Origin of the sequence: Vibrio cidicii (assembly GCF_009665415.1) — a bacterium.
GTDB classification, from domain to species: Bacteria; Pseudomonadota; Gammaproteobacteria; order Enterobacterales; family Vibrionaceae; genus Vibrio; species Vibrio cidicii.
In genome coordinates, this window is record NZ_CP035922.1 from 460402 (window position 1) to 518072 (window position 57671).

A 57671-nucleotide genomic window follows, 5' to 3' on the forward strand; every position below is an offset into this window, starting at 1 on the left:
TAAATTTGTTACCGCTGAATGTTCAAATTATGATATTTTCTCCAAAACTTAGGCTCGTATAATGATACATTTCGCATGTTTATTGTGCGTGATAGGTATTGTTGATAAAAATAATAGCGGATTTTTCGTAAGCAGTTGTTTGTATATTTAGTTGGGCGAGACAGCCGAGTAGTAGGAGGACGTTATGCCAAGAGTGAGTCGTGCGGTGGCACAGCAAACACGACAAAACATTATCGATACTTCATTTAAAATCCTCCTGCTGGAAGGTTATGAAAACCTGACCTTTACCCATATCGCAGAGAAAACGGGTATCAGCCGCTCCGGGGTGAATGGTCACTTCAAAAGAAAAGAAGATCTGCTGGAAGAGCTGAAACCAAAGGCTGTTGAGCTGGTGATTCAGTCGTTGGAGTTCTCTTCTCCAGAGGATTTTTATCGCTCTTGGGTGAAGGCTGTGAGAGAAGACAGAATGTTTCGCAATCTTATCCAAAACGTTGGAGAGATCATTTGTACCGAGAAAGGCCGAACCCGACTCACACGCTTAATTCAAGGTGACGCAGAAGAGGTTGAAAGAGTGGTGTACATGGCAATTGGCTATGCCGTGGTCAATATTTCCTGCTCAATTTGTTGATTGAACAGAAGCTCATATCCTAATACCGCAGAAAATAAAAAAGTGCGAATTTGTAGTCACAAATTCATCAATAAATAACGGATGGCACGTTTTATTTCTTTCTTTTCCCATGACTCACGTTATAATGGCGCCGTCTAAGTGAGTTGGTCCTCACAGACAACACTTTCTATGCTTTGGTTGTATAAACCAGCTTAGCTTAAATGGCTTTTGGTCGTTTGGTTGTCCTACTTTTGCCAAACGACCTTCTTTTTAACTTTATTTTGAACACCATTCATTTTCTCATCCGCCCACGACGATATTTGAGAACAGAACGCCTTCAGCAATAGAAGGCGTTACAATTTTGCCTTCGCGCTTCATTACTTCGCTAACCGTGGTATCCACTGGCTGACAATAGGTAACTCTTTGGGCAGCAGGGTAAATACGATTGCTACAAAAGCCCAAGAGCCGAACAGGTCTACTGGTCGATGCATCCCCAACCACAAGCGGCTATAGGCAATACTGCTCGCCCATACCAGTAGCAACACTAACGCGCCGTATCGCTTTGCCGATAAAAAGGCCGCCCCAAAAAAAGCCACGCAAATCGCCGCGAAGAGGGTATGTCCGGAAGGAAAAGAATAGTCCTTTTCGCCTTGCCAATGTTGGCTTCGCCATGGGCTAACATTTTGTGATACGGCTGAAATGGCCTGCGCTTTTTCCGCAGCATCGAGACGATAAAAATCTGCTGGAGAGTCAATGATCTGCTCAGCGGCCAGCAACTCGCTATAAGGGCGAGGGCTCTCCGTTGCCAGTTTTAAGCCGCTTTTACTTGCAAAACCGATGATGAGTAAAAGCCCAAGCTGCAAAAATTTCTGTAGTACGCCTTGCCTAAATTTACGAATTGAGAGTGCCCAAATGCACAGAATGATCAGCGTGATGAAAAAGCCCTGACTGCCCGCGGAGTAAGTTAAAAGTGTCAATAGGCGCCCTTCAAACGGGGTGACTGGAGAAAAGAGAGAGGCTGGATAGCAAAACCAAGTGATAACGCCAAGGCAAAGAGCGTAGCAAAAAAGGGTGATAAGCCCAGCCAGTTTGAAATTGAGTGCACGGTTCACGAACAGTTTCCGCCGTTAATAAAAAGCGGCATTGTATGCCAAGGCAAGCTGCAGAAATATCAGGGCAAAGTTAATTTGCTTGGTCACTCTGCAGACAGCTAACAGTTTGGTGAAAATTTATGTTAGCGCACGTGCATATGTCCGGCAAAGAAATGGTTCACGGGCCCTCTTCCTTGACCGACGGATAACTCATCGGCATGACTAATGGCCTGAGAAATGTACTGTTTGGCGAGAAAAACCGCTTTGTGCATCCGGTAACCTTGCGCTAAATAAGAGGCAATCGCGGAAGAGAGGGTACAACCCGTACCGTGCGTGTTGCGTGTCGGATGACGCGACGAACGGATCAGCTCAGCTTTATCACCTTCAACCAGTAGATCGCTACTGTATTGTTCCTGATCCAAATGGCCACCTTTAAGCAATACGGCTTTAGCGCGTAGAAGACGTAACTCGTGGATTGTCTGCATTAGACCGCTTTCGTTCTCAGGTTGAGGCTGTTGGGTTAAAGCGGCATATTCGGGAAGGTTCGGCGTAATGATACTAGCCAGAGGGAGTAAGCTTTCTTTGAGCGTGTTGATGGCGTCCGGCACAAGGAGCAGATGGCCACTGGTGGACACCATTACAGGATCCAACACAACAAACGGTGGACGATATTGGCGGATTTTGCTGGCAACAAGGCTGATGATATCGGCATCTGCCAACATACCGATTTTTACTGCTCGGACATTTAAATCGCTGAACACCGCGTCCAACTGAGAGGCAATATGCTCAAGTGGGATGGGCAGAACGGCGGATACCCCTTGAGTATTTTGCGAGGTAATCGCGGTAATTACAGAGCAGGCGTAACCGCCAGTGGCGGAGATGGTCTTAATATCGGCTTGAATGCCTGCACCGCCACCACTGTCTGAGCCAGCGATAGTGAGAACAATCGGGATGTGGGATTGAGAGTCTTGTGAGAGTAGCATCTTGCTTCCTATGACAAGACGTACAGGAACTGCGCATTCAACAATCTGCCGCCGTGCGATAGCGGGAAACATTTGTCTTTAACCCAACAAGCGGGTGAATACACATATAGTTCCCTACGTCAGTATTAACTGCATCAGGTTCAACGGGTCTCGCTTTGCGATCTCAGCCTAAAGGCTCCCCGACTATATTTGCGACATCATAGCAGCAAAAAGGCATGCTGCAAGTTACTCACAATGAATCGCGTAGATCTAACTCATTCTGGATCAAGGTGACACACTGGGAAGCAAACAGCATTTTAGGGCCAAGACTAATCTTTTGTGTGCCTAAGCGTTTTAAGCTGTTGAAAGTCTTTTTCGGCATCGGAATGTGATCGGTGAGCAAAAAGCAGGGATTTGGCGAAAAAGCAATGTCGCGAACAAATTCGCCCTTTTTGTCCAACATATAAAGCTGATGATTTTCCGCAAGCTCTTGGATAAGACGCTCAAAGCTAATGGTTCGCACCGTTACGCCAGGTTCCACATTACGGCATTCTTCCTTGGCCATTCCTTGAGCAGCATCTAATGAGCGAGCAACCACATTCATTAAAGTCGCTTCATTAAAACCGTTGATATTCGTGACATCGTTTGACTGAATCGTGATGGTTCGAGAATAATCTTGGGTACTTTCTAGCACTAAATGCACTGTGACATCTTCGCGATGTGATTGGGCGACAAACATGGTGTTCATTAAAGTGTGTGCCAAAATTTCAGTGTGCGCTTCCTGACCAACGCCTTCCAATAAGGCTTTACTGTTAGTTGGGGCGGCACGGGCGCGTAAAACAAAAGAGCGCATAAGGAAAACCTCGAATGAGCATTAAAATGAATGGGCGGAGTATATACCCAAGTTCGACTGAGGCGCGAGCCAAAACAAAAAGCCTCTATAAAGAAGAAATGAATAAAGTGCGAATTTGATTACAAAACCTTTATTGAGTTAGCCGATGCAATCAAGCAGCATAGGGTTAATCTCACGGCCTTATTAGAATGAAAGATGAAAATTGAATCTATCAACAAACCGCTTTACCGCAGAAAAGCCAATATTGTCATTGTTGGCTTTGTGGTGCTTTTCACACTCTCGTCACTGGCATTCGGTAGCTTGCTTATTTCATTGTTTGGTAACCAGATCGTCGTCGAACAAGAGTCAACGGGCAATTTCCACTGGAACTTGGTCGGTGTCCTTCTTGGACTGTTGACGTCGGTTTCGTTACTCAATCAAGTCAAAGGGCATCCTTTCTTCAGAGAGGTCGTTTACGTTTGGCAAATGAAACAATTGCACAATCGCATTTTTCGTAAGCTAAAGCAGATAAAGTCGGCAGCAGAGCAAGAAGATCTGCAAGCATATACGATTTTAAAATTCTATTATCAAAGCCAAAAACAGATTTTTGAGTTAGACAACAATACGCTGACTTTGGACAGCGTATTGCGTGAGCTAGAGAAAATAGAGGATTGGGAACGAAAACAGAGTGCGGCGATCAAGGAAGGGGAGATAGACGAAATGTGGTTAAACCAGTTTTAATCTACAGCATAGCTACTTATTATTAACAACTGCGTGTGTAAAATGAGCGCTTGGGTGAAATTTGTCCATCTAAACCGGTTTTTGCAGATTTTTGCAAAAAATGGGTTGCCAAGAAAATTTCTCTGCCTATAATGCGCATCCACTGACACGGCAGACGCCACAAGGCTTCAGCGGTATCAGCGAGGTGAAAAAGTTTTCCGAAAAGAAATTTGAAAAAGTGTTTGACTCTTCAAATTAACTCGCTAGAATGCACCTCCGCTTTGAGAGAAAAGCTTCTCGAAAAGCAAGCTCTTTAACAATATAAACCTATCAATCTGTGTGGGCACTCGTTGATGATAATCGCAAAAGATTTATCAATGAACTGAGTGACCAATTTGATACTTCGGTATCGAGCACAGTCAATTTATTCAGTATTCATTGAGCCGAAGCGCAAGCTTCAAAAAACTTTTAATTGAAGAGTTTGATCATGGCTCAGATTGAACGCTGGCGGCAGGCCTAACACATGCAAGTCGAGCGGCAGCACAGAGAAACTTGTTTCTCGGGTGGCGAGCGGCGGACGGGTGAGTAATGCCTGGGAAATTGCCCTGATGTGGGGGATAACCATTGGAAACGATGGCTAATACCGCATGATGCCTACGGGCCAAAGAGGGGGACCTTCGGGCCTCTCGCGTCAGGATATGCCCAGGTGGGATTAGCTAGTTGGTGAGGTAAGGGCTCACCAAGGCGACGATCCCTAGCTGGTCTGAGAGGATGATCAGCCACACTGGAACTGAGACACGGTCCAGACTCCTACGGGAGGCAGCAGTGGGGAATATTGCACAATGGGCGCAAGCCTGATGCAGCCATGCCGCGTGTGTGAAGAAGGCCTTCGGGTTGTAAAGCACTTTCAGTAGGGAGGAAGGTGGTAGTGTTAATAGCGCTATCATTTGACGTTACCTACAGAAGAAGCACCGGCTAACTCCGTGCCAGCAGCCGCGGTAATACGGAGGGTGCAAGCGTTAATCGGAATTACTGGGCGTAAAGCGCATGCAGGTGGTTTGTTAAGTCAGATGTGAAAGCCCCGGGCTCAACCTGGGAATTGCATTTGAAACTGGCAAACTAGAGTACTGTAGAGGGGGGTAGAATTTCAGGTGTAGCGGTGAAATGCGTAGAGATCTGAAGGAATACCGGTGGCGAAGGCGGCCCCCTGGACAGATACTGACACTCAGATGCGAAAGCGTGGGGAGCAAACAGGATTAGATACCCTGGTAGTCCACGCCGTAAACGATGTCTACTTGGAGGTTGTGGCCTTGAGCCGTGGCTTTCGGAGCTAACGCGTTAAGTAGACCGCCTGGGGAGTACGGTCGCAAGATTAAAACTCAAATGAATTGACGGGGGCCCGCACAAGCGGTGGAGCATGTGGTTTAATTCGATGCAACGCGAAGAACCTTACCTACTCTTGACATCCAGAGAATCTAGCGGAGACGCTGGAGTGCCTTCGGGAGCTCTGAGACAGGTGCTGCATGGCTGTCGTCAGCTCGTGTTGTGAAATGTTGGGTTAAGTCCCGCAACGAGCGCAACCCTTATCCTTGTTTGCCAGCACGTAATGGTGGGAACTCCAGGGAGACTGCCGGTGATAAACCGGAGGAAGGTGGGGACGACGTCAAGTCATCATGGCCCTTACGAGTAGGGCTACACACGTGCTACAATGGCGCATACAGAGGGCGGCCAACTTGCGAAAGTGAGCGAATCCCAAAAAGTGCGTCGTAGTCCGGATTGGAGTCTGCAACTCGACTCCATGAAGTCGGAATCGCTAGTAATCGTGGATCAGAATGCCACGGTGAATACGTTCCCGGGCCTTGTACACACCGCCCGTCACACCATGGGAGTGGGCTGCAAAAGAAGTGGGTAGTTTAACCTTCGGGAGGACGCTCACCACTTTGTGGTTCATGACTGGGGTGAAGTCGTAACAAGGTAGCGCTAGGGGAACCTGGCGCTGGATCACCTCCTTATACGATGATTATTGCGATGAGTGTTCACACAGATTGATATGGTTTAGATTAGAGCATTTAGTGGGTCTGTAGCTCAGGTGGTTAGAGCGTACGCCTGATAAGCGTAAGGTCGGTGGTTCGAGTCCACTCAGACCCACCACTACTGATGGGGCTATAGCTCAGCTGGGAGAGCGCCTGCCTTGCACGCAGGAGGTCTGCGGTTCGATCCCGCATAGCTCCACCATCTTTAAACATTCTCTCTTGAGAGTTTTTAAAAATGGTTTCTTTCTTTCAATAGAAAGTTAAATCTTGCTCTTTAACAATTTGGAAAGCTGACAAAGTAATTTATCTTTATGGATAGATTGCTTGTAAAGTTCTCAATGTTTGTCTTTATGACAAACACCAACAAAACACATTCAAGTGTTCTTGGGAATGTCACTTTTAAGTGACGATTCAAAATTGAGTCCGGCAAATCAAAGCTATCTCGCTCATTCAAATAATGAGATAGCAACCTTGGTTGTTTAACGTAAAGACCCTTTCGGGTTGTATGGTTAAGTGACTAAGCGTACACGGTGGATGCCTTGGCAGTCAGAGGCGATGAAGGACGTACTAACTTGCGATAAGCGGTGATGAGGCAGTAAGAGCCACTTGAGTCACCGATTTCCGAATGGGGAAACCCACTGGCATAAGCCAGTATCGCTGCATGAATACATAGTGCAGCGAAGCGAACCGGGAGAACTGAAACATCTAAGTACCCCGAGGAAAAGAAATCAACCGAGATTCCGAAAGTAGCGGCGAGCGAAATTGGATTAGCCCTTAAGCTTTATATGCGTTAGACGAATGGTCTGGAAAGGCCAACGATACCGGGTGATAGTCCCGTAGTTATAGGCGCATGTTCAGTGAAATCGAGTAGGGCGGGACACGTGTTATCCTGTCTGAATATGGGGGGACCATCCTCCAAGGCTAAATACTCCTGACTGACCGATAGTGAACCAGTACCGTGAGGGAAAGGCGAAAAGAACCCCTGTGAGGGGAGTGAAATAGAACCTGAAACCGTGTACGTACAAGCAGTAGGAGCACCTTCGTGGTGTGACTGCGTACCTTTTGTATAATGGGTCAGCGACTTAATGTTAGTAGCAAGGTTAACCATCTAGGGGAGCCGTAGGGAAACCGAGTCTTAACTGGGCGTATAGTTGCTAGCATTAGACCCGAAACCGAGTGATCTAGCCATGGGCAGGTTGAAGGTTGAGTAACATCAACTGGAGGACCGAACCGACTAATGTTGAAAAATTAGCGGATGACTTGTGGCTAGGGGTGAAAGGCCAATCAAACTCGGAGATAGCTGGTTCTCCCCGAAAGCTATTTAGGTAGCGCCTCGGACGAATACTACTGGGGGTAGAGCACTGTTAAGGCTAGGGGGTCATCCCGACTTACCAACCCTTTGCAAACTCCGAATACCAGTAAGTACTATCCGGGAGACACACGGCGGGTGCTAACGTCCGTCGTGGAGAGGGAAACAACCCAGACCGCCAGCTAAGGTCCCAAATTACAGCTAAGTGGGAAACGATGTGGGAAGGCTTAGACAGCTAGGATGTTGGCTTAGAAGCAGCCATCATTTAAAGAAAGCGTAATAGCTCACTAGTCGAGTCGGCCTGCGCGGAAGATGTAACGGGGCTAAGTTGTAAACCGAAGCTGCGGCAATGTTCTTTGAACATTGGGTAGGGGAGCGTTCTGTAAGCCGTTGAAGGTGTGTTGTAAAGCATGCTGGAGGTATCAGAAGTGCGAATGCTGACATGAGTAACGACAAGGGGGGTGAAAAACCTCCCCGCCGGAAGACCAAGGGTTCCTGTCCAACGTTAATCGGGGCAGGGTGAGTCGACCCCTAAGGCGAGGCCGAAAGGCGTAGTCGATGGGAAACGGGTTAATATTCCCGTACTCGATCAAATTGCGATGGGGGGACGGAGAAGGCTAGGTGGGCCTGGCGACGGTTGTCCAGGTTCAAGTGCGTAGGCTTAAGAGTTAGGTAAATCCGGCTCTTTCTAAGGCTGAGACACGACGTCGAGCATCTACGGGTGTGAAGTCATTGATGCCATGCTTCCAGGAAAAGCCTCTAAGCTTCAGATTTGATGGAATCGTACCCCAAACCGACACAGGTGGTCGGGTAGAGAATACCAAGGCGCTTGAGAGAACTCGGGTGAAGGAACTAGGCAAAATGGTACCGTAACTTCGGGAGAAGGTACGCTCTTGATGGTGAAGTCCCTCGCGGATGGAGCTGACGAGAGTCGCAGATACCAGGTGGCTGCAACTGTTTATTAAAAACACAGCACTGTGCAAAATCGTAAGATGACGTATACGGTGTGACGCCTGCCCGGTGCCGGAAGGTTAATTGATGGGGTTAGCGCAAGCGAAGCTCTTGATCGAAGCCCCGGTAAACGGCGGCCGTAACTATAACGGTCCTAAGGTAGCGAAATTCCTTGTCGGGTAAGTTCCGACCTGCACGAATGGCGTAATGATGGCCACGCTGTCTCCACCCGAGACTCAGTGAAATTGAAATCGCTGTGAAGATGCAGTGTACCCGCGGCTAGACGGAAAGACCCCGTGAACCTTTACTACAGCTTGGCACTGAACATTGAACCTACATGTGTAGGATAGGTGGGAGGCTTTGAAGACGTGACGCCAGTTGCGTTGGAGCCGTCCTTGAAATACCACCCTTGTATGTTTGATGTTCTAACGTTGGCCCCTTATCGGGGTCGCGGACAGTGCCTGGTGGGTAGTTTGACTGGGGCGGTCTCCTCCCAAAGAGTAACGGAGGAGCACGAAGGTGGGCTAATCACGGTTGGACATCGTGAGGTTAGTGCAATGGCATAAGCCCGCTTAACTGCGAGAATGACGGTTCGAGCAGGTGCGAAAGCAGGTCATAGTGATCCGGTGGTTCTGAATGGAAGGGCCATCGCTCAACGGATAAAAGGTACTCCGGGGATAACAGGCTGATACCGCCCAAGAGTTCATATCGACGGCGGTGTTTGGCACCTCGATGTCGGCTCATCACATCCTGGGGCTGAAGTCGGTCCCAAGGGTATGGCTGTTCGCCATTTAAAGTGGTACGCGAGCTGGGTTTAGAACGTCGTGAGACAGTTCGGTCCCTATCTGCCGTGGGCGTTGGAAGATTGAAGGGGGCTGCTCCTAGTACGAGAGGACCGGAGTGGACGAACCTCTGGTGTTCGGGTTGTGTCGCCAGACGCATTGCCCGGTAGCTAAGTTCGGAATCGATAACCGCTGAAAGCATCTAAGCGGGAAGCGAGCCCTGAGATGAGTCTTCCCTGATACTTTAAGTATCCTAAAGGGTTGTTCGAGACTAGAACGTTGATAGGCAGGGTGTGTAAGCGCTGTGAGGCGTTGAGCTAACCTGTACTAATTGCCCGTGAGGCTTAACCATACAACACCCAAAGGGTTTTGATGGACTCAAAGCAAGAACAGATTGAATGTGTAGAGAACAGAAAACAGCTTTCCAGATTATTCTCTAGAAATAGAGAGAAAGAATTTGCTTGGCGACCATAGCGTTTTGGACCCACCTGACTCCATCCCGAACTCAGAAGTGAAACGAAACAGCGTCGATGGTAGTGTGGGGCTTCCCCATGTGAGAGTAGAACATCGCCAGGCTTTGAATACGGTTACTCGTATATACGTGTAACAACATCATCAGTGTACTAATCTGACGATGACAATTTGTGGAGAGATGGCTGAGTGGTTGAAAGCACCGGTCTTGAAAACCGGCGTACGTTAATAGCGTACCTAGGGTTCAAATCCCTATCTCTCCGCCACTATAAAGAAAGCCTGCTGAGTAATCAGCGGGCTTTTTGCTATTGGTAAAATTTCACTCGTTGATCAACTTCATAAAAGATTCCATGCCTTGCACACTTTCTCCACGATATCGTCATCATCGGTAAAACTCTGATTGGCAAGACAGTGTTTTCTGAGCCAGCTCCACACTTGTTCTATCGGGTTGAGCTCTGGTGAATAGGGCGGGAGCTTGATGATACTGACATTGCTAAATGGCTCTGCAATGTCATTGGTATGCCAACTCGCCCCATCCATAATGATGACGGCATGGCGTCCTTTTTCAGTGTTGGCCGATATTTGCTTTAAATGCTCGGTCATGATCTCTTTATTAACCCAAGGAACGATCATCGCTTCGCCAATCCCTCTCGCAGGACAGACAGAACCAAACAGATACGCATATTCAAATTGTTGTTGCTTCACGGCTCTGGGACGTGTTCCTTTCTCTGCCCATAACCGTGTAGTCGTCCTGTTCTTGGCTTTTCCTTCAGCCCTTCTAATCCTTCTTCAAGAAAAGTGTGAACCCACCTATTAACACTGGTTCGGCTCACCATAAGAAACTTGGCGATTTGGGTGCGAGAGTGTCCATCATTTGAAATGAGCGAGGGCCAGCAGTCTCATTTTCATCTGAATAGATTTCTGCTGGCTTGCGAGCTTTTTAAAGTCGATATTATTGAGTCTGTCCATAGCGAATGCGTTTTATCGTTGAATGGCTTCAATTAGATCATACTTTTACTTAGATTGGTATGATTGCACTAATGACAAGGAACATCGTTTACGCTGAGTTTCCGGCTAGGAGATTTGGTTGGGAAAATAGCTAATATGGAGTGAATTATGAAGAAAATGACAGGGCTATTGGTTGTAGTCAGTGTCAGTTTGGGTAGCCTAGTACCCGTTTATGCGATGGAACCCCAAGTTGGCGATGTCATTGAACTAGAACTAGGGCAATTGAAACCGACTCAGTCATCTATCGGCTACGATCAGATTTTCTACAAGTTAGGACGTTACCATCGTGATCCGAAAGCGATGTTCGATGAGCTATGCGAATCGAACGGGCAAAAAGGGGTCAAACATTATACCGACGTTTCTCTGCCAAACGACAACCAGTCTTACCAATGCAAAGATGAGATAGGCGCGCATAAAGACAAAATGAAGACAGTGGTAATTGGGCCTGATGGGCAGTATTTCCTCACTGACGGGCATCATACGTTTAACGTCTTTTATCAGATGCCTAATGGTGGAGAGAAGCTACGCGTCAACGTTTTGATAGACAAAGATTATCGTCAGTGGACAGATTGGCCAACATTCTGGGGAAAAATGGTCGCACATGGTGATGCTTGGCTTTTTGACGAGCAAGATCGGCCGATTGATTACAACCAGCTTCCGACCAAATTGGGTATCTCAAATTTTAGTGACGATCAATATCGCTCGCTTGTCTATTTTGTCAAAGGCGTTGCCTGGTATAAGCCCACGCAAGCGATTCCATTTCTCGAATTTTATTGGGCGAGAGAGCTACGCTCGTTGATGGAGGGCAGCCAGTTTGATTTGTCTACCCAGCAAGGTTTTCGTGACGCTCTAAAAGTGACCAGTCGGAATATCGTCGCGATTCAAAGCCGTGATGTAGGCAGCTCTGGCATGAGTGCTGAACAACTTGGACAGTGGCAAAAGGTCGACACTAAAGAGCTAGAAAAGTTACTGAAGAAAAAAGGCAAGGTCACCGACGCGCTTAACTATAAGGCGATGTCTCACGAAGTATTTGCAAGAGAGGCTGCGGGATTTGAACCAGAGAATAAATGAACCTCCGGTGAGAATCGGCTCTCAGCTTGAGTAAACAAAGATTGCAACAGACTCTACAGGTCTATTTTTTGGCTAATATTGCCTTGCCAATTATCAGATTTTTATTCGCAAGGAAATAGCATGAAAACACAGATCAGTGCTCTTTTTATAACACTGGCGTTGTCTAACACGACGCTGGCCTCTGAGTGGGGATATGAAGGCCATCATGGTCCGGAGCATTGGGGCAAAGTTGCAAAAGAGTGTGCAATAGGTAAAAACCAAAGCCCTATAGATATAGCTCAACCCGTCGAAGCTGAGATGAAAGCGCTTGAGTTGAACTATACAGGGCAGGTCGTTTCTTTGACCAATAATGGTCACACCCTGCAGGCAGGAGTAAGCGGGGAAAACGTCTTTCATGTTGACGGTAAAAGCTTTGAGCTTAAACAGTTTCATTTTCACACACCGTCCGAGAATGTAATAAGGGGAAAACAGTATCCTTTGGAAGCGCATTTTGTACATGCTGACAGCGAAGGAAACCTGGCTGTTGTCGCGGTGATGTTTGATACAGGGAAGCAGAATCCGTTACTCAGCGAGCTGATGGCAAAAATGCCTACTGTGGGCGAACAAGTTACCTTGCCTCATGCTTTTGATGTCGCTGCGCTACTGCCTAAGCAGCAAGACTACTTTCGCTTTAATGGCTCTTTAACCACACCACCGTGTAGCGAGGGGGTTCGCTGGTTTGTTCTCAAACAAGCTTCAGAGCTTTCGAATAGCCAAACAGAACAGTTGATGTCTGTCATGGGGCGTAATAATCGTCCGCTACAGCCACTAAATGCACGTACTGTGCTAAGCAAAGATTAATAGAAAGCAGAGCCCAAACCGGGCTCTGCTTATTTAAGCCTTCTCAGGAGACGAGATACCCGCTTGGAATGGGTCGAGCTTGATGGTTTGGGTCGGGAACGCGATGTCGGCGCCATTTTGCTGAATGATCTCCATCACTTTTAGTAGCACATCTTGTTTCACACTGTGGTATTCGACCCAGTTGACGGTTTTTGTGAAGGTGTAGATGAAGAAATTCAGCGACGATGGACCAAAAGTATTGAAGTTAACAATGAGCGTTTGTGTGGTATCAATATCGAGATGCTGTTCCAGCATCTTGCGCACTTGCTCAATAATTAAAGGCAATTTCTGCTTGTCATCATAGCGAACGCCGATGGTTTCGTTGATGCGACGATTGAGCATACGCGAAGGATTTTCAACCACGATGTTACTGAACACAGAATTCGGTACATAAATTGGCCGCTTCTCAAAAGTGCGTATGCTAGTCATGCGCCAGCCTATGCGCTCAACGGTTCCTTCAATTTGACGGTCTGGAGAGCGGATCCAATCACCGACTTTAAACGGGCGATCAAAATAGATCATCAAACCGCCAAAGAAGTTGGATAATAGATCTTTGGCAGCGAGGCCGACTATCAAACCACCTACACCACCAAAGGTCAGTAACCCCGATAAACTAAGACCAAAGGCTTGCATCATAGTGAGCATTGTAATGGCTAAGAAAAACAGTCGCGAGACTTTCGCAATCGCTTGAACCGTTGTCTCGTCATGACTTGCTTGAGCGAGAAAGTAGTCTTCTATGCGACTGATCAAACGCATAACGATCCAAACAAACAGGGCGATAAGCAGCAGCCGTTGAGTCATCCCAAGCCAAGCCAGCTGTTTACCAGTTTGACTTTGTACGGCGATTGCCAGCGATAGAGTGGCGGGCCACAACCAGATCAATGTACTGATTGGGGTTTGTAGCGACTCCACCAACATATTATCCCAATGCAGACGAGTTTTGTTTGCTAGTAGATGCAGACGTGACACAACCAAACGCCAAATTAGCCACGCGACACCACTGCTAATAGTCATTAACAGTACACTGCCGAACCAATCTTGGTGATTGCTAAAAAGAGCGCGCTGTAGTTCAAGTAGCCAATCGTTCATAGTTTTTTGTTTTTGAAAGTAAAAGTCAAAAGGTAACAGAAAATAGGCGCTAATCACAGGCCATGCTTAGGTGAGTAGTGAACGACTGTTTCTAACCCCTAATCTGTTTTTCGTCGTATCGACGCTTATAATGATGTGACCTTCCTCGTGTTTTGTGCAATCTGTTCCGTTTCTGTGGCAGAAAATCGGTGCTTTTTTGACTTGCAACTAACACTTTGGTTATTAATGTATGAGAGTGTCATGCCGATAGCGAATAAATGAGGATCAATCATGGAGTTTACTGAACAGGATCGTATGGCGTTATACGATCTCTGGATGTCACAGAAAGCGAAAATGCACATTACGCAGATGGAAATGACGAAACGCCTTGGCTTGAATCATCATGAGTTTTCTTCGCTGCTAAGAGGAAACGCACCATTAACGCTTGGATTTGTCAATCAGCTTTGCGAGCAGTTACATGTTCAGCCAGCGAAAGTGATTCCCTCATTATCTCAGCGCAATCTAAGTCATTCGCAATCTATTTTCCTGCAAAGCCGCGTGACGGTTGATGGTAAAATTAAGAACGTGTTTGTTGATGGTAACCAAGTGGTGATTGAATACGAGCATCAACTGAATTAAAGCAGAGACAAGATTATACAAAGAAATACGGCTCCGAATGGGAGCCGCTTTCTTTTTATTTTTATACCAAACGCATGCGTGAGGTTATTGACGTTGTTAGTGAGATCCGATACTGCAAATGCGATATCAGGTCACTGAGATGAATAAACATTAGTACCGATTCTATCAACAGGCAAATTCTCAAAAGATTATTTGTGCATTTAGTCTATTTTTGTGTGATGCTAATTCCATAATTGCCATTAATTATTGTTGAGATGATGAATTTTGACTACTGAGCGGAGTGGAAATGAAGTAAACGGCAGCGAACAGCTGCCGAATGCTACTAGGCCTTTATCGCTGTGCAGAAGCTCACATCGGCGTGGTGAGTTTGTGGATCGTAGGAGTGATAGAGCTCAAAACAAGGTCGATCATCAGAATCTAATCCTTGCTCAACCAGCTGTTCCATCAGTTCTTCCCAAGCCAGAGGATACTGTTTAACATCCGTAATCGTCCTACGCATACAGGCATAGTGGCCACCGGGAAATGGCTTTATTTCCACGTCACTATTGCCTTCTACCGCTTCATCAAGCAATAAACAAACGTCGGTGCGGCATTTCTCCGCTGGCGTAATTTCCGGGTTGTCGTGATAGATAAAAATACAGGTATTATTTGTTAGGCCTCTCGGTCCTGCCCACTGATAAAGTTTTTGTGTTGCTGGTTCATAATTCTTTCCATATTCGCCAGTTACACGTACAAACGCCAAATGGCTCGCCGGAAAGTGTTGCATGTCCATGGTTCTACTCCCTGTGTGAGATTTCATTCTAGTGTAGGCTGAACTGCCTTTCTCGACGTGTCCATTCTTGCGCAATGTGTGTCCTATCTTGCTGTTTCTGAGTAATTCAGCAAACTCGCTGATACTCTCACACTCCCTGACTTGAGATGGAGTCAAGGCAAAATGCTGTTTGAACGCTTTTGCCAAGCTCTGAGAACTGGAAAAACCAAAGCTCAATGCGGTTTCAGTGACGCTCAGTTTACGGTAAAACAGGAGATTGGCGGCTTTCTCCAAGCGCAATCTTCGAAGATGTTCATTTAAGGTTTCTCCAGTGACGGCTTTGAAAATTCGGTGAAAATGATAGGGGGAGAGGTGCGCAAGTGCAGCGACTTCTTCTAAATTTAGTGGCTCATCAAAATGCGTTTCGAGATGACGTATGACGGGGAGCAGTCGTTTATGGTAGTCGGTTTTCATCAAAGTGCCGTTTGCAGTTGTCTTGATGAAAAGGGTAAATGAAAAGTTGCGTTGAGTGAAAGAGAGCGAAGATCATTTTGTGCAATCGCTGATAAAAAAAGAGCCAACCGCAAAAGCTGCGCTTGGCTTATATACTTGTGAACAATCTGGTTCACTAACAACGTCAGTTGGCTAGGTGACCCTCGGCTTAATAAGGGTCATTTAATATAAAGCACTATCCGTGCCAACTTTTAAAAGGGCGAGATTAGGCGATTTTTGTCTGGTTTCTGTGATATTGATTGCTTAATGTGTGACCTTTCTTTGCAAAACGCAATTGCATTTTGCACTTTGCATTTAAAATGCTACTGATAGTATGGGTAAATAGCATATTTTCCCGGCGATCTATTCGCCTGAAAAGAAGACGGGAGCTTGCTGCTCCCGTCGGTCAGTATTTGGATAGTGAGCGTTTCACTAGAGCATGACCAAGCTCGCTGTGCCTAAAAAAGCAAAAAAACCAACTACATCGGTTACCGTCGTAAGGATCACCGAACCTGCCAGAGCGGGGTCGAGCTCAAACTTGTCGAGCACAATCGGGATCAAAACGCCAAACATGGCAGCGGTGATGATGTTCACCACAATCGCTAAGGAAATCGTCGCGCCAATGACAGGAGACTGAAACCACAACGCCGCCAAACCACCGATGATCACCGCCCAAAGAAGGCCATTGATTGCGCCGATACCAAACTCGTTTTTGAACAGCGCGAAACGGTTACCGGGAGTAATTTGATTGAGGGCCATCGCGCGGACCATGAGAGTCAATGTTTGGCTGCCCGCAATGCCACCCATTGAGGCGACGATGGGCATCAGTACCGCGAGCGCGACCACTTGGGCGATTACCTCTTCAAACAGACCAATTGTGATGGAGGCCAGAATCGCCGTCAGCAGATTTATGCCGAGCCAAACGCCTCGTTTCTTTGAGCTTTTCATCACCGGAGCAAACAAGTCGTCGCCTTCATCCATACCGGTACCCGCCATGAGTCGAGCTTCGTAGATTTCTCTTTGCGTGGTTAGGGCAAATTGCCAGTCAATTTCACCGACCAAGGTTTGGTCTTCATCCACAACAGGCAGTGCGGGTAAGGAGCTGTGTTCCACCGCTTCAACGGCTTCTGATAGTGCCATTTTACTGCTGAGTAAATTGACCGGATCGATGGCAAGATTTTTTAGCGTGGTTGTGCCTTCGCTGCGCAGAATCTCGTAGTAATTGACCACGCCGCGAAATTGCTTCTTCTTATTAATCAGATAAATCTGCTGTGGCGTGTCATAGCTGTAGCGCGCCATCAAACGCTTCGCACGATCAACCGAAATGGTGAAAGGAAGAGTGATGATTTTTCGCTCTGCCCAGCGGCCAAGCTCATCATCCCCATACTGGTTTGCCAGATCGAACAGTTCCAGTTCGTCTTTTTCGATCAATGAAAGTGCTTCATTGATGATCTCTTCTGGCAAAGAGTCCGACCACTCGATCAGCGAAAGGTTGTCGAGTTTGGCCAGCGTCAGCTTGAGTTCGACTTCCGATAGCGCGGTAATGATCGAGTAGCGCACCTCAGAGCGCATGTCAGTCAGCACATCAATGTGCATCTCTAGCGGCAATGCGCGCCATAAACGCACACGGTCATCGACAGGGAAAGCTTCGAGAATCAGCGCCACGGATCCCGATTCAAGGCCGTGTTCAATGGATTCGTTTAATAAGGCGATCTGTTCTGAGTCATCTGCTTTGGCTATCTGTTCGATAAGCAGGGGCAGATCTTGGAATTCGCTCACAAAGCATCCCCCGAAATAAAAAATGAAAAATTGCGAGAGTTAAGGTACTTGAAAGTCCATGAAATTCAATGGTTGTGTGGAAAAATAATCAAACAGGCTGTAACAATGCTTTTTCTTTGTACAAAGCAACAGTAGTGAGATAACGGCTAAGCGGTATTTTTAATATCCAGCTTGCAGAGAAGCTTCAACATAAACGAGTTGATGCGCATTTCTTTACGTTTATGATGAATATTTCGCCTTGTGTGGTGAGTACGCTGATTTCCGGCGTGCCGCTGGAACAGATTGCCCAGCGGCTACGCTATAGCAGCCTGACGGGGTTTAGCCGCATGTTTAAGAAACATCGCGGTGTGAAGCCCAAACAGTACCAGCAGCGTTTACAGCAACGTTTATTCTGAAGATGAGGCTGGCTGATGCCAACGCTCACCATAGGCAGATGAGTAATCGGGCACTGGATAGCCAGTATGCTCCGGCACTGGGATGAGCGGGCCGACCACAGTCCGGTAGGGTAACACGCCTGCCCAAACGGGTCTGTCGAGATCCGCTTCATCATCGTTCACGCCAAAAGCACTGATTTTCACCGAAGCTTCGTTGAGGGGAATGGCCAACAGCTGAGTCGCGGTTAACTCTTTGTGATTGCTAAGGCGCACCTGCTGCGTGCGGCCGGGGGCGATCTGTTCAATGAAGTGATTAAGCAAACGATCTTTTTCTTGTTCATCATCGATGACGTGAAAACAGCCAAACACCACCGCACAGCGATAGTGAGCGCTGTGATGAAAGGCAGAACGCGCCAGTACCCAACCATCAAACAAGGTAAAGGTGAGACAGGTTGAAGTGCCTGCTTGGAGTGATTTAATTAGCCGACTGTTGCGTGCACCGTGGATATAAACATGATCCTCGACTCGCCATGCCAACATGGGAATCACGACGGGGCCGGACTCTTCTTCGATCGCGATATGGGCTATCAGGCTCTCATCAATGATCTGATGCAGCTTCTCAGTGTCGAATACCGCTTTACGCGCGGCTTTGTTGATTTTGGTTCTTTTGCTGTTTGATAACATGTCCTTTCCTACTGCATGTTGAATTCTTTGCGTTATAAATACGAATTAATTGGACTAGCATGAAGTGCCAATTTTGAATTATGGTTAGATCCAATTAACACAAGGAGTGGCTGATGATCCCGATAGACAGTGGTGATCTAAGAGTTGAGCGGCAGGGAAGTCATTTACAGCAGGCGCTCTATTTGGCGATTCGCGACAAGATTATGCATGGGCTTTGGAGCAACCAAGGGCGATTGCCGGCGACCCGAAAATTAGCGGAAGAGTTGGCGGTGAGTCGCAATACGGTTACCGCTGCCTACGAGCAGCTTTGTGCCGAAGGTTATATCGAGAGTCGGCGCGGCGCCGGTTTTTACGTTGCAGTGGAACTGCCCGAGCACTATTTGGCTAGTGGAAAACCCGCCGCGTCGCTGCAGGAAGTCAGCGATGAAGAGCGGCCAGAGAAAATCAATCAAGCGTTTGCGCCCGGCGTGCCGGATTTGCAGCAGTTTCCGCTGGTGCGGTGGCAAAAACAGTTACAGCGGCAGTTAGTGGGTAAAAACGCACTCGGCAATCAATCGGTCAAAGGTTGTTTAGAGTTGCGTGTCGCTATTGCCCACTATTTAGCGACCAGCCGCTCAGTGCAATGTACAGCAGAGCAGATTGTCATCACGTCCGGTGCACAGCAGGCGCTCACGATCGCCACGTTATGCGTCATGGGGCGTGGTGATCGTTTGCTGATGGAAGAACCGGGCTACACGCAAATGCGTAAGGTCGCGACGCTTTTCGGCATTGAAATTGAAACGCTGCCTGTGCAAGTCAGGCAAGGCATTAACGTGCAGCAAGTTTGCCAAAGTTCGTGCTGTGCTGTCTATCTGACACCCAGCAACCAGTACCCGATGGGAACCACATTGAACACGGAACAGCGGTTGCAGATTATTGATTGGGCGAGAAAAAAGCAGCGGTGGATCATTGAAGATGACTATGACAGCGAATTTCAGTTTGCGCACCGACCTTACACCAGTTTGCAAGGGCTGGCGGCGCAAGTCGGCGAAGCGCAGCAGGTCATCTATGTCGGTTCGTTTAGCAAGGTGATGTTCAACGGGCTGCGCCTTGGCTATGTGGTGCTGCCCAAGGCTTTGGTCGAGAAGGCGTATACGATTAAAGATGCCCTCACCGGTGATTCGCCTACGCACACGCAACTGGCGTTGGCGCAGTTTATTGCTGAAGGGGATTTGATGCGGCACATTCGCAAGATGCGCCGGATCTACAAGCAAAAACATCAGCAGATGGTGGAAAGTATTGCGCGACATTTCGCTTCAGAGCTCGAAATCATCAGTCAAGCCGCCGGATTACATATCACAGTGCGTTGGTGGCAAGGCATCACTGAGCAAGAGTGGGTGCGACGCGCTAAGGAGCACGGTATTATCGTGCGGCCGCTAAGCTATTATGAACATAGCGCCTATGAACACAGCTCCTATGAACAGAGTGCCGAACAGCAACGCGATTGGCAAGGTGCGGTGCTGGGATTTGGCAATGTTCGTATTGAGGATATTGACGACAAAGTGGCACTGCTGGCAAGCTTGTTCAAGGCCGATTCTGCCGTGACTTAAAGGAACTCTATTATGTGTCGTTGGTTAGCCTATCAAGGAGAGCCGATTTATCTTGATGAACTGGTATACAAGCCAGAGCATTCTCTTGTGCATCAAAGCCTTGAGGCGAGAAAAGCGGTAACACGCGTCAACGCCGACGGCTTTGGTTTGGGTTGGTATACTGAACGTTCGACGCCTGGGCAGTTTCACGAAGTGCTGCCAGCGTGGGGAGATGAAAACTTACGCTCGCTGGCGCACCATATTCGCTCTCACCGTTTTATGGCGCATGTACGTTCGTCAACGGGCACTTCGGTCTCCCGTTCGAATTGCCACCCATTTATCTTCGAAAACTGGATGTTTTTGCACAACGGGCAAATCGCCTGTTTTGAGCAAGTGAAATTTGCCCTTGAGCGCTTGCTGCCGGAGAGTCTCTACGTGCAAAAGCGCGGCACGACCGACAGCGAGTTGCTGTTTTTGCTGATGCTCAAAAATGGTTTGCAAGATGATGCGCTCAGCGCGATTCGCCGCACGCTGGCTGAGGTGAATCATGCCATGAGTGATAAAGCCATCTGTGAGCCTTTTAAAGCGTCGATTTGCATTTCCGATGGCGAGCAGTTTTGGGTAGTCCGTTATAGCTCGACAGGCGAACCGCCGACGGTATTTATCGAGCAAAAAGGACAAGCGATCATCTTGGCCTCAGAGCCGCTGGATGCGGCAGGTAACTGGCAAAAAATAGCGCCACAGACCGTGACGCACATTCATCATCAACAGATCGACAGCCACAGCATAGACTAAATCTGCGCTTTTTTAGCTTGTTTTTGTCCTTGGAAAAGAAACAGAGAGAAAATGGTTAACGCGTAGAGCATTGACCATCCTAAACAGACGAAAACCAAGGTACACAGCACAAGAGATAACGCTGCTAGCCATTTGGCGCTGCCACTTAGCAGTTTATAAGCCGCCAGCATGGCAAGCAGGTAAACCAGCACGAATACACTGTTGGCCAGTTTAAGGAAGAACTCCAAATCTAGGCCAGATAAGTAACCGACCAAGCAGGCAAGGGCTAAGACTACGCCGACGCTTAACGTTGCGTTAAATGGTACGCCACGTGAGGAAAGTCGAGCCATCTTGCCTTGCGGCTTATGAGCTCTGGCTTGCGCCCAGATCATACGCGATAGGCTTTGCGTGTAGAGATTGACGCTGGCAAAGCAAGCAGAAAAACCAATGACGCTGATTAATACTTTGGCATTAGCGCCAAAGAGTTGCTCGCTCAACCATGGGATCGAAGCACTATCAAACTGTGCGCTGCCGTACGCGCCAAATTTGAGGATCACCACCGAACAGGCCCAGTAGGTTGCCCCAGCAACAAAACAGCCAATAATGATGGCGATGGGGAAATCTCGCTGCGGATTTTTAAACTCTTCTCCCATATGGGCAAATGCTTCAATACCGACAAAACACCAGAACATCACCGCTAATGCCGTGGTGATAGAATAGAGCGCGCTGCTTTCAAGCGCCGGCATGTGCAAATCACTCATGCCGACATCGCCTTGCCAGAAAAAAGCGCCGACCAGCGCGAAAATGGCCAGTGCAATTGCGGTTTGTAGGTGACCAGACGATTTTGCTCCAAGCAGATTAACGCCGACTAATAACGCAACGGTGATCAATTGTGCGCTGAGATTGCCATCCAGTGGCGCTGGCAGGAGTTGTTGCAAAAAGCCCGCAGCTAAAGCAATCGCGGCGGGCACACCAACGGGAATGACCGAAACGAACAGCCAAGCCACAGCGCTTTCTAAGCGAGGGTTAAAGGCTTGGCGAACGAAATAAGCCGTTCCGCCAGCATTGGGATAACGCTTGCCTAACTGTGCAAACGTCAGCGCCACCGGGCAAATTAGCACAAACAGAATCAGCCAAGCCCATAGCGAGTAGTGACCTGCAATGCCCGCGGCGATCGCCGGGATCATAAATAGCCCGGTGCCCATGAGGGTAGTGGAGAGCTGTCCGATACCGGACAGTAAAGTAATTTCCTGTTTGAGTTGACCCATAGAGCGCTCCCTGCGTGCCTTAACGCTTATTTTTATCATCAATAGTGTGAAATCAATCCGACTCAGCATACTGGGTTCTGCACGAAAACACAGCAGACAATTTGCCTTGTTTGAGCGACGAATTGACGGAATCAGGCGTTTTCTCTTGGCAAAACGGCGCTAGTTAGGTGGAGATGGGTATCTGCGCGATTTACGGGTAGAATGCAACGACAAAAAGGAGAGGTTGCAGTAAGAAAAGATGGATAAGTTTGATAAAAAAATCATCACCATGTTGCGAGAAGATGCGCGTTGTTCTGTCACCGACATCGCCAAAGCGGTGAACCTGTCGCGTTCTGCGGTCACTGCACGAATCAATAAGTTGGAAAGTGATGGTGTGATTTTAGGCTACCATGCTGACATTGCCGACCCGGCAGCGGGGGAGAAAATCGGCGCGTACCTAGCACTGAAATTTGATACCTCCTCATCCAGCCATTTTTGCGAGTCATACGCCAAGCAAATTTATCTGATTGATGGCGTTAAGTGGTGTCATGCGATCAGCGGAGAAACCGACATGATGCTGTATGTCGAAGTGGCCAGTATGACTCGCTTAAATCAAATTCGTGAAGAGATCCAGGCTTATCCGGATCTCAAACACGTGATGACTCACATGGTGTTGAATGAATTTTTCAATATTTGCAAAGCCCGCAAGTAATGAAAGCAGGCCGTGTCTTACTGGCAACCAGTGCCTTGCAAACAAACCGACCCTTTTGGCTGTGTGATTTACAGCACATCGGATACTGCTTAAGGAAACGTTTATGCTAAGCAACATCAACCTCAATTTGCTGCGTTCGCTGCATGTTCTATTGGACGAGTGCCATGTTAGTAGAGCGGCTGAGCGTTTGCACATCACCCAATCGGCGATGAGCCGTCAGTTGGCACAACTGCGAGAATTGTGTGGCGACCCGCTTTTGGTTCGCGATGGCAATCAACTTGTCCCTACCGCTCGCGCGTTGACCCTCCAGAGCAAGTTATTGGGTCTGCTGGATGAGTTTGAACATCTATTTTCGGCCCCTTCTTTTGTACCCGAGCAGTGGCAAGGGGAGTTTGTTTTCGCCTCAAGTGACTACGTCGCACAATATATTTTCCCAGCGGCCGCGCAGGCGCTCATGCAGCAAGCGCCGAGACTTAATCTCAGCTATCGTTTGTGGCAACCGAGCTATCTGACGGCGCTACTCGACAGTGGTATTCATCTCGCTTCGACCATGTTGCCTCAGGCGCCACGCGATCTTTCCAGTGTGCACATTGGGCAGGATAGTTCGGTCTGTCTGATGCGCGCGGATCATCCACTGGCGCAGCAATCATCACTGAGCTTGGATGCTTTTCTCGCTTACTCACACATTAAAGTCACCGGTGGCGGCGATAAAGACTCGGCCACCGATCGCGCGCTGGGTGAAAAAGGGTTAGCGCGCCGCATAGCGCTGCAAGTACCTTTTTTCACCGCTGCGGTCAACTGTCTGCTGCAAAGCGATCATCTGATGGTGGTGCCAAAGCATATCGCAGTGAATTTGGCAAAAAACCACCCTCTGGTCGATCTTCCGCTGCCGCTTTCCACTGAGCCGCATCAATACTGGCTGATGTGGCATCCCAAATACGATAGCGATTTAGCGCACCGCTGGGCAAGGGAAGTGGTGTTAGCCATTATGCTCAGTTGCCAGTACTCAATCGGTATGATTTCAGATCATCATCATCATGAAGAAGTTTGATTTCATTTCATTTTCAACACAGGTTACTGTGCAGTTTTACTGGAGATGAACATGACACTGACGGTTTGGTTATCACTATTTACGATTTGTATTCTAGGCGCAATGTCGCCCGGCCCGAGTTTGGCGATTGTGGCGAAACATGCGCTTGCTGGCGGGCGAAAAAACGGTTTGGCGACCAGTTGGGCACACGCGTTTGGTATTGGTATTTACGCCTTTGTTACCCTGATCGGCTTGGCGGTGGTGCTGCAACAATCCCCGCTGCTGTTTAAAACCATCAGTTATGCTGGCGCGGCCTATCTGGCGTATTTGGGCGTGAACGCGCTGCGCTCGAAAGGTGGCGTGGCTGCCAAGTTGGAATCGGGCGAGCAGACATCCGTATGGCAATCAGCAAAAGAGGGCTTTTTGATCTCGATTCTCAGCCCAAAAATTGCGCTGTTCTTTATTGCTTTGTTTAGCCAGTTTGTTGCGCTGGGCAATGAGTTGAGTAATCAAGTCATCATCGTTGCGACGCCGTTTATTGTCGATGGCTTGTGGTACACCTTTATCACCATAGTGTTATCGAGTTCCAAAGTGGTGGATAAGATCCGCGCCAAAGCGCAGTTGATTGATCGGCTGTCAGGCGTGGTGCTGATTTTGTTGGCGTTGCGTGTGGTGGTCACGATTTAGCGAATACTCACTGCAATAAAAAACGGAAGCGCGGCTTCCGTTTTTTCTTCTCTCTATTTTGCTATTGCGCTTCTTGCTGTTGCCGTTTTGAGCGTGAATTACAGCGCGGCAAGAATCGTTTCGGCACTACTCACTTCGAACGACTTCGGCGCTTCCACATTCAATGTGGTCACCACACCATTGTCGATCACCATCGCGTAGCGCTGTGAACGTACGCCCCCAAAGCCAGCGGTATCCATCTCAAGCCCCAGTGCTTTGGTAAAGCTTGCATCACCGTCGGCCAACATCATCAGCTCGGAAGCATTTTGCGCTTCGCCCCACGCTTTCATCACAAATGCGTCGTTAACCGAAACACAAGCGATGATGTCCACGCCTTTGGCTTTGAGTTGATCCGCAAGTACCACGTAACCCGGTAGATGCGCTTCAGAGCAGGTTGGCGTAAATGCGCCCGGAACAGCAAACAGGACGACTTTCTTACCGGCAAACAGTTCTTGAACAGAATGGTTGACCATACCATCTTTGGTCAATTGACTCAGTGTTGCGTTTGGCAGGGTTTGTCCTTGTTCGATCATGGTTTTTTCCTTTTTCAATGACTAAGAATACCTGAGCAGTGTAGTACGGATTTTGCCGATTAAACACAGACAAAAAACGGGGGTACTGAACAAAAACCACCAGCGAATGACAAAAAGAAAAAATCCGGGCGAACCCGGATTTTCGATGGTGCAGAAGATTAGCGAATGATCATCTGTTCGCGGCCTGGGCCAACAGAAACCATGCTCACGGGCACGCCCATCAGCTCTTCAATACGCAGTACATATTGCTGCGCAGCGATAGGTAGCTCGTCGAATTGACGGCAGCCCGTGATGTCTTCACTCCAACTGGCCATCTTTTCATAAACAGGTGCGAGCGCCGCTGTTTGTGGCCAAATTGGGTTTTCGCTGTGTTCGCCTTGATAGGCAACGCAAATTTTTAGATCAGCAAGGCCAGTTAGGCAGTCAAGCTTGGTCAGGGCAATCTCAGTTGCGGCTTGCAGCTCAACGCCATTTTTGGTCGCCACCGCGTCAAAGTAACCCATATCACGTGGGCGACCCGTGGTTGCGCCGAATTCGTTGGCAAGTTCACGGAACGCGTCTTGCTCTTCCATCGCGGTGATCAAGGTGCCTGTCCCTACTGAGGAGCTAAATGCTTTGGCGACCGCAATCACGCGCTCTGGACGAAGCGCAGGCAAGCCGCTGCCAATGCCCGCGTAAGCGGAGACGACGTTAGAAGAGGTCGTCCAAGGGTATTCACCGTAAACCAAGTCACGACCCGCGCCCAACTGCGCTTCAAACAGCAGGTTTGATTGCTCTGCTTGCAGCGCTTTTAGTGGGGTCGAAACGTTGCAAATCGCATCACGCCAAGGAGCAGAAACCTCAAGCAGCCAATCCGCCATCTCTTGCGCGCTTTGAGTAAAGTTGAAATCTGGATAAAGGGCGCGCAGTTGCGGCAATTTCCAATCGAGCAGGAATTGAATGCGTTCGACGAGCACTTCAGGTTGTTTCAACCAGCCGACCAGAATGCCTTTTTTCATCACGCGATCGCCGTACGCTGGAGCGATGCCCTGACGAGTCGAGCCATACGCTTTGTCGCCTAAACGCTGTTCTTCTAACGTGTCTTCCAGCGCGTGCAGCGGCAGGCAGAACGTCGCGCGATCAGAGATGCACAGACTCACGGTTACGCCGGCTTGTTCCACTTCTGCCAGCTCTTTGCTCAGTGCTTCAGGGCTAATCACCATGCCAGGGCCAAGTACGGCCAAACAACCTGGGTTAAATACGCCACTCGGTAGCTGGTGCAACTTAAACGTACCGAGGTGGTTTACCACGGTATGGCCAGCATTATTACCGCCTTGGAAACGAATACTTGCAGCGGCGTGTTCGGCCAAAAAGTCAACGATACGACCTTTGCCTTCATCACCCCAGTTGGCACCAACAACAACGATAGACGACATGAGAATTCCTCCGAAATAAGACCGAAGCATCTTAGGGGGATAGTCTTAATAAGAGAAATTAATTATACTCATCAAACCAATAACAAACTCATATGGGGAAGTGATGCTGGATCTCAACTGGTTAAAAACCTTTGTCACTTTGGCTGAGGTGAAGCATTTTGGTAAAACCGCCGCGGAGCTGCATATGACGCAGCCTAATGTCAGCTTGCATATCAAGCAATTAGAGCAAAATACCAAAGCAAAGTTGATTGAGCGAAATCCGGTGCAGCTAACCCCGGCGGGTAAGCGTCTGTTGAAATCGGCCAAGACGATGTTAGGGGAGTTGCAAATTTGCCAAGCGGATCTCAATGCCATCAACGAACTCACGCAAGGGACGCTGTCGATCGCGGCAAGTGACATTGTGTCGCGTCTGTTGCTGATCCATCCTTTTCAGCGCTTTAAAAATGATTACCCCGGCATTGACTTGGCGCTGTTCAATACCACCTCTGCGCAAGCGGTTGAGCTGGTAAAAAGTGCCCGCGCCGACATCGGCTTTGTGATTGCGCAGAAAGAGAGCCAGCCACTGCATTTTACCGCGCTGACCCAGATTCAGTGGTGTGCGTTTGGGGATGATCTGTTTGCGAGTGATTGGGGAGAGCAAGATAAGCCGACTCTGATTCTGCTTGGTCATGACACACGAACGCGGGAACTGATTGATGCTTCTTTACCCAAGTTAGCCTTGCCCAAATATCGCGTGATGGAAGTGGGCAGTGTTGAGGCGCAGATCGACTGGGCGCAAGCAGGCTTTGGCACCGCGATTGTGCCGGATTTTTCACTGCATACCAAAGCGGCTCTGACGCGAACAGTGACCCACTTGGAGGCGTTCCCTGCCACCGATTTTGGTTATATTGTGAGGCAAAACCAAGTGTTATCGAAAGCGGCCAAGCAGTTGCTTGGCTGGGTGGAAGAGTATGCGCAATCGACAGACTGGCATTAATGGTGATTAGTGACGGCGTGGGACTTCTTCCCATTCTCCTTCAATCACGTGTGGGTCCTGTTGGTGCTGCGGTGATTGACGACGAAACTGCTTTTCTAACTTTTTACCGCTGATCAAAGCGGCGATGGTCAATGGAATGGCCAGCAGCAAACTAAACATCAGGGTAAAGAGCGCGGCGATTGCGGTCAAAGTCACTAGGATGATTCGTTGCATCGTTGTTTCCTCAGGTTGCACTACAAAATGCGATAGGCAACACAATAACCAGCGGGAGATGAATCAAGGATGAACGAGCAGAAAAGGTGCCTGCATCAGGGTCACAGGCACAAACGGGGGAGAGATTCTACCTTTGTCACTTAGCGCGTTCATGCTGTTGGCTAGCACGCTAACTGATTTCGGTTTGTTGTTGTAATAATGTCGGCTCAACCGCGGTTTACAACCGCTTTTAAGCCCAAATGGACAAATCATGTCACCGACTCTCGTTGCCGTAGGTGGAGCAAAGAGAGTCAGTCAGTTCGCTTTCGATGCGGTACTAGTTGTGGAGCAAGCTATTACACACGAGGGAAAGTTTGATAGCGAACGCCCATCATTTGTTCCATACAGTGAACGACTTGGCAACTGTAGCCAAACTCGTTGTCATACCAAATGTACAGCACACAGCGGTTGTCTTGGGCGATGGTCGCCTGTCCATCAACCACACCCGCATGGCGAGAGCCGATGATGTCGCTGGAAACAATCTCAGTTGAGTCCGTGAAATCGATCTGTGCAGAGAGAGGTGAAGCCAGTGCCATTTCGCGCAGATACTCGTTAAGTTCTTCTTTGCTGGTGGCTTTTTCTAGATTGAGGTTAGCTACCGCCATGGAAACGTTCGGCGTTGGTACACGGATGGCGTTGCCAGTGAGACGGCCTGCCAACTCTGGTAGCGCTTTTGCGACGGCTTTGGCTGCGCCAGTTGACGTCAATACCATGTTGAGCGCTGCGCCACGACCACGGCGATCGCCTTTGTGGAAGTTGTCGATCAGATTTTGATCGTTGGTGTAAGAGTGCACGGTTTCAATATGACCAGAAATCACCCCATACTTGTCGTTGATCACCTTTAGCACTGGTGTGATGGCGTTGGTGGTGCAACTTGCGGCAGAGACAATTTTGTCGTCCGTTTTGATCACATCCTCGTTTACCCCAAACACGATGTTTTTGATGTCGCCTTTACCCGGTGCAGTCAGCAGCACTTTCTCTGCGCCTTTGCACTCAAGGTGCTGGCCTAAGCCTTCAGCATCGCGCCAGACACCCGTGTTATCCACGACTAACGCGTTGTTAATGCCATAAGCGGTGTAATCCACTTCTTCAGGCTTGTTTGCGTAGATGAACTGAACGTAGTTACCGTTGATGATGAGCGCATTACGTTCTTCATCAATGATGATGCTACCGTTGAACTGTCCGTGAACGGAATCGCGTCGCAGCAGGCTTGCGCGCTTTTGTAAGTCACCCTCTTTGCCACCACGAACAACGATGCCGCGTAACTTGAGCGGATAACCCGGGCCACTTTTTTCTATCAGAAGACGAGTGAGTAGACGACCGATACGTCCGAAGCCGTACAACACCACATCACGGCTTTTGAGTGAGGATTCTGCATCCAACGCACCAATCAGTGCAGTTTGCAGGTAATCTTCAAGAGCCGAAGTATCTTCATGGCTTTCCCAGTATTGGTGCGCCAATTGACCAACATCCACACGGCAGGATGCGATGCTCATCTCGCTGATGGCTTGAATAATTGGCAGAGTTTGCTCTAAAGAGAGCGGAGTGCCAGTGTAACGTCTGGCGACGCGATGAGTTTTGAGAATGTCGATGGTAGTTGCGTTGATCAGTGTCTTACCAAACAGGATCACTTCGACGCCTTTTTGTCGATAAAGTTTGCCGATAAGAGGTGTAATCGATTCCGCAATCGTTTGGCTGATTTGCCAGTCTTGGAGATATTTCTCTGGACTCATGTTTCTATTGGACCTTTCACGTTTTTTAAGGGCTGACCTTACTTTCTGAATGTAGGGGGCAGAAAGTAGGTATAAGGTTTGTAATGGTGTTGTAATATTTATGTGGCGGGATTTTACAGTCCGATGGGTTATTCTGCTAGAAAAAATAAAGCCAGTGAAAATGACTGGATATGTCGATGATTTAGCCGATTTTCCGCAGATGTCTAGGGCTAAATCACTATTGACATTTACAAAAGCACAAACTTATTTTGTGCATATAACGATCACTTTCGCTCATCGAATGCAATTCAATCTTAATTGTTGCATTAATTGTTGATTTTACTCGATATAACTACGTAAAAAGTAAACAAAAAATCCTGACTTTATTGAGGTTATTTGCAGGATGCTCCTACCCTAACGGCACCGCCTGCGTTAACACCGATGCTGCTCACATTTTTGTTGCGGACCATTTCTAGGAAAAGAATGAGACGTTGTGCCAGAATTGCCTTAAAAGTGCACATTCGCCAATCCATGTCATCTGATTATGAAATTAGTCTAGTATTTAAAGTAGGCTAGGCTGCAACTATTCGGGGACATTCACAATGATGGCGACCATTTTAATCAGAACTCGTCTTGTGCTGCTTTCATTACTGCCCGCTTTGGTGATTTTAGGATTGGTAGTGCAACAGTTGCTGAACAATCAGCAACAATCGGCATCATTAGAACAAGCAATGGTGCGAATGGATATCTTGCAGGGAGTGACGAAAACGAGTTTGGCGCTATTTGACTATCAACACGGTCAAAGTCAAACCTTGGACGAGTTGGAGTTGAGCGTTCCCCCTTCTTGGGGAGCTGTGGCTGAGTCGACGTTGCAAATCACTGGATTTGAGCAGAGGCTAAACGATGCGTTAGCGTATGTGAGTGGGCAAAAGGCCTTGAGCAAAGAGGGCGCGAATCCGTTGTATGCGTCGCTTCATCATGTTTTGTCTACGCTTAGTAGCACGCATTTTCACCTTGATGATGATGCATTGGAGCGCCAAACGAAGATCTTGCTTGAGCTCAGTTTGCTGCAAATTTGGACTATTGAAGAAGCGAGATTGGATTCTACAAAGCAAACTGAACAAGACTTGGCTGCCTGGTATCGAGCGCTGGAGCATCAGCAAGTGAGTCGACAAAATCTGTTGGTTCTGAGCAATAGTCAGCCAAATGTGGATGCGCTGGTCAGTTTTCTCAGCTCTGATCGTTATCTGAGCGCTATGCAGTTTCGCGATGGATTCAGCGCGAGTTCAGCAGGCAACCCAACGCTGGATCCTGCAGAAAGAAGCCTCTACCGCTCCGAATTGACTTACCGGGTGCATACCTTGTCTGAGTTAGTCAGCCACTTTTTTCTCAGCGTTGAACGCAATTTACAATGGCAAATGGAACATAAACATCAGCAGTTTGCCGCTATGCTAGGCTTACTCGCTGCGCTTTTGACATTGATCTTTTTCTTGGTTAAATCCATCTGGCAGCGAGTGGAAGGCAAACTCAATGCGATTCTTCACGCGTTGCAATGCTTAATCGAAGACGAACAGGGTCGCTCTGACTGTCATGTCGGCGTGGAAGGCAACGATGAGCTGAGCGAATTCGCCCGACGCATTAACCAGATCATAGATGCTAAGCAGCAACAAACGAAGGAACTGATTAAAGCGAGGGAGGCGGCAGTCTCGGCCAATCGTGCCAAATCCACCTTTTTGGCCAATATGTCGCATGAGCTGCGCACCCCGCTCAATGGCATTATCGGTATGACGGAAATTCTCACGCAAAGTGACATGAACCAAGCGCAGAAGGAAGTGCTTAACGACATCGACGCCTCTTCACAATCTCTTTTGATACTGCTTAACGATATTTTGGACTTGTCGAAAATTGAGTCCGGCAATCTCAACTTATGTTTAGAAGAGACCGCACTGCGCGAAACGATCTATCAGTCGATCTCCCTTTTTCAGCCCAAAGTGAGCAGTAAAAACTTAGAACTGTATCTCTCTATGGATGAAAACCTGCCGGCGAAAGTGTTGGCGGATGAACATCGCATCCAGCAAGTTTTGACCAACTTGATTGGCAATGCGGTCAAATTCACCGATAAAGGACGTGTTTCGGTTGCGGTCGAATATAACGCTGAAACCGCGAAGCAGGGCATCCTGACGATCAAAGTGGCGGACACCGGGATAGGTATTGATAAAGCCAAGTTGGCCACCATTTTTGAGCCTTTTACGCAGGAAGATGACAGCATTACCCGTCAGTTTGGGGGGACGGGTCTTGGTCTCACCATTTGTCGCCAACTGTTGGCGATGATGGGCGGAGAACTGACCGCCACGTCCACCAAAGGGTTAGGAAGCTGCTTCTCATTTACCATTCCGATCAAAGTCTTGGAAGGAAGTCACTGGAGCCCTGACGAGATACAGCGAGGTTTGTTGTTAGCCGACTCCGGCCCGTATGTCAATCAACTCGTGGGTGAATGCCATGTTGCCGGTATTGAGCTGATTAAAGTCAAGGAGATCAGCCAAGCGAGACGGCTGAATACTGATTTCGATGTGGTGTTTTATTTCCACGCTACGGGTAAGGATCTGCAAGGCGAGTTGATGGCATTGGAAGAGTGTGTGTCGTTGGATAAAGTGGTGCTTTGCCAGCCGCATTTTGCGACCGTCATGCTTAATTCAGACAAAATTCACAGTATGTTGACGCTGCCATTTTTGGGTAAGCGCTTTAAAACCTGTCTTGAATCGCTCGGACAAAAACTGCGGCAAAACAACGTTGCTGTGCTATCGCCGAATGTGCACATCATTAACCCTGCCGTGGCTCATTATTACAGCAAAAATCATCGGCGCATTTTGATCGCCGAAGACAATCTAATGAACCAGAAGATCGCCAGTTTCTTTCTAGACAAAGCGGGATATGAATACATGGTGGCCAGCAACGGGCAAGAGGCTCTGGAAGCGATCATGTACAGTGGTCGGTTCGACGCCATTCTTATGGACTGCATGATGCCAGTTATGGATGGCATTACTGCGACACGTGAAATTCGTCGCTGGGAAAACGAGCAGGGGAGCGATAAAACGTTGATTATTGCACTGACGGCGAGTGTGCTTGAGGAGGATATCCAGAGCTGTTTTGATGCAGGAATGGATGCGTATCTACCTAAACCTTACAAATCCAATCAGTTGTATGAATTGTTTGATGAACTCATGGCCTCCTAGTAAAGACTATGCAGTCGCCAACCGCTGGGGCGACTGCGTCAAGTGAGGTTAGCGAGTTGGTGATTGCGCGGGATCCGTTTGATTGAGCAACTTGTTCAGTGCAGAACGATAGCTAAGCCAAGCGACAAAGCCCGCCAGCAGGTTGCCCAGTGCAGCGCCAATAAATAGCCCTTGCAACCCCGCTAACTGCGCGCCGATCCACAAGCAGGGTAAGAAGAATGCGAACAGGCGTAGCGCGGAAATGGTCAAAGCGGTATAGGACTTACCCAGTGCATTACAGACCGAAACCATTAGCATACAGATGCCTAGTGGGCCAAGGCTCAGCGGCACAATGAGCAAGTGCATGTTGAGCACCGACTCTACGTCGTGATCGCTGGTCATCAGCGCGGACAGCTGGCCTGCCAATAGCATGCTGATTATCGCCAGAGCGGATTGGAACAGCAGTACAAAGCGAGTGGCAATGTTCACCAGTGATTGAATATCGGCGAACTTTTTTGCTCCCAAAAGGCGCCCAACCATCGGCGGCATCGACATGGTCAGGGCAAGTACGCTGACCAAGGTAAAAAACTCGAAACGTGAACCAAGAGCCCAAGAAGCGACAGCCGCAGTACCGAAGCCTGCGATGAGTTTGGTTGCCAGCATCGAAGAGACAGGCGGTAACAACTGGCTAATCATCGCCGGGCCCATAATATGGCCTATAGCGGCGACGCTTGCAGAGACGTTAAGATCGTCTTTGGCAAAACTGATCCATGAGTTGCGCTGTAGTCGCGGCGCGATGACTAAAATGCCAAAACCAAAAGCGACGATAGTTGCAATCGCAGCACCTTCGATCCCCATATCCAATGTGAAGATAAACAGCGGATCCAATGCCAAGTTAAGACCGCTGGTCACCATCATCATGGTGCCTGGCAGTATCGTATTGCCGTTCGAACGACAAATGCTGTAGAGGAAATAGAGCATCGCTCCAGTCCAGGCACTGATAAGCCAGTAGGGCCAGTAGCTGTCGATGATGGCGTACACACTTTCTGGTGCGCCGAGAAGTTGTAAAATCCAGTGGCGAGTAAACCAAAGCAGTGCACACACCAAAGCAATGCCCACTGCACCCATCAGTACAATTAGCCCTGCCAGTTGGCGAGCGTATTGCGTTTGGTTCGCGCCCAGTGCTTTGGAAATGACCGATGTGGTTGCTATGCCTAAGCCAACTTGGATACCGATGATCACCATTTGCAGCGGTAGGGTAAACCCTTGTGCGGCCAACGGCAAAATACCCAACTGCCCGATGAAAGCACTATCTACCAATTGAAAACTCATAATAGAGAGAACGCCGAAAAGCATCGGCCAAGTCATGGCGAAAAGCTGACGTGATAACGAAGGAGTGTTTTGTGTCATAAATTCGATGTGTGAGCTGTCATGGCACAAAGTCTACATGACTCAGACAACTTGTGGGAAAAAGATTCATCCCGTTTTTTTATGTGGTTAAGCGCCAATGTTCAGGCAATAAAAAACCCCGCCGAAGCGAGGTTTAGCTGACAGATACAATGTAAAGTCAACTGTGGCTTATTTCTTAGCACCAGTCGCTTGTTTGTCTGCTTCTGTCAGCTCACGAATACGACGGCTGATGTCGCGACGCGCTTTCGAAATTTCTGCGCTCTTGATGATGTGATCGTCGACGCGGTCTTCGTAGTCGGCTTTCATGTTCTTGATGATGGTCAGAATTTCATCATAAGTCATGTTGGGTTTAATGTAATCCAATAGGTTTTCGAGCAGTTCAACCCGTTTGCTGTTGTCGCGAACTTTTTTCTCATTGTCCAACAGTTCACGTTTCAGTTTGTTCTTGCGGCGTGCCTGCGCGACAATTTCAAATACCGTATTCATAGGTCCCTTACCTCAAATGTGAATGTGAAAAAGTAAAATAACTTCAAGATATCCTTCTTATTTATCGCTGTGAGCGCTATCTTGAGGTCACTCTTCTCGGCTATTCGCCCCGTCACAGATTAAAGCACATCATACAAAGCCATAACAGCTTTTAGATCAAGCCAATGCCTGTCTGGATAAGAAAAATACAGATTTTGCCCTGCGAATTGTGTTTAACCAATGGTTCGCTATATTATCTGCGCAACAAATTAATCGATAGCTAAACAAAGTCGTATGACCTACGTAAATTCCACGCTTGAACATGCCGAGCAATCCAGCGATGAAAACGCAAAAGATGTGTGTCAGAAGTTAAAGTACGCCTATATTGATGAAAGAGTTCGATTAGAAATCGTCGAAGTTGAGCTAAATCGCACCAAAATCGTGATGGTGGATGAAAAGGGAAGAATGCGTAAAATTTCACTGATACCAGAGCACTAACGCTTTGAGTGAAAAAAGAAAAACGTGTTATTGTGCCATCGCAAAATAGCCCTATACGCAGATGGTTGTATGTGCAAAATAACAATAAGGATAAGCAATATGAAGATTGAATTGACCGCCGTTGAAGCACGTGTCATTGGATGTTTGATTGAAAAAGAAGTGACCACGCCAGACCAATATCCGTTGAGCTTAAATGCCCTGACTAACGCTTGTAATCAAAAAAGCAACCGTGAGCCAGTAATGAATTTGTCGGAGTCTGACGTGTTGGACGCGGTCGATCAACTGATTGCTCGCCGTTTGGTCAGTGACGAAAGTGGCTTTAACAGCCGTGTCAGCAAATACCAGCACCGTTTCTGTAATACCGAGTTCGGTGATTTAAAACTGTCGGCTCAGGAGAAAGGCATTGTCTGTTGCATGCTCCTGCGTGGTGCACAAACACCGGGTGAATTGCGTACCCGGACCAATCGTCTCGCAAACTTTGCTGATGTTAAAGAAGTAGAAACGGTGCTGGACAGATTGGCGAGTGAAGAGCGTGGTCAGTTGGTGGTAAAACTGCCGATTGAACCCGGTAAACGGGAATCGCGCTATATGCATCAGTTTTGTGGTGAAGTAGATGCTAGCCAAGTGGCCTTGTCGATGCCTGCTCATGTTGCCAGTCACACTGGCGACGATCAGCGTATCGCTGAACTAGAAGAGCAAGTCAGCGTCCTCAGGGAAGAGCTTGATGAGCTTAAGGCTTTAGTTCAGTCGCTCCTGTAATGCATCAATGTTCTGAGGGTTCGGATTGGTCGGTCTATCTGATCCGAACTCGTCTCAATGCCCTGTATTGCGGCATTACCAATAATCTCGAGCGACGCTTCAGCCAACATCAACTGGGTAAAGGTGCCAAAGCGTTGCGCGGTAAAGGACCATTGGTGCTCGAATGGTCCTATGCTGTTGGTGATAAAAGCACGGCGTTGAAAATCGAACATCACATCAAATCGCTACCCAAAAGAGACAAAGAGCGCCTAATAAAAGGTGATCTATGTTTGCCTATCGATAATTTCCCTTGTTGACATCACTACTTTCAATATAAAGCTGATACGCTTTTATTGGACTTGATAAATAACAACAAGGATTGAGCGCATATGCAGCAGCACAATAAAATCGCAGTGGGTATCGGCTTAGCACTGGCTTCACTTTCTTCCTTCGCGGCTAACCACGTTGCGGACGGACGCGGCAACGGCATGGGCAATACCGGAGTCGCATCGGCAGACTATCTGACCGCACCGTTTTACAATCCGGCCCTCGTCGCTGATTTCAAGCAGCAGGATGATTTTGGCCTTCTGTTGCCCTCGTTTGGTGTGAATGTCCGGGACAGTGATGACAGTTTGACAACCATTGACGATCTGCAAGATGCCATCGACCGATATGAGAATTCGGCCAAAGGGCAGGATCAGATTGATCAACTCAACCGTTATATGGATGACTTACAAGGGAATGCTCCGCTTACCGTTAGTAGCAGTTTAGGGTTGGCGCTAGCCATTCCGACCAAAGCGCTTTCTACGAACTTGTTTGCCAGAGGTTACGTTGAGATCGTCGCGTTGCCAGTCATCGTCGATTCAAACGGCAATACGGCGGCGGATGTTGAAGATCGCTATACCGACTCCAGTGTGAAAATGGCGGCATTTGGTTATACCGAATTGGGCTTAGCACTGGCCAAAGAGCTTACCTTCTCCGAACAGCGTGTTTCGCTGGGCGTTACGCCAAAACTGCAAAAGATGACCACCTATTTTGTTCAGCCGTCGGTCAAAGATTTTGATGTCGAAGATTATGATGACAGTGAACATGAAGAATCGGCTTTCAACCTCGACTTAGGTGCGGTTTGGTACAAGGACGAGTTTCGTGTTGCCTTTGCGGTGAAAGATCTATTGAGTCAAACCATCGATTTGAAAGACAAAACTGGGTTGAAGAAGGACACCTATGAGCTGAACACTCAGATCACCCTTGGTGCGGCCTATTCAGGTGAGCTACTGACGGCAGCAGTTGATTTCGACCTTACCAAGCAAGAGCGGTTTAAGTCACTTAACGATGAAACGCAGTTTGTTCGTTTTGGGGTGGAAGGCAATGCTTGGGGATGGGCGCAACTGCGTGCGGGTTATGAAATGGATCTCGAAGACACGGTAGAAAATGCGTTTACATTCGGTATTGGTATCAGTCCATTTGATGTGGTTAGCTTAGATCTGGCAGCCAACTACGCGGGCGAAAACCAGTTTGGCGTTTCGGGGAATTTGGCCTTTACGTTCTAAAAACTGAAGAGCACGGATTCTTTCCTCTCGCTATGTTGTGTTTGAAATAATAAAGCCCTCAAGCGTAGATTTTTACTCGCTTGCGGGCTTTTTAGTCAATACGAAAGTGGATAGACAAATTGCGACACTGAACTGGAGTCTTAACAGATTTCACGTTACTCTTTCAGTACAACCTGGTTAGGTCATGCCAATAATAAACTCCAAGAATAAATCGAGCGTCACATGAAAAAAGCATTAATGATGTCTTTGCTTTGTATAGCAAATTTTAGTGCTAATGCACAAACTTCAGAAGTCTTGAACGGGTATTGGGCGTATCAAGAATATTTAGAGCGTTTCCCAGAACAAGCCGATTTAACTAACGCACTTGCGCAAACGGTACGTAACCATCCTGTGCCGCTTAAAGCATATCAAGCTAAACCGATACGTATTTCGGTGGTCTTTCCCGGTCAACAAGTGTCTGATTATTGGGTTAGGAATCTGAGTGCGTTTGAGAAACGCATGGATAAGTTGCAGATAAGCTATCAAATTAACCAAGTGTTCACCCGTCCAAATACCGATATCAAGCAGCAAAGTGTCTCATTGATGGAAGCGCTAAAAAGTAAGTCGGATTATCTTATTTTTACCCTAGACACCACCCGCCACCGCAAGTTCATTGAGCATGTGCTTGACTCCTCAGACACGAAGCTGATCTTGCAAAACATCACCACGCCAGTACAAGCATGGGAAAAACGTCAGCCATTTTTGTATGTCGGTTTCGATCATGCGCAAGGTAGCATTGCGCTGGCTAAGCAATTGGAAAAAATGTATCCACAGGGCGGCAAATACTCTGTGCTCTATTTCTCAGAAGGCTATGTTAGTGACGCCAGAGGCGATACGTTTATTCGTGAACTAAACAGGGATAACCATTTTCAATTGCGCTCGTCGTTCTACACCAAAGCGACCAAAGAATCTGGCTACGAGACCGCAATGATGAGCTTAGAAAAGTACCCAGATGTTAATTTCATCTATGCCTGCTCGACCGATGTCGCCTTAGGCGCGCTCGATGCGTTAAAAGAGCTCAAACGAGACGACATTGTGCTCAACGGCTGGGGCGGTGGATCGGCGGAGTTGGATGCCATCAGCGTTGGCGATCTCGATCTTACTGTCATGCGAATGAATGATGATACGGGTATTGCTATGGCCGAAGCGATTAAATGGGATTTGGAAGGGAAGAAAGTCCCGACCGTATTTTCAGGAGATTTTGAATTGGTGACCAAAGAAGATAGTCCGCAGCACATTGAAGCGCTCAAAGAGAGAGCCTTCAGATATTCTGGCCAATAGTGAATGATAGACGACGCAGCTTCAATCAAACGCCAATCTCTGGCCACCGTAATCACCCGTATCTTTTTACTGGTACTGGGGGTGATTACCGTCGGGATTTTTATCCAGAGTTATTATTTCAGCAATAAAATCATCAATCAGGAAGTGCTGCGTACCAAGCAACAGACTTCAGCACTGGTGAGAAACCTGTTTGAAAACCACTTGGTTGCGCTGCAGATCCACCATGATAACAGCGCGAAAAGTAGCGCGATATTTGACTTTTTTGCGCAAAAAAATAGTGAAAATCTCGATTTCTTTTTCCTTAGCATTGATCAAGCGGATCCATCCCACACGCCAGAGTTTCGCTTTCTCACCGATGCCTCCGGTGTGATTTGGGATGATGGCAATGGTCATTTCTATGGCGTCAATGAAGTCATATTATCGAAGATTGCTCGCCGAGTTGCATTCAATAACAACTGGCACTATCTCTCCATGCTCACTCTGATGGGGCCAAGACACTTGTTGGTCAGGCGCTCGCCAGTGATTGATCCAAACAGCGGCGAAGTGCGCGGGCAGTTTTATGTCACTATGGTGCTGGATAACAACTTCCCGCTGGTCGAGATGCTAGAGAGTGGCAGTAACAGCGACAGCATTCTTTTATTGGCGGAACAGAATACCATCGCACATTCAATGAATGGCAACGAGACTTACGACGTGGATACCGTTGTTGAACTGAAAGATGCGGCGGATAACGCGGTGATGCACGATAAACTGGTCAGCCAAACTGCTATTCGTATCAATTCGTCCGATACACCGTTATCCATCTTGGCTGTACAAGACAACAGCCATGTGGCTTCTCTGCAGCGACAACATTATCTGGGCATTATTGTCTCAATTTTACTGATGCTCATGCTTTCAATGATGATCCGAGTGTGGATCCAAAACCGTGTTGCCAACGCCTTGAGTACCTTGATGAACTACAGCCGCTTTGGCGCTGCGGGTGAGCGCTTTCAGCGATTTTTGGGTTCAGACATCGTTGAGTTCGACCACATTGGTCACACATTAGAAGATACTTTTGAGCAGCTTGAATCTCAGCGCCGCTCTTTTCAGGATCTATTCAATTTTGCGCTTTCTCCTATGATGGTGTGGTCGGAAAATGGTCTGCTGATTAAGATGAATCCCGCCGCGCGCAAAGAATTGGTGGTTGATAGCTTTGATCAACCGGAAATGATGCGTCCGGTGTTTCACCCGTTTAAACAGCTTCTACTACCGCATGTCTCTATGGCGAGCCAAGGGGCCACTTTAACGGGCGTTAACGTACCGATTGGCGACAAAATATTCCGTTGGAACCTGTCACCGATCATGGTGGATCACGGTATCAGTGGCATTATCGTTCAGGGACAAGACATCACTACCTTGATCGAAGCGGAAAGACAAAGCCAACATGCTCGCCGTGAAGCTGAACAATCAGCCAAGACTCGCGCGGATTTCTTAGCGAAAATGAGTCATGAAATACGCACTCCGCTCAACGGTATCCTTGGTATTGCGCAACTGCTCAAACGCTCGGTGCAAGGAGAAGAGAATCTTAAACAGGTGGACGTTTTGTGTCACAGTGGTGAACATCTGCTGGCGGTACTCAATGATATCCTTGACTTCTCCAAGATCGAACAAGGTAAGTTCAACATCAAGAAACGTCAGTTCAGTTTCGCCGATACCATGTATACCGTGGAGAACATCTATCGGCCAATTTGCCGTGACAAAGGCGTGGTGCTCTCTATCCAGAGCGATTTGCCACAGGCGTATCAGCTCTGCACGGATCAAGTTCGTCTCAATCAGATTTTGTTCAATCTGCTCAACAACGCGGTGAAATTCACTACTCACGGGCGCATTGATGTGACTTTCTCTTTGACGTCGAGCGAGTCAACAGAACAGAACCTGGAGATCCGCATTGCGGACACGGGTATTGGTATCGCTCAAGACAAATTGGAGAGTATTTTTGAGCCCTTTGTGCAGGCAGAGTCCATTACGACGCGAGAATACGATGGAAGTGGTCTTGGCTTAACCATAGTGAAGAATCTGGTAGAGATGCTTGGTGGGGAGATCGGGGTGAAAAGTGAGCTTGGGCAAGGCTCGGAATTTTGTGTCCTTGTACCGACCAGTGAAAGTGCGCCTGTTGAAGCAAACAGCGGTGTTGCCATTAAACCAGAAAAGTTATTTACACAGTCGCTTAAAGTGCTGCTCGTGGAAGATAACCACACTAATGCATTCATATTGAAAGCATTCTGCCAAAAATATCGCATGCAAGTGGAGTGGGTACAAGACGGTACATTGGCGTTGGACAAGTTAGCAATCGAAACATTTGATCTGGTTATCATGGATAATCAGTTGCCGAAGATGGGAGGCATCACCGCCACCAAACTGATCCGTGAAGACCTCAAGTTGGCGACCCCTGTTTATGCGTGTACCGCGGACACTCAAGATGAGACCAAGCGCGCTTTCTTATCCGCGGGCGCGAACTACGTATTGGTGAAGCCGATTAAAGAAGAGGCCTTATACCGTGCTTTTGTGCACTTTAAGCAGCATTTTTGCTAATGAATCTGGCAAATCTTTTGTTAACTCAATGGGGCTAAGCCTGACCTGCTTTAAAAGAGAGCTCAAGCAGCTCTCTTTTTAATTCGCTGGTCATTCTCACTTCTTGTTCGAAACTGATGCCGACAAACCAACCGTTTGGCATTTTACGCACACTTGCGATATGGCAGCCATTATCTGCAGAGATAAAGCGGTTTAGTGTGGACTCGACTTTAACAAAAGCGCCTTTGGTAAATTCAGGCTCGACGAGTGTGGTGAATCCGCAGCCAGAGACAGAAAAGTCGGTCAAGTTGCCTTGATACTGATTCCCATTGTGCGTCAGCATACCGTTGAGCGCCACTTTGTAGCGCACGTGTTCGCGTACAGGCTTAGTGGCAAAATTGCTCGGTATACGGAGAAAAAGGAGAAACGCGGGCTTGGCAATGGTCGTCAAAATACTGCTTTTGAACGCGACGATATGACCCAGCTCAGTATCGGCAATACCACGTACCACCACATCGGTGTTCTCCAATTTGCGCAAGACAAACTCTTCCTTGTCCTTTTCGGCGATTTCAATAATGACAAAGTGCTTGTCTTTTAAACCAATGAAAGTTGCTGGGCGAGCCATTTTATCATCTGGGCCAAACTCAAAGCTGACATTCAGTTTCATGCCGGGGGTAAGGAAACGGCGAATTTCTTCCTTGCTATTGCTGGGAGCCATGGAGCGTTCTGTTTTATCGTTTAGGTATCTGAACTATAAACTGGAAGCGAGCGGCATCAAAGTAAGGATGCCGCGCAGACAAGAGGTTAATGCGTGTTTTGTGACGTTGTCCGTCTCTGCAATCTGGTGTTGAAAATGCCTAACGTTTTTCGACACCGTGCGCTGGTGGCTGGTAATCCAGCGACGTATCGTGACGCATGAAGATGTTGCTGGCGATAAGGCTACCGCTGCTGACAACAATCAGCGCCAGCCAAGTGATGCTATCAGGATATTCGCCAAAGGCAGGTATCGCGAGCAAGGTCGCAAGTACTGGCGTAGCGCTGCCAAAGGCGGCACTCCTTTCAGCACCGAGCGTACGTACAGCATATAGATAGGTGACAGACGCGATTAAGCCCGCGCCGATGCCTTGAATTAGAGTATGACCCAGTAATTCACGCCAAGGCCATTCAGCAAGCGGAGCCTGAGCCAGATAACTTGGCAGTACGCCGCTGTACATAGCGAGCCCGAGAGCAATCAAAGAGAGCAAGGCAACACAACCTGAACTGACCAAGGCATTGAGATTGGCGACTCGAGCGCTGATGGTAAAACTCGCCCACATCAGACTACAAAGAAGAAAAAACAGATGCCCTTTGGTTTCTTGCCCTAAGTGCAAGCCGTTCAAATGAGGGGCCAAAAATAACCCGATACCTACGACAACCAGCGACAAGCCAAATATCCGATGCCGACTGAGTGGCTGCTGATAGAACAGCACCGCAATGCCCGTGACAAACAAAGGCAAGGTTCCCGGAACCAGTGTGCTGCCGTGTGCCACAGGGACATAGTGCATCGCGGTGCCCGCCATAAGCAGATAAGGCAAGCCGCTGCCAATGAACATGCCCGCTAGATAGCGTTTGGGGACCTGAATAATCTGATTTTTTGCTCTGAGGACTAATGGTGAGAGTACAAGTGCTGGTATGAGAAAGCGTGTTAGGGCTATATCGGCTGGTTGAAGCGCTGAAATTGCGCCGCCTTTCAGTGAGAGGAAAAAACCAGACCAAATGAATAAGGTGGTGAATATCGCGAGGTAGCCGAGCGTCATAGTAGGCATCAATAAGTTAACATGGTGTTAATTATCGTTTATTGTACGAGGTGAATTTTGGCAAAAATCATCATAAATGAGATGAGTATTGATGATTTTCACTAACTAAATCGTTTTTATTGAAGAGAAAAGCCGGTGCGATGGATAGGATAGATAAGAAAATACTCGGATTGATTCAAGAAGATGCTCGCCTGACCACTGCAGAGATCGCGGATAAGGTTGGTCTATCTGCCTCGCCCTGCGCAAGACGGATTAAACGTTTAGAACAAGATGGCATCATCGCTGGATATCATGCGTATTTGGTTCGGGAAAAGGTGGGTATTGCCATGACGGTGTTTGTCGAGGTGAGTCTCAACAATCATCAAGTAACGTCAATTGACCACTTTGAACAAGCTGTTGTAGAAATGGAAGAAGTCGTCAGTTGTCACGTCGTCTCTGGAGCCTACGACTACTTGCTTGAAGTCGTGGCAAAAGATTTAACGGGATATGAAGCCTTTACTCGAAAGTTGCAGCGTTTACAAAACGTCAAGGACATTCATACGCACTTAGCGATCCGCAACGTCAAAAACTCAGCGGCACTGCCGGTCTACCGCTAATAAAAAAGCGGAGCTGAAATTGCTCCGCTTGTAAAAATTTTTTGTTAAGGATAACTACTGATGGCGTAATTGAGAGATTTCACAATTGCCGGTATCTCGGTCGATACGGAAAGAGAATGCCGCAGAGTGATATTCTGAACCATCACACCAAATGGTTTCTCCGAAGATCTTGCACAAATCAAGGTCGTTGATCGATCCAAACTCTTTCACGTGTCTGACGACGGACAAGAATTTCGCTCTAGCAACGGTTTGACTTTCCATGTGATTCAAGCGATTGAAAAGCATGTCATTTTGCATGTTCACCAGCCAACTATTTTGTTTTATGAAAACTTATGAATACGAAATTAACCAAAAAAGCAGCAAAAGTAAAGCATTATTGTGATGTGTGTCGCTATTTTACTCTGTCATGACGCTAAAAGACCTGTGGTAAAAAGAGGTTATTCACTCTTTGAATGCATGTGTCATTCACATTAGGTTGACTAGTTAAACTATGGATGCGAACGGTATGCTATACCTAAGGAGAGATTAAGCTGGTAGGTTGGCGTAACGCGATGTTTTGGTTATGCTCATGAGCAAAGCCGAGCCGAAAAACAGATGACGGATGTGTGGATGAAAAAAATTTTGCTGGTGTTAATTATCCTGTTGTTGCTGGTTGGGGCCGCAGCGGGTTATTACGTCTTCTTTATGCAGCCTGAGGAAGTAAAAGAGCCGCAAAGCGAACCACCACCAGTGGTTGCTACCGAAGAGAAACCCATCCTGGATCTTGAAGCTCCGGCCCCAGAAATTACAGAATATTACGTCGTGGAGCGACGTATTAGCGTGCACAATAAACCTCAAGAAGAAGCGTTGGTGGTTGACCATCTTTACAAAGGAGAGAAGCTCACCATTTTGGAAAAGCAGCTCGGTTGGGGGCGAATTACCGATTATCTCGTCTATGAGGAAGGGGGGGAAGAGACGGCTGAGTGGGTCAATATGGCGCAGTTGTCCAACGAGAAGCCCGTGATAGAAGAGATGGAACGCTTGGAAATTCTCGATGGATATATCGCGCGTTCAGATGATCTCCTACAGCATCAGGAGATTTTTCGCAAATACACTCAACAACTGCTGAATGATGGTACTTGTAAGCCGCAAGATTTTGAGGAACTTGGTGGTTGGGTACGTTCCGTCACTTTTCAGCCAAGAGAAGTGTACTTCATTTACTGTGGTGGCTTGGATCAAGAAAATAAAATTTATCTCGATATCAATAGCGGAGATATTTTCTATCGATAGGTTAGACATTACCCATCGGCGCAGATTTTAGATCTTTTTAGTTGAGCCAAGCACTCCTTAGGCATAGTATGACCAAGCAAGCCGTTGTGGCTTGCTTTTTGATCTTGAGTATCGCGATGCATTCAAACTTTTTACGATTATTGGCTTTGCTGTTAACACTGGTGATGACACCAGTAGAAGCCTTTGCATCGATTGCCGAGAACATAGATCGCTCCAACTCATTAAGCGGACGTCTCGCTAGCGCGCACCTCAAGCTGACCAATCACTTTGCTGGCGAGAGTCAAACCAACCAGGACAGTGCTTCTTTTCCCGTTTCACAATCGTATCAACGACATGATGCTGCCGCTATTTTGCATGCGCATCGTTGGAGTGTTGCGCAGCGTGAAGACTCACCGCAGAACAGCGACCCGCTTTTCTTTAGTGGCCTTGATCAACCTAACATTCATGGCAACTTATTTCATCTTTGCGGTCGCTTAAGGCAGCTTGAGCTATTACGAGCTTACCATTTTTCTTCCAATCATCGTCTGGCAGGATGGAAGGAAACCAATGCCATGTACGTTGCTCTCAACAGTCAATTTTCCTGACTCAATTTTCTAATCAAAAAACATTTATTTGAACTGAATTGACTCTGTCTCACCAGACGGAGGGGAAAACTATGACAAAAAAACACAAATCGGCCAAGGTGCTTAATCACTATTCCGTTTGGAAGTACTTGGTGTTGATTACTACCTTAGTGATTCTCACTTTAAGCGCGATTCCGACTTGGTATGGTGAGCAACCATCAATCCAGATCGCTTATGCGAAAGATAGCGCGCCTCAGCATGACCTTTTGCAATTGAAAAAGTGGTTAGATTCACAAGCGATCGCGGTGGATAAGATCACCGAACAAAATGGCGTAACGACCTTGGTTTTTGCCGACGAAAATACACAAAGCCTCGCTAGAAAACGTCTAGATGGCGTTTTACATGATGATGCAACCCTCACATTTTCTTACCTCTCGATTGCGCCGCAATGGCTGACTGACTTAGGGTTCAATCCGATCAAACTCGGGCTAGATCTGCGTGGTGGGGTACAGTTTCTGCTTAATGTGGATGTAGACAAAGCGTTTGAAGAGCAACGAGACGCCTTGGCGGATGACATTCGTTCGATGTTACGCAGCGAGAAACTGCGCTCTGTGCAAATCCAGGCGAGCAAAAGTTCTGAGCTACGAGTGCTCAGCGAGAGTGCGCAGGCCAAAGACAGAGTTGCAACGTTTATAAAAACCAATTACGTCAATTGGCAAACGCGCACGCAAGCAGGATCTCTGGTTATTAAGCCATCAGAGGCCTACGTGAGCGAGTTCCAGAGCACGACGCTCAAGCAAAATCTTAAGATCATGCGTGATCGCATTGAAGAGCTTGGTATTACGGAAGCCTTGGTGCAGCGTCAAGGCGCGCACAGTATTCGTATTGAGCTACCGGGAGTGCAAGACCCTGCTCAAGCGAAAAATGTGATTGGTGCAACGGCCAGCCTGGCTTTCTATGAAGTGAAAGATCCGGGTGCCGCTCATTCGTCACAAGATCTTATCCTCAGTGACAATGATGGCCGCCAAGTGATTCTGGATAAACGCCCAGTGCTAACCGGAGAGCACATTGTCAACGCCCGCGCGGGCGTGGATAAGATGGGCATGTCGGAAGTGAATATCTCGCTCGACCATAGTGGCGGCAAGAAGATGAGCGATTTCTCCGCCAAACATTTGGGTAAACCGATGGCGACGGTTTATCGTGAATACATTACACAAGAAAATGGTGAGATCTCACGTAGTGAGCGTGTGATCAGTGTGGCCACGATCCAATCTCAACTGGGCAGTCAATTTCGTATCACCGGTGCCGGCAGCATGGACGAGGCGCAGCAGCTGGCTCTGCTACTGCGAGCTGGCTCGTTGACCGCTCCTGTCTCGATTGTTGAAGAGCGGACCATTGGCGCTTCGCTTGGAGCGGAAAACATCGAAAACGGCTTTGCCGCTCTGGCGCTGGGCATGGGGCTGACGCTGACTTTTATGGCGCTTTGGTATCGTCGTTTAGGTTGGGTAGCCAATGTGGCACTTGTCGCTAACATGCTTTGTTTACTTGGCCTCATCGCTTTGCTTCCGGGCGCGGTACTAACATTGCCCGGCATCGCTGGCTTAGTATTGACCGTCGGTATGGCCGTCGACACCAACGTGATCATTTTTGAGAGAATTAAGGACAAGATGCGTGAAGGGCGCAGCTTAGCACAAGCGATTGATGCTGGGTTTGACAGCGCTTTCTCAACCATTCTCGATGCCAATATCACCACTATGATTACCGCCGTTGTTCTCTATGCCATCGGTAATGGGCCAATTCAAGGATTCGCACTAACGTTGGGATTGGGCCTGCTGACCAGTATGTTCACGGGTGTTTTTGCTTCTCGAGCCATGATCAATCTGATCTGGGGACGAGATAGTCGCCGCAGTGTGAGGGTTTAACTATGATCAATTCTATGAAAAAGCACATCCGTTCGATCCGTTACTTAACCAGCGTTATTTCACTCGCATTGATGCTTGTTTCTTTGGGAGCATTGGCAGTGCGCGGTTTAAATCTAGGGTTAGATTTCACGGGCGGTATGGTCACTGAAGTGGCGTTAGTGCCAACGGTTACCAATCATCAGTTACTCGATGCAGTACAACCGATTTTGGGTGAATCGGCTACGGTGACTAAGGCGGGGGAAGAGGGGCGATGGGTGATTCGCTACTCATTGCCTGAGGAGCAAACCAGTCTTCCAGATCTAGCCAGCGGATTGGCATCCGTCTCCTCGCAGGTATCCGTGATTAGCAATAGCGTGGTTGGGGCACAAGTTGGGCAGGATTTACTTGAACAAGGCGGCATGGCCATGCTGGTCTGCCTTTTGGCGATTTTGGGTTACCTCTGTCTGCGTTTCGAATGGCGTTTAGCGGGGGGATCTTTAGTGGCGTTACTTCACGATGTGGTACTGGTGCTGGGCTTCTTTGCTATCACGCAGATGGAATTCAATCTGACGGTTTTCGCTGCCATTTTAGCGATATTGGGTTACTCGCTAAACGATTCGATCATTATTGCTGATCGCATTCGTGAACTGTTGATCGCTAAACAAGACGAAACCACGGAACAGATCAACGATCAAGCCGTGATAGGGACGTTTTCACGTACCATGGTCACGTCGGGCACCACGCTTATCACCATCGCCGCACTCTGGTTAATGGGCGGTAGCGCCTTACTGGGTTTTTCCACCGCGATGTTTATTGGTGTGCTTTCTGGTACTTGGTCGTCAATTTCTATTGGCACGGTCTTACCAGAGTGGTGGCAGCTTAAACCAGTCCATTACTTGCCGCCAGAAATCGACACTGCTCCTTAGCTCACAGAGTATTAGTCGAACGGTAAATAGCGTTACGCGATAAAATAGTAAATAAATAAAATAAAGCCACACAATAATGTGGCTTTATTTTATTTGACAATTTAATATTTAGTTATATATGTCAATTTCTGTTTCTTTTATTTGGACATTTATTGATAAAAAAAGAATTTACATAGATGAAGAAATATATCGATAATTCGTTGAGAGTGTCTGCAAGTTATACACTTCAACGATGAAACAAGAAAAAACATCAAATTCTATTCAATACAAACACTTACGAATCCATCTATGAAGATTAAGATTTTAAATTAATTTAAATTCAATGAGTTATATTTCAATTAACTATTCTATAACATTTCATTTCTTATGAGATCTAGCTCAACATTAGGTGTGATTTTTAAAATTTTATTTGAAATGTAATATTTCTAAGTTAGCTTATTTAGATAGATTAACGTTAGATGAAGACGTTACAAATAATATCTAAATTGTCAGTTGGCAAATATTTGCCAATCGGTCCATGTGCTAGATTTTTTGCTGTTAAGAATGGAGTTCTTAAATGAAAAAGGTCGCTTTGATCACTGGTTCAAAAGGCGGAATTGGTTCTGCAATCTCTTCTCAACTTGTACAAGATGGCTATCGCGTAGTGGCTACCTATTTCACAGGTAACTATCAATGTGCGCTAGATTGGTTTAACGAAAAAGGCTTTACCGAAGAGCAAGTGCGCTTGTTTGAGCTTGACGTAACGAACACCCAAGAGTGTGCCGAGCGTTTGAGCCAACTTCTCGAAGAGGAAGGTACCATTGATGCGGTTATTAATAACGCGGGTATCACTCGTGATGGTGTGTTCAAAAAGATGGGAGCAGAGGCGTGGCATGATGTCATTAACACTAATCTCAACAGCGTGTTTAATGTGACACAACCGCTTTTCTCCGCCATGTGTGAAAAAGGTAATGGTCGCGTTATCAACATCTCTTCCGTAAACGGGCTAAAAGGCCAATTTGGTCAGACTAACTACTCCGCTGCAAAAGCTGGCATGATCGGGTTCTCCAAAGCATTGGCGCTGGAAGGGGCAAGAAATGGTGTCACGGTTAACGTGATTGCTCCGGGATACACATTGACGCCAATGGTTGAGCAGATGAATCCGGAAGTGCTGGAAAACATCAAAGCTCAGATCCCAATGCGCCGCCTAGCCACGCCGGATGAGATAGCTAAATCGGTCTCTTTTCTGGTGAGTGACGCAGGTGCGTATATCACAGGTGAGACATTGTCGGTTAACGGCGGCTTATACATGCAGTAAAGGAGTAGCCTTATGGAAAAAGTATACATTGTTGCCGCTAAGCGTACTCCGATTGGTGCATTTGGTGGGGCGTTAAAAAACACCTCAGCGGGCGAGTTAGCGGCGGTTGCTATCAAAGGGGCGTTGGCGCAAGCGCAGGTTGCTGTAGAACATATCGACGAAGTCATTGTGGGCAATGTGGTAAGTGCAGGGCAAGGAATGGGTGTTGGACGCCAAGCCTCTGTTTATGCGGGTATTCCCGCTAGTGTCCCTGCTTATACATTGAATATGGTGTGTGGCAGCGGGATGAAAACTGTGATGGATGCCGCGTCCCATATCCGAAGTGGTGATGCCGAAATCGTCGTTGCGGCTGGGGTTGAAGTGATGTCGCAGATCCCATTTGCGATGCCGGGTAGTGTACGTGATGGCAACAAGATGGGTCATCTAACGATGCAAGATTTACTCATCGCAGATGGCTTGACCGATGTGTTCAATCAATACCACATGGGTGTGACGGCGGAAAACGTCGCCAAACAAGTGGGCATTAGCCGCGAAATGCAAGATCAATACGCGCTTGCGAGTCAACAAAAAGCCGTTGCCGCCATCGAAGCTGGCAAATTTAAGCAAGAAATTGTCCCGGTTGAAGTCAAGCAACGCCGCGAGACAGTTTTGTTTGATACCGACGAATATCCCAAAGCCAATGCGACATTGGAAGGACTGAAAGGTCTTCGTCCCGCATTTGACAAAGAAGGTAGTGTGACAGCGGGGAATGCTTCTGGCATTAACGATGGTGCGAGCGCGATTATTTTGGCTTCAGAACACGCAGTGAAAAACTATGGCTTGCAGCCTTTAGCGGAAGTTGTGAGCTACGCCCAGTCTGGATTAGCACCTGAAATTATGGGTCTTGGTCCCGTTGAAGCAGTAACCAAAGCGTTGGCGAAAGCGCAATTGTCAACTGATGACATTGATGTGTATGAGCTTAATGAAGCCTTTGCGGCTCAGGCGCTTGGCGTTATTCATAAGTTGGCAGAGCAACATCAGGTATCGGTTGCGTCCATTCAAGATAAAGCAAATCTTAACGGTGGCGCGATTGCATTGGGGCATCCACTAGGAGCGTCTGGTAACCGTATTTTGGTTACATTGATTCACGAGCTGCACAAACAAGATGGTCAGTTTGGTGTGGCTTCGTTGTGCGTCGGCGGTGGGATGGGTACTGCCGTGATTGTGAAAACAGTTAAGTAATTCGATTAACAACCTCTACATTTCGTTAGGAGACAAACCATGTACACGGATTTTTTCAAAACTTTTACTGATCAAACAGAGAAAAACCTACAACCTTACTTCAAGTTCAACAAGCTGGTGACAAAAAACGTTGAAGTGCTGACTGAACTGCAATTAAACGCGATTCGTACCTACAGCGAAATGGGTTTGGCGCAAATGAAAGCGGCATCTGAAATTAAAGATGTTACTTCACTGGCCACATTTAACAGCCAGCAACTGGGTGTGTTGACTAAGCTATCTCAGCAAATGTTGGACGACAGCAACAAGCTACAAGCGATTGCCAAAGAGTTCAAAGACGATGTTGAAAAGATGACTTCGGAAAACATCAAAACAGTTACACCAGCGTAATTTGTTCTGTGTTCACGCCGCCTAACTAGGCGGCGTTTTTTCCGAGTAAGGGAGTATCATTATGTTGCAACACTTCTTTTCGGACTATCTTGTACAGCTCCAAGAGACCAATCAAAAATGGTGGCAAGACTTTGAAGCAAGCAAGGCAGCCGTCAATTCTCCTTTGAACAAGGCAATGCAAGAAGTGAACTTTGAGGATGCGGCAAGATTTGTTGAAAAAGCGGCAAATCAGCCGGCAGCATTGCTGAAGTTGCAGACGCAGTGGTGGGAACAACAACTGCAAATTTGGCAAAATGTGGCGCTTTCCGGCAACACTCAAAGTGTTATTGACGCTGAGCAGGGAGACAAACGTTTCTCTAATGAAGCTTGGCAAGCAGAAGCGATGTACAGCTTTATCAAACAGTCATACCTGCTGTTTAGCAAAACGTACATGGATACCATTGATGCCATTGAAGGGCTCGATGAGAAAACCAAAGAACGGATCAGTTTCTTCTCTCGTCAAGCAATTAACGCGCTTTCACCGTCGAACTTTATCGCAACCAACCCTGAGTTGCTTAAGCTAACGATTGAGAAAAATGGTGAAAATTTGCTTACTGGGCTGGAGCTACTCAAAGAGGATGTGGCTGCGAGTGCGGATATCCTTAAAATTCGCATGACCAACAATAACGCGTTCCGTCTCGGAGCCGATATCGCGACCACGCCGGGTGATGTAGTCTATCAGAATGAACTCTTTGAGTTGATTCAATATCGCCCCATGACAGAGCAAGTCAATGCCACCCCACTGCTGATCGTCCCGCCGTTTATCAATAAATACTACATTCTTGATTTAACCGCTAAGAACTCGATGGTTCGCTGGCTTTTAGAGCAAGGCCACAGTGTATTTATGATCTCTTGGCGTAACCCTGGTGCAGCGCAGGCGAACGTTGAGTTTGGCGACTACGTGACCGAAGGTGTGGTCAAAGCAGTGACCGCAATTGAAGAGATCACCGGTCAAGAAGAGATCAACGCAGCAGGGTATTGTATTGGTGGAACGGTACTGGCGTGTACGGTAGGTTACTACGCGGCGAAGCGGATGAAAAAACGCATTAAGTCGGCAACCTTTTTCACCACGCTTTTGGATTTTTCTCAGCCTGGCGAAGTAGGCGCTTACATTAACGACACCATCATCAGTGCAATTGAGGCGCAAAATACCGCTAAGGGTTACATGGATGGTCGTTCGCTCAGTGTGACATTCAGTTTGTTGCGGGAAAACAGCTTGTATTGGAACTACTACGTGGATAACTACCTCAAAGGCAGTAGTCCGGTGGATTTCGATCTTCTGTACTGGAATAGCGACAGCACCAACGTTGCCGCAACCACGCACAATTTTATGTTGCGTGAACTGTATCTCAACAACAAGTTGGTTGAGGAACGTGGTGTCAAGGTTGGCGGCGTATGGATCGATCTGAATAAGATCCGCATCCCAAGCTACTTTATCTCCACTAAGGAAGATCATATCGCCTTGTGGCAAGGAACCTATCGTGGCGCTTTGAATATGGGCGGGAATAAAACCTTCGTTCTGGGCGAGTCTGGGCACATTGCAGGTATTGTTAATCATCCGGCGAAAAACAAGTATGGTTATTGGCTGAATGACAATCTTGATGAGTCGGCAGAAGAGTGGCTGAGCAATGCACAGCGCAAAGACGGCTCTTGGTGGACGCATTGGGATCAATGGCTACTGCAGTACAATCCGCAAGAAAAAGTCGCACCTTATCGACAAGGTTCTGAACTCAACCCCATCCTCAAAGAGGCACCGGGCGAGTACGTTAAGCAAGTCCTACCTATTTCAGAATGAGTTACCTCAATGCGCTATGGCTCTACGTAGCGCATTTTCTCAACGCCCATCCTACCTATCTAAATCATGCAAAAACTGCGTAAATTCAATCATGTTTTCTATCAATGAAATATTGCACACTGTTCATTAGTTGTCTTAGTCAGTAAGGAAGCACAACAAACTGGGAAGTTACTGGATAACGCAATGTTTTTTAATTGAAGGCAGTAGCAAACATGACAAATCAATCCATTCTAACTCTCGTGATCGCAGGTGCACTCTCTTTTGGCGCGCAAGCCGAACCTTATCTAGGTGGTTCACTGGGGATGGCGACGTTTAAAAATGCAGCGGGCAACGCAAATACTAGCTATGGTTCTGGCTCAGTAGACCTCGATCTGAAAAATGACCAAAGTGTTGCAGGTAGTATCTATGGTGGTTATCAATTTAACTCATTCTTGGCTATTGAAGGGGCGATCGGCGGTTACGATGCTCTAGAAGATACCTATGTCACGGTTGGCAATATGCACTTTTTGTCTATTCAACCTAAGCTGTCATTTGCCCTCACGGATACTTTTGATCTGTACGCCAAGGCAGGCCTTGCTTACTTTAGTGCGGAGTTTAAAGTCTCTAACGCCTTTATCAGTCAGCCAGGTTATAGCACATTGTCTGAAAGCACGGTCACAGGCATGTATGGTTTGGGGGCTGAGTTGAAAGTATCACCGAAATTCCACATTCGCGCTTCTTGGGACTTCATGCAACCAGAATTGGATATCGTGAAAGTGGGCGCTGAAAAATTGAGCGTCGAATCGGATATCAGTGTCTTTTCTTTGGGTGCAAGTTACCATTTTTAAGTCATCTTCTGATAGGGGGCCCACTTCGGTGGGCCTTTGTGCTATTTTTAAAAGTAATAATTACAATCAGTAAGCCGTTGTGAACGAAGCAAATATACGAAGACTCAATCAGCTTTTGAATCGGTATGAACGCTATCATTGCTATCAAGTGATTCTGGATGAACTGGAGCAAGTTTTGTCGACGTCAAGACGAAACGTCTCGATTATTTTGAAAAATTTATCCGATTTGGAGTGGATAGAATGGCGCCCGTCGGTCGGACGTGGCAAAGCGAGTCAACTGATCATCCGCAGTTCACTGAGTGATGCCTTGCAGCAAGTTTTGAAAGAGGAACTCAAACAAGGCCGTTTTCAACTTGTCACACGTTTATTAGAGCTCTACGGGGCCACTACCGTGAATGCACTGGCCTTAGCAACAGCAGCGCAAAATGATTGGAATGAAGCGAATAGTGCGTTATTGATTACCCATTATCCGTGGGTGGACTCACTGGACCCGCAGCGAACGGTGCGCCACGCAGAGCTACACGTGATCCGAAGTATTTACGATACGCTGCTAAAGCAAAATATAGAGGGGAAACTGAAACCATCGCTTGCGCATGATTGGCAAATGGAAGGTGATATGCTCACCCTCTGGTTACGTCCAGACATTCAACGTCATGATGGAAAAATACTGAGTGCCTCTGATGTGGTTTGGAGTTTGAAGCGTCTGCAAGGAGAGGGACCCGTTGTACATTTGTTTGAACAAGTAGAGAGTGTTAGCGCATCGAGTCCTACGCAGGTTGAGATACAGCTAAAACGAGCCAATACCCTTTTCCCTTATGTTTTGGCCATGCCTCACGCGTCGGTTGTCTGTCCTGAGGTCATCCATTTTGATGACAAGCATTGCTACCACTGTGGAACTGGCCCGTTTCGTCTCCATCACTGGAACAACGAGCATTTGGTGTTAAAACGCCATGAGTACTATTTTGCCGAAAGCGCCTTGCTAACACAGATCACGTTGTCGCATGCAGATGAAAAGCTCGCGAATGTCATGAGCTTTAATCAGGGGGAGGGAGCAACCGAGACGACTATGCTTAGTGCCTTTTCCTATCTCACTTACAACCAACGAGCGCAAGCGGGCATTGCTGAAGAAGATTGGCACACGCTTTTTACCTATCTAGAGCAACGTAAAGGACAATATGCTCCACAACGTGCGGTAAGTGGTTTGTGCAGCCAAAGCGAAATTTCACTGATCTCTTCGCTCGCTATTCCTCAGCTTCACGGCACGTTGGTGTTGGCTGAACCGAAATGGACCTTACCGTATTTGCAGGCGACAGCAGATTGGTTGCACCAAGCAATCCGAGCGACAGGTTTGACGCTGCAAGTACTAGAGCTCACCGAAATCAGCCACCCAGAGTCTGTGCGAGCCGAGGCCGATTTACTGCTGATTGAAGAAGTGATTGAATCTCCACTTGAGTATGGAGTATACGAGTGGTTGCTGATTGCATCCGGTTTGCGTTTTGTCTTTACCGAGCACGAGTGGCGAATGCATCACGAGAAAATCGCTGCTGCGGTGGCTGCGGATAACCCTGTAGAGGGATTGGCGGACATTGAACAGGCGTTGTATCAGCACAGACGTATTCTGCCTTTGTTTGCAGGTAAAGAAGCAATCACTAAGGCGCAGCAAGTAAAAGGGATTCAAGTTAAAAAGACGGGCTACAGTGATTTTTATCAACTGTGGATTGGCGAGCCTCAGCGTTAGGGCACTGAATTAAATAAAAACACCAAACGAGCGATCGTTTGGTGTTTTTTTTGTAACAAGAATTCAGTCGAGATGAGCTCAGAGCTCTTTGTCTTTGCTAAGTGATAGCAGCCATAGTGAAATGGCGGCCACACCAGCAAAGCCAGCTAAAATAATTACGGGCATGGCACTGTAGCCGAGAACATGCCAAATAACCGATTCCAATGTACTCATGTTTGCTCTCCTTACTGCCAGCCTTCAACGCCGTGCATGTCAGGCAGTTTGTGGGCTATGCCTTTGTGACAATCGACACAGGTTTTTTCACCCGAAGCCAGCGCGGTGGAGTGTTGGCTGGCACTGCGTTCGCTCTGTTCAGAGAAGTCCATGAACTCAAACTGGTGGCAGTTGCGACACTCTAACGAGTCATTCCCTTTCAGCCGCGCCCACTCGCGTTCAGCCAAATGCGCGCGGCGTGCTTGGAATTTCTCCGGTGTATCAATGTTGCCCATGAAGTGGGCGAACAGCTCTTTGGACGCCTGAACTTTGCGCACGATTTTGTCTGTCCACTCGTGCGGTACGTGGCAGTCAGAGCAGATCGCACGCACCCCCGAGCGGTTCGAGTAGTGAATGGTTTCTTGGATTTCTGCCACAATCGGGGCGTGGCAACCCGAGCAGAACGCTTCGCTGTTAGTCGCTTCCATCCCGGTGTTAAATGCGCCCCAAAACAGCAAGCCGCCAGCAAATCCCATAAACAGCAGCACACCAGCGGCCGCTTTGCTCGGCGTGCTGAGTCGCTTCCAAAACGCTTTCAATATTTTCATAGATAGCCTCTTCGTTTCAATAATTGGCTACTACTTACGCAGTGAGTCAACGCGTTCAAATTCATTTTCGACCAGCGGTTTAGCGCTTGCCTGAGGCACGTGGCACTGAAGGCAGAAGTAGCGACGCGGCGACACATCGGCCAGCACGGCATCTTCACGGTTCATATAGTGGGTCACGCTGATCTTGGTTGCGCCCATCTCTTTGGCATTTTTCCAGCTGTGGCATGCAAGGCACTTGTTGGCATTGAGTGACACTTCATAGCTGCGAATGTTATGAGGGATCAATGGTGGCTGATAAATGTAATCACTCTCTAACACTTGCTCACGCGGGTATTTTTTCATCACATCAGCAGGGCGAGTATCCTCTAAAGGTGTGTTGCCACGAAGGGACTCAAGACCGCCTGTGCCCCCTGGGTTTTCTAACTGGGCTTGTGCAACACTGCTGAGCAGGGCAACTAAAGAAAGTGCGCTGATGGAAAGCAGCGTCATGACTAATTTTTTCATCGTTTCATCTCCGCCTAATGGCTAAATTCTTTGTCAGGCTGCCCTTGTAGGCAGCCTATGCATTCGGTTCCTATTACGCGACCTTAGTGATCTTGACCGGACACTTCTTAAAGTCGGTTTGTTTCGACAGTGGGTCAGTGGCGTCTAAGATCAGCTTGTTGATCAGAATGCGAGCATCAAAGAACGGTACGAACACCAAGCCTTGTGGCGGGCGGTTGCGCCCACGCGTTTCAACGCGAGCGCGTACTTCCCCGCGCTTATTGGCGATCAGCACTTCATCACCACGGCGTAATCCGCGTGCTTTGGCGTCATCGGGATGGATGTAACAGAGCGCATCAGGCACTGCTTTGTACAGTTCAGGTACGCGACGAGTCATGGTTCCGGTATGCCAGTGTTCCAGTACACGGCCAGTACATAGCCACATGTCGAATTCCGCATCCGGCGACTCAGGTGGCGCTTCGTAAGGCGAGGAAATGATCAGCGCTTTGCCATCCGGTTTCCCGTAGAAATCCCAACCTGAGCCTTTCTTCGCGTAAGGATCGCTGCCTTCTTTATAACGCCACTTAGTCTCTTTACCGTCGACCACAGGCCAACGCAGACCGCGCACTTGGTGATACACATCGTATGGCGCTAAATCGTGGCCATGGCCCCGACCAAAGCTGGCGTACTCCTCAAACAACCCTTTCTGTACGTAAAAACCAAAGTGGTGCGCATCGTCATTGAGTTCGCGCGCTTCAGAAAGCGGATATTGGTCAACCTGCCCGTTGGTAAACAGCACCTCATACATGGTTTTGCCACGGTATTGAGGCATCTTAGCCAAA

Annotated in this window: 50 protein-coding genes, 3 tRNA genes, 3 rRNA genes, 1 pseudogene and 1 riboswitch (1 of these 58 running past the window's edge); of the genes and pseudogenes, 36 read left to right on the plus strand and 21 right to left on the minus strand. The window is 47.8% G+C overall.

From position 1 onward, the window contains the following. The first annotated feature begins 184 nt into the window (after positions 1-184). Entirely contained in the window at positions 185-628 is a 444-nt protein-coding gene (locus EWA64_RS17590; RefSeq protein ID WP_039427081.1) for a TetR/AcrR family transcriptional regulator, read from the plus strand. 356 nt (positions 629-984) lie between these two features. Here EWA64_RS17590 and EWA64_RS17595 read toward each other — a convergent pair whose 3' ends face one another. From EWA64_RS17595 to trmY, 3 genes are all read right to left on the minus strand, one after another. Continuing rightward, the gene (locus EWA64_RS17595) at positions 985-1719 is read right to left on the minus strand and encodes a phosphatase PAP2 family protein (protein ID WP_061893299.1); all 735 of its coding nucleotides are present in this window, start codon (positions 1717-1719) and stop codon (positions 985-987) included. Between the two features lie 122 nt (positions 1720-1841). Then, entirely contained in the window at positions 1842-2681 is an 840-nt protein-coding gene (gene thiD / locus EWA64_RS17600; RefSeq protein ID WP_061893300.1) for a bifunctional hydroxymethylpyrimidine kinase/phosphomethylpyrimidine kinase, read from the minus strand. A gap of 94 nt (positions 2682-2775) precedes the next feature. Further along, positions 2776-2873: riboswitch (TPP riboswitch) on the minus strand. A 37-nt stretch (positions 2874-2910) separates the two neighbouring features. Further along, positions 2911-3513, minus strand: a complete 603-nt coding sequence (gene trmY, locus EWA64_RS17605; RefSeq protein ID WP_061893301.1) for a tRNA (pseudouridine(54)-N(1))-methyltransferase TrmY — start codon at positions 3511-3513, stop codon at positions 2911-2913. 195 nt (positions 3514-3708) lie between these two features. On the opposite strand from trmY, the gene EWA64_RS17610 reads away from it, so the two are divergent. The 7 genes from EWA64_RS17610 (at position 3709) to EWA64_RS17640 (ending at position 10024) form a co-directional block, all read left to right on the plus strand. Continuing rightward, positions 3709-4233: a DUF3087 family protein gene (locus EWA64_RS17610; RefSeq protein WP_061893302.1), complete on the plus strand. Its 525-nt coding sequence runs from the start codon at positions 3709-3711 to the stop codon at positions 4231-4233. Between the two features lie 448 nt (positions 4234-4681). Further along, positions 4682-6224, plus strand: a 16S ribosomal RNA gene (locus EWA64_RS17615). 62 nt (positions 6225-6286) lie between these two features. Then, positions 6287-6363, plus strand: a tRNA-Ile gene (locus EWA64_RS17620). 8 nt (positions 6364-6371) lie between these two features. Beyond that, a tRNA-Ala gene (locus tag EWA64_RS17625) sits at positions 6372-6447 on the plus strand. A gap of 305 nt (positions 6448-6752) precedes the next feature. Then, positions 6753-9639 (plus strand): 23S ribosomal RNA (locus tag EWA64_RS17630). A gap of 108 nt (positions 9640-9747) precedes the next feature. Next, positions 9748-9863, plus strand: a 5S ribosomal RNA gene (rrf, locus tag EWA64_RS17635). The 16S, 23S and 5S rRNA genes sit together here with 3 tRNA genes alongside, the layout of an rRNA operon. A 70-nt stretch (positions 9864-9933) precedes the next feature. Next, positions 9934-10024 (plus strand) — tRNA-Ser (locus tag EWA64_RS17640). Positions 10025-10103: 79 nt separating this feature from the next. Here EWA64_RS17640 and EWA64_RS17645 read toward each other — a convergent pair. Next, positions 10104-10727 (minus strand): annotated as a pseudogene (locus EWA64_RS17645) (IS630 family transposase); the annotation flags it as partial. Between the two features lie 147 nt (positions 10728-10874). Between EWA64_RS17645 and EWA64_RS17650 the strand changes: the two are divergent. Together EWA64_RS17650 and EWA64_RS17655 are read left to right on the plus strand one after the other, a co-directional pair. Next, positions 10875-11837 carry a ParB/Srx family N-terminal domain-containing protein gene (locus EWA64_RS17650; RefSeq protein ID WP_061895993.1) on the plus strand — a complete coding sequence of 321 codons (963 nt, stop codon included), beginning with the start codon at positions 10875-10877 and terminating at the stop codon, positions 11835-11837. A gap of 120 nt (positions 11838-11957) precedes the next feature. Then, positions 11958-12677, plus strand: a complete 720-nt coding sequence (locus EWA64_RS17655) for a carbonic anhydrase (protein WP_061895992.1) — start codon at positions 11958-11960, stop codon at positions 12675-12677. A gap of 33 nt (positions 12678-12710) precedes the next feature. On the opposite strand, the gene EWA64_RS17660 is transcribed toward EWA64_RS17655, so the two are convergent. Further along, the gene (locus tag EWA64_RS17660; protein WP_061896007.1) at positions 12711-13805 is read right to left on the minus strand and encodes a mechanosensitive ion channel family protein; all 1095 of its coding nucleotides are present in this window, start codon (positions 13803-13805) and stop codon (positions 12711-12713) included. 270 nt (positions 13806-14075) lie between these two features. Between EWA64_RS17660 and EWA64_RS17665 the strand changes: the two genes are divergently transcribed. Beyond that, a complete protein-coding gene (locus EWA64_RS17665) occupies positions 14076-14423 on the plus strand; it encodes a hypothetical protein (protein ID WP_061895991.1) in 348 nt (115 codons plus the stop codon). Positions 14424-14745: 322 nt separating this feature from the next. Here the strand turns inward: EWA64_RS17665 and EWA64_RS17670 are convergent, their stop codons facing one another. Beyond that, positions 14746-15648, minus strand: coding sequence for an AraC family transcriptional regulator (locus EWA64_RS17670; protein ID WP_061895990.1), 903 nt, complete (start codon positions 15646-15648; stop codon positions 14746-14748). 450 nt (positions 15649-16098) lie between these two features. Further along, positions 16099-17445 carry a magnesium transporter gene (locus EWA64_RS17675; protein ID WP_061895989.1) on the minus strand — a complete coding sequence of 449 codons (1347 nt, stop codon included), beginning with the start codon at positions 17443-17445 and terminating at the stop codon, positions 16099-16101. A gap of 221 nt (positions 17446-17666) precedes the next feature. Here EWA64_RS17675 and EWA64_RS17680 point away from each other — a divergent pair, with 221 nt between their 5' ends. After that, the gene (locus EWA64_RS17680) at positions 17667-17840 is read left to right on the plus strand and encodes a helix-turn-helix domain-containing protein (RefSeq protein ID WP_139045743.1); all 174 of its coding nucleotides are present in this window, start codon (positions 17667-17669) and stop codon (positions 17838-17840) included. Here the strand turns inward: EWA64_RS17680 and EWA64_RS17685 are convergent. After that, positions 17832-18503, minus strand: coding sequence for a pyridoxamine 5'-phosphate oxidase family protein (locus tag EWA64_RS17685; protein ID WP_061895988.1), 672 nt, complete (start codon positions 18501-18503; stop codon positions 17832-17834). The genes EWA64_RS17680 and EWA64_RS17685 overlap by 9 nt on opposite strands. A gap of 113 nt (positions 18504-18616) precedes the next feature. Between EWA64_RS17685 and pdxR the strand changes: the two genes are divergently transcribed. After that, positions 18617-20092 carry a MocR-like pyridoxine biosynthesis transcription factor PdxR gene (gene pdxR / locus EWA64_RS17690; RefSeq protein ID WP_061895987.1) on the plus strand — a complete coding sequence of 492 codons (1476 nt, stop codon included), beginning with the start codon at positions 18617-18619 and terminating at the stop codon, positions 20090-20092. A 12-nt stretch (positions 20093-20104) separates the two neighbouring features. Then, entirely contained in the window at positions 20105-20866 is a 762-nt protein-coding gene (locus tag EWA64_RS17695; RefSeq protein WP_061895986.1) for a class II glutamine amidotransferase, read from the plus strand. Here EWA64_RS17695 and yjeH read toward each other — a convergent pair. After that, positions 20863-22113: an L-methionine/branched-chain amino acid transporter gene (yjeH, locus tag EWA64_RS17700; protein ID WP_061895985.1), complete on the minus strand. Its 1251-nt coding sequence runs from the start codon at positions 22111-22113 to the stop codon at positions 20863-20865. The genes EWA64_RS17695 and yjeH overlap by 4 nt on opposite strands. A gap of 238 nt (positions 22114-22351) precedes the next feature. Here yjeH and EWA64_RS17705 point away from each other — a divergent pair, with 238 nt between their 5' ends. The 3 genes from EWA64_RS17705 (at position 22352) to EWA64_RS17715 (ending at position 24521) form a co-directional block, all read left to right on the plus strand. Beyond that, positions 22352-22804, plus strand: a complete 453-nt coding sequence (locus tag EWA64_RS17705) for an Lrp/AsnC family transcriptional regulator (protein WP_061895984.1) — start codon at positions 22352-22354, stop codon at positions 22802-22804. 103 nt (positions 22805-22907) lie between these two features. After that, complete coding sequence (locus tag EWA64_RS17710; RefSeq protein WP_061895983.1) at positions 22908-23855, plus strand: LysR family transcriptional regulator; 948 nt, start codon at positions 22908-22910, stop codon at positions 23853-23855. Positions 23856-23906: 51 nt separating this feature from the next. Further along, positions 23907-24521, plus strand: coding sequence for a LysE family translocator (locus tag EWA64_RS17715; protein WP_039427106.1), 615 nt, complete (start codon positions 23907-23909; stop codon positions 24519-24521). 98 nt (positions 24522-24619) lie between these two features. Here the strand turns inward: EWA64_RS17715 and EWA64_RS17720 are convergent, their stop codons facing one another. Beyond that, complete coding sequence (locus EWA64_RS17720; RefSeq protein ID WP_061895982.1) at positions 24620-25093, minus strand: peroxiredoxin; 474 nt, start codon at positions 25091-25093, stop codon at positions 24620-24622. Positions 25094-25251: 158 nt separating this feature from the next. After that, a complete protein-coding gene (locus EWA64_RS17725) occupies positions 25252-26508 on the minus strand; it encodes an adenylosuccinate synthetase (protein ID WP_061895981.1) in 1257 nt (418 codons plus the stop codon). Between the two features lie 103 nt (positions 26509-26611). Here EWA64_RS17725 and EWA64_RS17730 point away from each other — a divergent pair, with 103 nt between their 5' ends. Beyond that, the gene (locus EWA64_RS17730; RefSeq protein ID WP_061895980.1) at positions 26612-27484 is read left to right on the plus strand and encodes a LysR family transcriptional regulator; all 873 of its coding nucleotides are present in this window, start codon (positions 26612-26614) and stop codon (positions 27482-27484) included. A gap of 6 nt (positions 27485-27490) precedes the next feature. On the opposite strand, the gene EWA64_RS17735 is transcribed toward EWA64_RS17730, so the two are convergent. Together EWA64_RS17735 and EWA64_RS17740 are read right to left on the minus strand one after the other, a co-directional pair. Continuing rightward, positions 27491-27697: a hypothetical protein gene (locus tag EWA64_RS17735; RefSeq protein ID WP_061895979.1), complete on the minus strand. Its 207-nt coding sequence runs from the start codon at positions 27695-27697 to the stop codon at positions 27491-27493. Positions 27698-28032: 335 nt separating this feature from the next. Further along, complete coding sequence (locus EWA64_RS17740; RefSeq protein WP_061895978.1) at positions 28033-29469, minus strand: glyceraldehyde-3-phosphate dehydrogenase; 1437 nt, start codon at positions 29467-29469, stop codon at positions 28033-28035. A gap of 581 nt (positions 29470-30050) precedes the next feature. Here EWA64_RS17740 and EWA64_RS17745 point away from each other — a divergent pair. After that, positions 30051-32681 carry an ATP-binding protein gene (locus tag EWA64_RS17745; RefSeq protein ID WP_244881524.1) on the plus strand — a complete coding sequence of 877 codons (2631 nt, stop codon included), beginning with the start codon at positions 30051-30053 and terminating at the stop codon, positions 32679-32681. Between the two features lie 48 nt (positions 32682-32729). Here the strand turns inward: EWA64_RS17745 and EWA64_RS17750 are convergent, their stop codons facing one another. Both EWA64_RS17750 and EWA64_RS17755 read right to left on the minus strand, forming a co-directional pair. After that, the gene (locus EWA64_RS17750) at positions 32730-34070 is read right to left on the minus strand and encodes an MATE family efflux transporter (protein ID WP_061895977.1); all 1341 of its coding nucleotides are present in this window, start codon (positions 34068-34070) and stop codon (positions 32730-32732) included. A gap of 168 nt (positions 34071-34238) precedes the next feature. Then, on the minus strand, positions 34239-34556 hold the full coding sequence (locus tag EWA64_RS17755) for a DUF496 family protein (protein WP_039427122.1): 318 nt from the start codon (positions 34554-34556) through the stop codon (positions 34239-34241). A 273-nt stretch (positions 34557-34829) separates the two neighbouring features. On the opposite strand from EWA64_RS17755, the gene EWA64_RS17760 reads away from it, so the two are divergent. From EWA64_RS17760 to luxQ, 6 genes are all read left to right on the plus strand, one after another. After that, positions 34830-35033 (plus strand): hypothetical protein, encoded by a 204-nt coding sequence (locus EWA64_RS17760; protein ID WP_061895976.1) that lies wholly within the window; start codon positions 34830-34832, stop codon positions 35031-35033. 99 nt (positions 35034-35132) lie between these two features. Further along, entirely contained in the window at positions 35133-35792 is a 660-nt protein-coding gene (locus EWA64_RS17765) for a YceH family protein (RefSeq protein ID WP_061895975.1), read from the plus strand. After that, positions 35792-36088 (plus strand): GIY-YIG nuclease family protein, encoded by a 297-nt coding sequence (locus EWA64_RS17770; protein ID WP_061895974.1) that lies wholly within the window; start codon positions 35792-35794, stop codon positions 36086-36088. The genes EWA64_RS17765 and EWA64_RS17770 overlap by 1 nt, the downstream gene beginning before the upstream one ends. Positions 36089-36160: 72 nt before the next feature. Beyond that, a complete protein-coding gene (locus EWA64_RS17775) occupies positions 36161-37321 on the plus strand; it encodes a conjugal transfer protein TraF (RefSeq protein ID WP_061895973.1) in 1161 nt (386 codons plus the stop codon). 222 nt (positions 37322-37543) lie between these two features. After that, the gene (locus tag EWA64_RS17780) at positions 37544-38641 is read left to right on the plus strand and encodes an autoinducer 2-binding periplasmic protein LuxP (protein WP_061895972.1); all 1098 of its coding nucleotides are present in this window, start codon (positions 37544-37546) and stop codon (positions 38639-38641) included. 3 nt (positions 38642-38644) lie between these two features. Next, positions 38645-41212: a quorum-sensing autoinducer 2 sensor kinase/phosphatase LuxQ gene (gene luxQ, locus EWA64_RS17785; protein WP_061895971.1), complete on the plus strand. Its 2568-nt coding sequence runs from the start codon at positions 38645-38647 to the stop codon at positions 41210-41212. Between the two features lie 34 nt (positions 41213-41246). Here the strand turns inward: luxQ and EWA64_RS17790 are convergent, their stop codons facing one another. Together EWA64_RS17790 and EWA64_RS17795 are read right to left on the minus strand one after the other, a co-directional pair. Beyond that, positions 41247-41909 (minus strand): PilZ domain-containing protein, encoded by a 663-nt coding sequence (locus tag EWA64_RS17790; RefSeq protein ID WP_061895970.1) that lies wholly within the window; start codon positions 41907-41909, stop codon positions 41247-41249. A gap of 139 nt (positions 41910-42048) precedes the next feature. Beyond that, a complete protein-coding gene (locus EWA64_RS17795) occupies positions 42049-42987 on the minus strand; it encodes a DMT family transporter (RefSeq protein ID WP_061895969.1) in 939 nt (312 codons plus the stop codon). 140 nt (positions 42988-43127) lie between these two features. Between EWA64_RS17795 and EWA64_RS17800 the strand changes: the two genes are divergently transcribed. The 11 genes from EWA64_RS17800 (at position 43128) to EWA64_RS17850 (ending at position 55546) form a co-directional block, all read left to right on the plus strand. Continuing rightward, a complete protein-coding gene (locus EWA64_RS17800; protein ID WP_061895968.1) occupies positions 43128-43583 on the plus strand; it encodes an Lrp/AsnC family transcriptional regulator in 456 nt (151 codons plus the stop codon). 609 nt (positions 43584-44192) lie between these two features. Then, complete coding sequence (locus EWA64_RS17805; RefSeq protein WP_061895966.1) at positions 44193-44852, plus strand: SH3 domain-containing protein; 660 nt, start codon at positions 44193-44195, stop codon at positions 44850-44852. Between the two features lie 116 nt (positions 44853-44968). Next, the gene (locus tag EWA64_RS17810) at positions 44969-45436 is read left to right on the plus strand and encodes a hypothetical protein (RefSeq protein ID WP_065860354.1); all 468 of its coding nucleotides are present in this window, start codon (positions 44969-44971) and stop codon (positions 45434-45436) included. Between the two features lie 71 nt (positions 45437-45507). Beyond that, positions 45508-47337, plus strand: coding sequence for a protein translocase subunit SecD (gene secD / locus EWA64_RS17815; RefSeq protein WP_061895964.1), 1830 nt, complete (start codon positions 45508-45510; stop codon positions 47335-47337). A 2-nt stretch (positions 47338-47339) separates the two neighbouring features. After that, complete coding sequence (gene secF, locus EWA64_RS17820) at positions 47340-48242, plus strand: protein translocase subunit SecF (protein WP_061895963.1); 903 nt, start codon at positions 47340-47342, stop codon at positions 48240-48242. Between the two features lie 556 nt (positions 48243-48798). After that, positions 48799-49539: an SDR family oxidoreductase gene (locus EWA64_RS17825; RefSeq protein ID WP_061895962.1), complete on the plus strand. Its 741-nt coding sequence runs from the start codon at positions 48799-48801 to the stop codon at positions 49537-49539. Between the two features lie 12 nt (positions 49540-49551). Then, on the plus strand, positions 49552-50760 hold the full coding sequence (locus EWA64_RS17830; RefSeq protein WP_061895961.1) for an acetyl-CoA C-acetyltransferase: 1209 nt from the start codon (positions 49552-49554) through the stop codon (positions 50758-50760). A gap of 39 nt (positions 50761-50799) precedes the next feature. After that, positions 50800-51147, plus strand: coding sequence for a phasin family protein (locus EWA64_RS17835; protein ID WP_045569509.1), 348 nt, complete (start codon positions 50800-50802; stop codon positions 51145-51147). A gap of 61 nt (positions 51148-51208) precedes the next feature. Then, complete coding sequence (phaC, locus tag EWA64_RS17840; protein WP_061895960.1) at positions 51209-52981, plus strand: class I poly(R)-hydroxyalkanoic acid synthase; 1773 nt, start codon at positions 51209-51211, stop codon at positions 52979-52981. A gap of 212 nt (positions 52982-53193) precedes the next feature. Beyond that, the gene (locus EWA64_RS17845; RefSeq protein ID WP_061895959.1) at positions 53194-53808 is read left to right on the plus strand and encodes an outer membrane beta-barrel protein; all 615 of its coding nucleotides are present in this window, start codon (positions 53194-53196) and stop codon (positions 53806-53808) included. Between the two features lie 79 nt (positions 53809-53887). Then, positions 53888-55546, plus strand: a complete 1659-nt coding sequence (locus EWA64_RS17850; RefSeq protein ID WP_061895958.1) for an ABC transporter substrate-binding protein — start codon at positions 53888-53890, stop codon at positions 55544-55546. Between the two features lie 78 nt (positions 55547-55624). Here EWA64_RS17850 and EWA64_RS17855 read toward each other — a convergent pair whose 3' ends face one another. The 4 genes from EWA64_RS17855 to napA form a co-directional block, all read right to left on the minus strand. Next, on the minus strand, positions 55625-55759 hold the full coding sequence (locus EWA64_RS17855; protein WP_061895957.1) for a TIGR02808 family protein: 135 nt from the start codon (positions 55757-55759) through the stop codon (positions 55625-55627). Positions 55760-55770: 11 nt separating this feature from the next. Then, entirely contained in the window at positions 55771-56346 is a 576-nt protein-coding gene (locus tag EWA64_RS17860; protein ID WP_039445136.1) for a NapC/NirT family cytochrome c, read from the minus strand. 30 nt (positions 56347-56376) lie between these two features. Beyond that, on the minus strand, positions 56377-56850 hold the full coding sequence (locus EWA64_RS17865; RefSeq protein WP_061895956.1) for a nitrate reductase cytochrome c-type subunit: 474 nt from the start codon (positions 56848-56850) through the stop codon (positions 56377-56379). Positions 56851-56923: 73 nt separating this feature from the next. Then, on the minus strand, positions 56924-57671 hold the end of the coding sequence (gene napA, locus EWA64_RS17870; RefSeq protein ID WP_061895955.1) for a periplasmic nitrate reductase subunit alpha. It continues 1742 nt past the right edge of the window; 748 of the gene's 2490 nt are visible here — the last part of the coding sequence; the start codon falls outside the window, past its right edge — the gene reads right to left on this strand; the stop codon is at positions 56924-56926.

What these genes read in the sequence shown, in the direction of transcription:
- EWA64_RS17590 (WP_039427081.1), top strand. Translation starts at nt 185, where the DNA reads ATGCCAAGAGTGAGTCGTGCGGTGGCACAGCAAACACGACAAAACATT.
- thiD (WP_061893300.1), bottom strand. Translation starts at nt 2,681, where the DNA reads ATGCTACTCTCACAAGACTCTCAATCCCACATCCCGATTGTTCTCACT.
- trmY (WP_061893301.1), bottom strand. Translation starts at nt 3,513, where the DNA reads ATGCGCTCTTTTGTTTTACGCGCCCGTGCCGCCCCAACTAACAGTAAA.
- EWA64_RS17610 (WP_061893302.1), top strand. Translation starts at nt 3,709, where the DNA reads ATGAAAATTGAATCTATCAACAAACCGCTTTACCGCAGAAAAGCCAAT.
- EWA64_RS17650 (WP_061895993.1), top strand. Translation starts at nt 10,875, where the DNA reads ATGAAGAAAATGACAGGGCTATTGGTTGTAGTCAGTGTCAGTTTGGGT.
- EWA64_RS17655 (WP_061895992.1), top strand. Translation starts at nt 11,958, where the DNA reads ATGAAAACACAGATCAGTGCTCTTTTTATAACACTGGCGTTGTCTAAC.
- EWA64_RS17660 (WP_061896007.1), bottom strand. Translation starts at nt 13,805, where the DNA reads ATGAACGATTGGCTACTTGAACTACAGCGCGCTCTTTTTAGCAATCAC.
- EWA64_RS17665 (WP_061895991.1), top strand. Translation starts at nt 14,076, where the DNA reads ATGGAGTTTACTGAACAGGATCGTATGGCGTTATACGATCTCTGGATG.
- EWA64_RS17670 (WP_061895990.1), bottom strand. Translation starts at nt 15,648, where the DNA reads ATGAAAACCGACTACCATAAACGACTGCTCCCCGTCATACGTCATCTC.
- EWA64_RS17680 (WP_139045743.1), top strand. Translation starts at nt 17,667, where the DNA reads ATGATGAATATTTCGCCTTGTGTGGTGAGTACGCTGATTTCCGGCGTG.
- EWA64_RS17685 (WP_061895988.1), bottom strand. Translation starts at nt 18,503, where the DNA reads ATGTTATCAAACAGCAAAAGAACCAAAATCAACAAAGCCGCGCGTAAA.
- pdxR (WP_061895987.1), top strand. Translation starts at nt 18,617, where the DNA reads ATGATCCCGATAGACAGTGGTGATCTAAGAGTTGAGCGGCAGGGAAGT.
- EWA64_RS17695 (WP_061895986.1), top strand. Translation starts at nt 20,105, where the DNA reads ATGTGTCGTTGGTTAGCCTATCAAGGAGAGCCGATTTATCTTGATGAA.
- yjeH (WP_061895985.1), bottom strand. Translation starts at nt 22,113, where the DNA reads ATGGGTCAACTCAAACAGGAAATTACTTTACTGTCCGGTATCGGACAG.
- EWA64_RS17705 (WP_061895984.1), top strand. Translation starts at nt 22,352, where the DNA reads ATGGATAAGTTTGATAAAAAAATCATCACCATGTTGCGAGAAGATGCG.
- EWA64_RS17710 (WP_061895983.1), top strand. Translation starts at nt 22,908, where the DNA reads ATGCTAAGCAACATCAACCTCAATTTGCTGCGTTCGCTGCATGTTCTA.
- EWA64_RS17715 (WP_039427106.1), top strand. Translation starts at nt 23,907, where the DNA reads ATGACACTGACGGTTTGGTTATCACTATTTACGATTTGTATTCTAGGC.
- EWA64_RS17720 (WP_061895982.1), bottom strand. Translation starts at nt 25,093, where the DNA reads ATGATCGAACAAGGACAAACCCTGCCAAACGCAACACTGAGTCAATTG.
- EWA64_RS17725 (WP_061895981.1), bottom strand. Translation starts at nt 26,508, where the DNA reads ATGTCGTCTATCGTTGTTGTTGGTGCCAACTGGGGTGATGAAGGCAAA.
- EWA64_RS17730 (WP_061895980.1), top strand. Translation starts at nt 26,612, where the DNA reads ATGCTGGATCTCAACTGGTTAAAAACCTTTGTCACTTTGGCTGAGGTG.
- EWA64_RS17735 (WP_061895979.1), bottom strand. Translation starts at nt 27,697, where the DNA reads ATGCAACGAATCATCCTAGTGACTTTGACCGCAATCGCCGCGCTCTTT.
- EWA64_RS17740 (WP_061895978.1), bottom strand. Translation starts at nt 29,469, where the DNA reads ATGAGTCCAGAGAAATATCTCCAAGACTGGCAAATCAGCCAAACGATT.
- EWA64_RS17745 (WP_244881524.1), top strand. Translation starts at nt 30,051, where the DNA reads ATGATGGCGACCATTTTAATCAGAACTCGTCTTGTGCTGCTTTCATTA.
- EWA64_RS17750 (WP_061895977.1), bottom strand. Translation starts at nt 34,070, where the DNA reads ATGACACAAAACACTCCTTCGTTATCACGTCAGCTTTTCGCCATGACT.
- EWA64_RS17755 (WP_039427122.1), bottom strand. Translation starts at nt 34,556, where the DNA reads ATGAATACGGTATTTGAAATTGTCGCGCAGGCACGCCGCAAGAACAAA.
- EWA64_RS17760 (WP_061895976.1), top strand. Translation starts at nt 34,830, where the DNA reads ATGACCTACGTAAATTCCACGCTTGAACATGCCGAGCAATCCAGCGAT.
- EWA64_RS17765 (WP_061895975.1), top strand. Translation starts at nt 35,133, where the DNA reads ATGAAGATTGAATTGACCGCCGTTGAAGCACGTGTCATTGGATGTTTG.
- EWA64_RS17770 (WP_061895974.1), top strand. Translation starts at nt 35,792, where the DNA reads ATGCATCAATGTTCTGAGGGTTCGGATTGGTCGGTCTATCTGATCCGA.
- EWA64_RS17775 (WP_061895973.1), top strand. Translation starts at nt 36,161, where the DNA reads ATGCAGCAGCACAATAAAATCGCAGTGGGTATCGGCTTAGCACTGGCT.
- EWA64_RS17780 (WP_061895972.1), top strand. Translation starts at nt 37,544, where the DNA reads ATGAAAAAAGCATTAATGATGTCTTTGCTTTGTATAGCAAATTTTAGT.
- luxQ (WP_061895971.1), top strand. Translation starts at nt 38,645, where the DNA reads ATGATAGACGACGCAGCTTCAATCAAACGCCAATCTCTGGCCACCGTA.
- EWA64_RS17790 (WP_061895970.1), bottom strand. Translation starts at nt 41,909, where the DNA reads ATGGCTCCCAGCAATAGCAAGGAAGAAATTCGCCGTTTCCTTACCCCC.
- EWA64_RS17795 (WP_061895969.1), bottom strand. Translation starts at nt 42,987, where the DNA reads ATGACGCTCGGCTACCTCGCGATATTCACCACCTTATTCATTTGGTCT.
- EWA64_RS17800 (WP_061895968.1), top strand. Translation starts at nt 43,128, where the DNA reads ATGGATAGGATAGATAAGAAAATACTCGGATTGATTCAAGAAGATGCT.
- EWA64_RS17805 (WP_061895966.1), top strand. Translation starts at nt 44,193, where the DNA reads ATGAAAAAAATTTTGCTGGTGTTAATTATCCTGTTGTTGCTGGTTGGG.
- EWA64_RS17810 (WP_065860354.1), top strand. Translation starts at nt 44,969, where the DNA reads ATGCATTCAAACTTTTTACGATTATTGGCTTTGCTGTTAACACTGGTG.
- secD (WP_061895964.1), top strand. Translation starts at nt 45,508, where the DNA reads ATGACAAAAAAACACAAATCGGCCAAGGTGCTTAATCACTATTCCGTT.
- secF (WP_061895963.1), top strand. Translation starts at nt 47,340, where the DNA reads ATGATCAATTCTATGAAAAAGCACATCCGTTCGATCCGTTACTTAACC.
- EWA64_RS17825 (WP_061895962.1), top strand. Translation starts at nt 48,799, where the DNA reads ATGAAAAAGGTCGCTTTGATCACTGGTTCAAAAGGCGGAATTGGTTCT.
- EWA64_RS17830 (WP_061895961.1), top strand. Translation starts at nt 49,552, where the DNA reads ATGGAAAAAGTATACATTGTTGCCGCTAAGCGTACTCCGATTGGTGCA.
- EWA64_RS17835 (WP_045569509.1), top strand. Translation starts at nt 50,800, where the DNA reads ATGTACACGGATTTTTTCAAAACTTTTACTGATCAAACAGAGAAAAAC.
- phaC (WP_061895960.1), top strand. Translation starts at nt 51,209, where the DNA reads ATGTTGCAACACTTCTTTTCGGACTATCTTGTACAGCTCCAAGAGACC.
- EWA64_RS17845 (WP_061895959.1), top strand. Translation starts at nt 53,194, where the DNA reads ATGACAAATCAATCCATTCTAACTCTCGTGATCGCAGGTGCACTCTCT.
- EWA64_RS17855 (WP_061895957.1), bottom strand. Translation starts at nt 55,759, where the DNA reads ATGAGTACATTGGAATCGGTTATTTGGCATGTTCTCGGCTACAGTGCC.
- EWA64_RS17860 (WP_039445136.1), bottom strand. Translation starts at nt 56,346, where the DNA reads ATGAAAATATTGAAAGCGTTTTGGAAGCGACTCAGCACGCCGAGCAAA.
- EWA64_RS17865 (WP_061895956.1), bottom strand. Translation starts at nt 56,850, where the DNA reads ATGAAAAAATTAGTCATGACGCTGCTTTCCATCAGCGCACTTTCTTTA.